The organism is Labrenzia sp. 5N (genome assembly GCF_012395805.1).
In the GTDB taxonomy this organism is placed as follows: domain Bacteria; phylum Pseudomonadota; class Alphaproteobacteria; order Rhizobiales; family Stappiaceae; genus Roseibium; species Roseibium algicola.
Window position 1 is genome coordinate 862,243 of record NZ_JAAZTM010000020.1, and the last position, 57,671, is coordinate 919,913.

Here is a 57,671-nt window from a genome sequence, read left to right on the forward strand (position 1 = left end):
TGCCCTCGCCAATCAGAAGATCGATCTCTTCCAGAAGCACGATGGCATTCTTGATCAGCATGCCGGAAAGCGACAGGAAGCCAAGCAGCGACATGAAGCCGAAGGCTGTGTCCGTGGCGAGCAAGGCAATGGCAACACCATTGATCGACATGGGCACCATCAGCCAGATGATCAGCGGCTGCCGCACGGAGCCGAACAGCAGGATCGAGATGATCAGCATGACCAGGAAACCGAGCGGCAACTGCGCACCCAGGGACTCCTGCGCATCGTTGGTGCTTTCATATTCACCGCCCCACTCCAGCGCATAGCCCGGCGGCAGCTCAATGGCCTCGATTTGCGGACGGACCCTTGCAAGAGCAGCAGTCGCGGTTTCGCCCGCAGTCGTCTCAGCCTTCACCGTAAGCGTGCGCACGCGATCACGGCGATGGATGAGCGTATCCTGAGGCTCCATCACGAATTCCCGCACAACCTGCTCGATCGGCACATAGCGGCGTTCATTGCTGCTCAGGACCAGGGAGTCCGACACGCTCTCGTTGACGGAGATGCCGTTCTGTTCGGCCTTGCGGGCGACAATCGGAATGCTCTCGTCGACATCGCGGTAGGAGCCGACACGAATGCCTTCAGTCGAAAACTGCAGGGCGACTGACAGCTCCTCGCGGGTCACGCCGGAAATTCGGGCGCGGTCTTCATCGAAGATCGGCCGCACGACAAGTTCGCGCTGGCGCCAGTTCGTGTTGACGTCTGCAAGCTTGTTGTCAGGCATCGCGAAGACCGCCTGCGCCTCGTTGCCGAGCCGCTTGAGCTCATCCGCATCCGGACCGGAGAACCGTGCCTCGATCTTGGCACCGCCACCGGGACCGAACACCAGGCGCTTGGTGATGATCTGAGCTGACGGGAAACGTTCGGCGAACTGCTCCCTCAACTCAAGCGCCAGCATGTCGATCTCTTCACGATCATGCGTCCGGATGATCATGTGGCCATAGGCCGGGTTGGCGTCTTCCGGTGCGTAGGTCAGCATGAAACGCGTTGCACCACCGCCCGCAAAGCTTGTGACAGTTGCCACCCGCTCATCCGAAAGGACGATTTTCTCCATTTCCTTCAGGTCCGCCTCGGTCGACCGGATATCGGTTCCCTGGGGTGACCAGTAGTGGACATAGAAGATCGGTGTGTTGCTGTCCGGAAAGAAGGCCTGTTTCACGTTGCCGAAGGCCATGACACAGACAACCGTGATCCCGACAAGTGCGGCAACGGTCAGCAGCCGCACATGCAGGGAACCGATCAGTATCCCGCGATAGGCCTTGTAGAGAATGCCCTTGTAAGGGTCATGATCGTCCAGATTGCCGGTGGCGGTTCTGAAGAAGTACTTGCCGAACAGCGGGGTCACCGTGATCGCGAAGACCCACGACAACAGCAGCGATATCCCGATCACGGCAAACAGCGAGAACAGAAACTCACCGGTAGCATCCGGCGACAGGCCGATGCCGGAAAATGCCATGATGCCGATGACGGTCGCCCCCAGCAGGGGCCACATGGTCTGAGCGACGACGCGGCTGGCTGCCTCAATCGCCTTCTGGCCACGCTGCATGTTGATCATCATGCCTTCCGCCACGACGATGGCGTTGTCCACCAGCATGCCCATGGCAATGATAAGCGCACCGAGCGAGATGCGCTCCATCTCGATGGCGAAGATGCGCATGAACAGAACGGTGGCCATCACGGTCAACAGAAGCACTGTGCCGACCACGATTGCCGCGCGCCACCCCATGAACAGCGCTAGAACACCGATCACGATGACGACGGAGGCCGCAAGGTTCATGATGAAGCCGTTTACGGATTCATCGACCACGATATTCTGCTCGTAGATGGGATGGATCTGCATGCCGACCGGCAATTGCGCTTCGACGGCGGCAAGCTTCTCGATCACCCGTTCGCCGACTTCGACAATATTGGTGCCATCGACCTGAGACACGCCGATCGTCACTGCCGCGTGACCATCATGGCGTATCAACCTGTCCGGCCTCTCCGGCTCGCCCAACTCCAGCGTCGCGATGTCGGACAGGCGGATCATTGCCGTCGACCCTGCCCTGCCGATGACGAGATCCTGAATGCCGCGGAAGTCGTCAAAGGCGGAAGCCGTCATGAGGCGAATGCGTTTGTCACCTGAAACACCCGACCCGTTGGTCTGAATACGGTTTTCCGCATCCAGCACACCGATCACGTCGGTGAAGGTGATGCCGAGCCCAGCCATCTTGTCCTGATTGACATTCAGGTAGATGACATCCTGCGGTTCGCCGGCAACTTCCACCTTGCCGACCCCGGGAACCGTCAGGAGTTCGCGCCGGATACGCTTGACCGTGTCGCGAATGTCCCGGTTGGTATAACCGTCGGCAGTGAAGGCGTAGAAAAGACCATAAACATCGCCGAAATCGTCATAGACCAGCGGCGTTCCCGCCCCTGTCGGCAGGTTCCGGACCTCGTCATTGACCTTGCGCCGCAATTAGTCCCAGACCTGAGGCAATTCCTCGCCGTCGTAGGTTGGTTTGATTTCGACGCTGATGCGCGACAAGCCGGGCTCCGACACGGATGTGATCAGATCCAGTTGCGGCATCTGCTGGATGGCCGTTTCAAGGTTTTCGGTAATTTCGTTTTCGACTTCAGCCGCAGTTGCGCCTGGATAGCTGGTGATCACCTGAGCCTGCTTGATGGTGAACGCAGGATCTTCCAGCCGCCCCACGGTGGACAGGCCCCAGAGCCCGCCCAGAAGCGACATGATCACGATCATCCAGGTGTTGACCGGCTTTTGAATGGAGTAGCGTGCAATATCCAAGGTTTCTGATCCTCTTGCCTGTCCGGAACCGGATCAGTTCAAACGCCGCACGACCTGGCCGTCGCTGAGATAGGCGACGCCGGCGGAAACGATGTCATCGCCTTTGTCCAGGCCGGAGCGGACCGGAATGAAGTCGCCCATGACCGTGCCGATTTCGACCGGGTTCTTGGACACGGCGCCTGTATCTGTATCGAATTTCCAGACGTAGGCGCTGCCATCACCGTCGACGGCAATTGCACTTGAAGGCACCAGGAACTGTTCTCCCAGTTCCAGACCTTCCGGTAGAAACTTCACGGTGACAGAAGCCGTCATGCCGGGTGACAGCTGCTCTGCGCCGTCGCGAGGCATGGCAAGGGTGATACGATAGGTTTGCGCCACATCATCGACCTGGCTGGAATGCTCGCGGTAGGTCAGCGGAAACAGCTTGTCGCCATAGGCCGGGAACCTTGCCTCGATCGAGGCCACTTCAGACTCGGAAACCCGTCCGAACAGCGCCTCGGCAACGTTGATGTCCACCTGCACTTCCGACACATCGTGAAGCCGCACAACCGGTGTGCCGACACTGACCGTGGTGAAATTGTCGACCAGTCGTACAGAGACGATCCCGTCGAAAGGTGCTTTCAACGTGGTGTATTCGAGGTTCTGCTTGGCTTCCTTCAACGTCTCAAGCGCAAGGTCGTGCTTGTTCTTCTGCTCGTCGTAGGCGGACTGTGAGATCACGGAGCGTTCGCGCAGGGTTTCCAACCGGTCGAGTTCCCTCTTTGCCTGCTCGGCATTGATCGTCGCCTCGCGGACGGCACGGTCGTAGTCAGTCGTGTCCAGCGTGGCGATCAGGTCGCCCTCTTTCACGCGCTGGCTCTCCAGAACCGGAAGCGCCACAAGCTTGCCCGGCACCTGAAAGGACAGGTCGACGGTCTTTACCGCCGCAACCCGGCCCGCGAACCGCCGCTCCAGCAGACCTATCTGGTCTGTCACCGTAAAGATTTTCGCAGGTCTCGGCGCGGCGTGAAGCTTTGCTTCTGCTTCGGAAACCGGATCAACTGCGTCTTCCTGGCAGGCTGCGAGCATCCCCGCAGCAAACAGGAGGGCGACCCAACGGCGGATTGGGGCTTTGTGAAGTGCCAGCATTTGGTCTTCCGTTCTAGTCTTGGAGTTGGGTCAGACGCTTGCGCAGTTCCTGAAAAACCAGCGCGCGTTCTTCATCTGTGAAAATCGTGACGCAATGCGCCTCGGAGAAATGCAGACCTTCCAGGCACGCCCAGATTGCCCAGGCTTTGCCGCGGTCGGAAAGTTCGGCTTCGATGGCCGCCTTCATACGGGATTTCACGCCCATGAAGGGTTCACTCAGGTCGGGACGGTCTGCTTTCGTGGCCAGCATGGCCTGCGCAAGATCCCGCTGCTCACTCAGCCAGCCTTCGGTGACTTCGATCATGGCGCTCAAGGTCGGGCATTCGGAAGAAAGGTTCCGCTCCCGCGCAGCGGACACTTCGGCTTCGAACTGGCCCGCAAGGAATTCCACCATGCCTGTAATCAGCGCGTCCTTGGTGGGAAAGTTGTAGAGCACCCCACCCTTCGAAAAGCCGCTTTCCTCGGCAACGGCATCCATGGTGAGGCTTTGCGCTCCCGAGCGTCTCACGACTTCGAGTGCAGCCTTCAGTATTTCCGATTTTGATTCATGCGAGTTGCGTGTCGAACGCGCGGCCATTTCTATACCGTCCAGTCAGTACAGTTTCGCGCTATTTATACCGTCCAGCCGGTACAGACAAGAGGGCACACTGGCATAAGTTCGCCAGCTTTTTCATCCAGCACTCACTCGAAGCGTGTCCAGGCAGCCGGACACCCCAAAAACTGGCATGGGCAAGAGCCTGTGCCAACAGACAGAACCTGATTTTTTTCGAGATCGATCCAGGTAAAAAACAGGAGCCAGCCGGGAGCCCGGATCAGGCTGCAGCGTTCTTGCGCATTGCAGCTTCGTTTGCCGCCTGTTCTGCGGCGGCAGCTTCCGCTGCAAGCCGCGAACGCTCATTGGCTTCTTCATCGGTACGTTCTGCAAAGGCGATGAATTCATCGGCCGGCATGGGGGCTGCGAAGAAGTACCCCTGGGCAGCGGTAACGCCAAGTTCAAGCAACCGGTCGATCTGCTCTTCCATCTCGACACCTTCGGCAATGATGCCCATGCCCAGATTGTCGGCCAGTTCGACCATGGAATCGACGATGGTCGTCGAGTTGTCGTCCGACCCGATGGTATCGATGAACATCTTGTCGATCTTGATGATGTCGACGCCCAGCTTCTGCAGGTACGCCATGCCGCCGTGGCCGGTGCCAACGTCGTCCAGCGCCACACGCACACCCAGGGCCTGCAGTTCCGCGATGATCTTGCGGGCGAGTTCCATATCTTCCAGCGGATGGCGTTCGGTCACTTCCACGACGATCTGCTGGAAGGAAATCCGGGACTTTTCGAAGATCGAACGGATGTCGGAAATGATTTCGCGATCCAGGAAGTGACCCGCGAATAGGTTGATCGACAGCTTCAAGTCCGGGTTGTCGCCATAAAGGTCGCCGATTTCCTCCGACGACACGCGCATCATGTGGCGGGTCATATCGAAGATATGGCCGTTGTTTTCCGCATAAGCCATAAACTGGCCCGGCGAAACGATCATGCCGTTTGGACGGCGCCAGCGCATCAGGATCTCGCAGCCGCGCAACCGGCCACTCTCGATATCCATGACAGGCTGATAATAGGGAATGAATTCGCCATTGCGGATCGCGGCGATGAATTCGTCGTCGGCCTCCCGCTCCGGACGCCAGGACAACCAGACGCCGATGGCAACGAACAGAAGTGCAATGCCGGCACAGGCGGCGGCCGCAACAACCTTCAGATCCTGCACGACATTGCCGGCGGCCGAAATCGGTGCGGTGATCGTCGCGACCAGCGGATAAAGCTGCGAGGAGACCTCGACAGACAGGATTTGCGAAGGATCGGTCGCCTCGGAGTTATAGCCGCCGATACTGTACCAAAGCAGATTGTTGCCGAGGCGCAGTTCGGCTCTGCGATAGGAGCGCAGATATTCCGGGCCGGGATCGATGGCAATGACGGCGGGCGTCACTTCCGCGAACAGACGGGTCTGGTCCTTGAGATCCCAGCTGATTACCGCTGCGCGAGCCCCGAGGTAGTTGCGGTCCAGCATGCCGATACCGACCAGCGGACCGTCTTCGCGCATTGGAGGAAGAACGACCTTGCCGGCCAGATCTCGATCCGGAATGATGCACATGCGTTGACCGGCCGCGTCCGCCAGCCCGATGGCGTCGATCATGCCGTGCTCGACGATCTGTTTTTCGTAGATACCCCGGTCTTCGGCGCTACAGGTTTGCACGTCGTCACGGTCCAGTCGCTGCAGCAGGGAGACGGTCGTGGAAATTGCCTCTTCGGCGCGATGGATGGCCACATTTCCCATGGCTTCCATTTCGACGACGGCGCGGCGTTCCGCATATTGGTTGAGGATGACGTTGATCGCAAAAAGCGGAGCAGTCGCCAGCGCAAGGGCGATCAGCACCGTTTTTACAAAACCAACATAGCGGAAAGACAAGTCGCAGGCCTGTTCGTGAATAAACTCTTTCTGACCATGGCTGATCTGGGTAAACAAGGACTGAAGATTCAGCAGTTTCATTCAGATCAAAGCGACCTGCCTCATTGCCGTGTTAGCTGCAGGACAGACGAGAAAAAGCCGGACTTCGGGAGGGTTACATGCAGGCATTGTTTATTGGACAAGCCTATATCGACGTTACGTTTTTGACCGACCAGCTGCCGACGGGCGACGAAAAGACAATTGCCCGGGATTACGCGATCAGTTTCGGCGGCAATGCCGTTACAGCGGCGTTCTGCTGCGCCAAACTGGGTGGCAAGCCGGAACTGTTATGTTCGCAGGCGGATGACTGGCTGGCGCGGATGTTCCTGGACATGGCCGCGGCCTACGGCATTTCCATTCACGGGCGCAAGGTGCGCGAGAGTTCGCTCTCCTTCATCATGCCGAAGGGTGGCAAGCGTGCCATCGTGCGCTGCCGCGACAACGAGTTCCTGCATCCTTTCCCTCCCCTCACGCTTACCGGCATGAAGGCATTGCATCTGGATGGCCACATGCCGGATGCAGCCCTCCACTATGCGACCACATGCAAGAACCTCGGCATTCTGACGTCTCTCGACGGAGGTGCGGTGCGCGAGAACACGGACGAGCTTTTGAACCAGATCGACATTGCGGTCGTTTCCGAACGGTTCTGCCAGCAGCTTGGCATGTCGACCGGCGAGACCCTGGCGTATTTGCGTACCAAGAACTGTCCTGTCGGCGCTGTCACGCTCGGCGACGAAGGCATGGTCTGGTACGAAGCCGGCGGTCCGGACAAGGTTATGCCGGCCTTGAATGTACCCTTGTCGAAAGTGGTCGATTCCAATGGGGCCGGCGATGTGTTTCACGGCGCCTATGTGGCATCCTACCTGCAATGGCCGGAAAGAAGCTGGGATCAACACTTCCGCTTTGCACGTGGTGCCTCGACCCATGCGATCCAGCACCTGGGCAACGAAGCCAGCCTGCCGACACTGGAAGACATCGAACGCGCCAACAGCACCTTCCTGGAAAAGGCAGCTGCCTGACACAATCAACCCCGGTAAAGCACTGGCGACAAGGCCTTCGCGTTTCAACCGGGGAAAGTGTGACGCAGGACATATTTTGTTCGAATAAGCCCGGCTATTGCTTCAACCGGCTTTCGCCTTGCCACACTGTGGAACTTACCCCAGAGTGGGACCACCTCTATTTCGTGGAGATTTTCAATGATGTTTTCCCGTTCGCCCCGGATCGCAGCCGGTCTGACAGCCGCTGTCAGTCTGCTCGCTCTACAAGCCTCTCCGGCTCTTGCCTTCGATCCGTCCGGGAACGAGATTGCCGACGCGTTCCTGTCGCTGCTGGACGCTGAAAAAGGCACCGTCGAGAGCTATGGTTCGGTTGACGAAGCAGGTGGCGCCGTCACGCTCAGCGACATCGTCATCAGCAAGGAAGACGAGGAAGGCGCGAGCGTCACCATCGCTTCCACCGTCCTGACAGGCGGTGAAATCCAGGCTGACGGCCGGCTCAAACTGGCAAGTCTCGACATGAGCAACCTTCAGCTCACGGCGGAGGACGGTGGCATGTCGCTGGCAGACCTCAAGGTTACGGAACTTCTCTTGCCCACGCCGGAAGAAGCTGCGTCCGATACGCCGCCGGTCGGGCCCGGCTACAAGACGTTTGAAGCCAACAGCATCCAGATCCGCGATGAAGACAACCAGATTGCCGACATCGTAAAAATCTCCTCTTCGATCGATGCCATGGACGGCGATCTTCCGACGGCCGGCAGTTTCGCCGTGACCGGCGCCACGATTGATGTGAAGGAACTGGAATCGAAGGAAACCAAGTCCCTCACGGATCTCGGTTATGAAACCCTGACTGTTGATGTTGCCGGTTCAGGCAAATGGGATCCGGAAGCAGCCACGCTTGTGGTGCCGGAACTCAAGATCGATGCCAAGGAAGCCGCCAGCCTGTCGCTTTCCTTCTCCATGGGCGGGGTTACCCGGGAAGTGGTCACCCAGCTCAACGAAAAGTCGGAGAAGCCGGAAGAAGCGATGGCGCTTCTGCAGAACGTGACCATCGAAAATGCCAAGATCCGGCTGGATGACGCCTCTTTGACCGGACGCGTTCTGGATCAGGAATCGAAAAAGGCCGGTGTTGACACGCCGACCTATGTAGCTGGCCTCACCGGCACGCTGCCGATGATGCTTGGCATGCTGCAGAACAAGGAACTGGAAGGCAAGGTCGCTCAGGCTGTGACCCAGTTCCTGAACACCCCAGGCTCGCTGGAACTGACGGCGGCACCCGGTGCGCCGGTTCCCCTGTCCCAGATCATGGGAACGGCGATGTTCGCGCCCCAGATGATCCCGCAGATCCTTTCGGTCGGCATCACCGCCAACCAGTAACTCTGCCTTCAAACAGCAAAAAGCCCGGACCTTGTCCGGGCTTTTCTTGTTTGTGCGTTCAAGAATGCAGGTTTACTCGGCTGCCTCGTTCCGGCTCTGGAACTGCAGTTCGCACAGGCGCCGATATATGCCGTCGTGCTCGAACAATTCGTCATGCGTGCCGCTTTCAAGGACGCGGCCCCTGTCCAGAACGAGTATCTTGTGCGCGTGGCGAACCGTGCTGAGCCGGTGGGCGATCACAAGCGTCGTGCGGCCTTCCATCAGTGTTTCGAGCGCGGATTGGATCTTGGCCTCGGATTCCGCGTCGAGAGCGGAGGTCGCCTCGTCCAGCAACAGGATCGGCGCATCAAGCAGCATGGCGCGCGCGATGGCAACCCGCTGACGCTGACCGCCGGACAACCGGCCGCCACCGTCGCCTGCCAATGTGTTGTAGCCTTCGGGCAATTCGAGGATGAAGTCATGGGCGTTTGCCGCCTTTGCCGCCGCCTCGATCTCTTCCTGCGTGGCATCGGGCCTGCCGATTGCGATGTTGTCGCGGATGCTGATGTTGAAGAGGTAGGAGTCCTGACTGACGTAGGCAATGTTACGGCGCAGGGAACTCATCGTCACCGATTTGATCGGCTGGCCGTCAACGCAGATCGTACCTTGCTGCGGATCGTAGAAACGCTCGATCAAGGCAAAGACCGTTGATTTCCCGGCGCCGGATGCACCAACCAGTGCCGTTGTCTTGCCGCCCTCAGCCGTCAAGGTCAGCCCGTTCAGGGCAGCACCTTCGCCATAGGAGAACTTGACGTCCTTCAGTTCGATCTGCCCGCTATCAACCTTGAGGTCCGGTGCATTTTCGACCTGCTCCAGGTCCGGCTGCTCGTCGATCAATTCGTACATCAGACGAACCCCGACCAGTGCCTTGCTGAGATTGACATTCAGGCGGGCCAGACGGCGCGCCGGATCATACGCAAGCAACAGGGCGGTGATGAATGCGAAAAACGCGCCGGGATCCTTGCCCAGTTCCACCACCGAATATCCACCGTAGAAGATAACCAGTGCGATCGCGAACCCGCCGAGGGATTCCATCAGCGGGGATGTCCGCGCCGTTAGCGCCGCAATCTTGTTGGACTGGCGTTCGACTTCAGAGACGGATGTCGCCATCCGCTGCTGCATCGTCTGCTCCATTCGGAAAGCCTTGACGATGCGAATACCCAGCACGGTTTCCTGCAGGGTCGAGCCGATCTCGGCGTTCGAAACCACCTGCCGCTTGGCGTAGGTCTTCACCCGCTTGACCAGAAAACTGACACCGACGACGATCGGCGGCATGATCACCAGTGCGAGCAGGCTCATCAGGGGATCCTGGACAATCATCACGCCGACGAGACCGATCAGGGTCAGAATATCCCGGCCAAGGCTGAGCACGATCATGTCGATGACCGAACGGGCACTGCCCGCACCCGTGTTCACGCGAATGCCCAGTTCCGGCAGGGACATCCGGTCGTAATAGGCCTGGTCCTGCATGGTCAGCCGCTTGAACAAGCGGTTCTGAAGGTCGGCAACAATCGCATTGCCTACCCTTGAGAGAACAACCATCTGACCGTAGGTCGAAGCGCCCTTGAGGGTGAAGATGCAGATGACCGCTCCGGCGATGACATAGATCATCGCCTTGTCGCGGTTGATGAACACCTCGTTGATGACATCCTTCATGATCCAGGCACTTGCGGCGGTCGTCGCCGCTACCATGCCCATGAAAACGAAGGCCACCATGTAGCGTGGTATGTAGGCCCGGAGATTTTCGCTCAACAGGCGCTTGATGACTTGGACCGTGCCATCCGGATCGTTCCAGATCTCCCATTTTGCAGGGTTGAGCACTGTAAGCCGCCTTTCCAAAAACTCGCTAAGCTTAGCATGACTGAGGCCGGCTAGGCCGGCCTCAAGCCTCTGTTGCAGAGGGTTATCCCTATTTAACGGTTACCCGCAAGTAGGTTGTTATCAGGCGTCCGGCAAGTTCAGACGCAAATGCAGATCGCGAAGCTGAGCCGATGTCGCTTCGCTCGGTGCGCCCATCATCAGGTCTTCCGCCTTCTGGTTCATCGGGAAGAGCATGACTTCACGGATGTTGGCTTCATCAGCCATCAGCATGACCATGCGGTCGATGCCGGCCGCGCAGCCGCCGTGCGGAGGAGCGCCATACTGGAATGCATTGACCATGCCGCCGAAGCGCTTGTCGACTTCCTCAGCCGGATAGCCGGCAATTTCGAAAGCCTTGTACATGATCTCCGGCTTGTGGTTCCGGATCGCGCCGGAAACCAGCTCGTGACCGTTGCAGGCCAGATCGTACTGATAACCGCGAACCTCCAGAGGATCGCCTTCCAAAGCTTCCATTCCGCCCTGAGGCATGGAGAACGGGTTGTGTTCGAAATCGATCTCGCCGGTTTCCTCGTCGCGCTCGTAGATCGGGAAATCCACGATCCAGGCAAATTCGAACCGGTCCTTGTCGGTATGGCCGAGCTCTTCGCCGATGATGACACGGGCCTTGCCTGCGACCGGCTCGAACTGCTTCGGCTTGCCGCCGAGGAAGAAGGCCGCATCACCGACGTCGAGACCCAGCTGGGTGCGGATCGCTTCGGTGCGTTCCGGACCAATGTTCTTGGCCAGCGGACCGGCAGCTTCCATGGAACCGTCTTCAGCCTTGCGCCAGAAGATGTAGCCCATACCCGGCAGGCCCTGCTCCTGGGCGAACTTGTTCATGCGGTCGCAGAACTTGCGGCTTCCGCCCTTCGGTGCCGGGATAGCGCGGATCTCGGTGCCCGGCTGCTCCAGTAGCTTGGCAAAGATTGCAAAACCGGATCCTGCAAAATGCTCGGAGACGATTTCCATCTTGATCGGGTTTCTGAGGTCCGGCTTGTCGGTGCCGTACCAGAGCGCTGAATCCTTGTAGGAAATCTGCGGCCAGTTGCGGTTGACCGGACGGCCGTTGCCGAAACGCTCGAAGCAGCCTGCAATCACTGGCTCGATGGTATCGAACACGTCCTGCTGGGTGACGAAGGACATTTCCATGTCGAGCTGGTAGAAGTCGGTCGGTGAACGATCGGCACGCGGGTCTTCATCGCGGAAACACGGCGCGATCTGGAAGTACTTGTCGAAGCCGGAGACCATCAGCAGCTGCTTGAACTGCTGCGGTGCCTGCGGCAGGGCGTAGAACTTGCCGGGGTGCAGACGAGAGGGAACCAGGAAGTCACGCGCGCCCTCAGGGGAGGAGGCCGTGATGATCGGCGTCTGGAATTCGTTGAAGCCGATGTTCCACATGCGGTCACGCAGATCGCGCACCACATTGGAGCGCAGGATCATGTTCTGGTGCAGCTTCTCGCGGCGCAGATCCAGGAAACGGTACTTCAGACGAACTTCTTCCGGATAGTCCAGATCACCGAAGACCGGCAGCGGCAGTTCCTTCGCCGCACCCAGGATTTCCATCTCGCGGATGAAGACTTCAATGTCACCGGTCGGAAGTTCGGCGTTGATGGTTTCGTCGGTGCGCTTCTTCACGTTGCCGTCGATGCGGATACACCATTCGGAGCGCACGGATTCGGCCAGTTTGAAGGCCGCAGAGTCGGGGTCGACCACGCATTGTGTGACACCGTAATGATCGCGCAGATCGATGAACAGCACCCCGCCATGATCGCGGACCCTGTGGACCCAGCCGGAAAGACGGATAGTCTGGCCTTCGTCGGACAGACGGAGGTCACCGCATGTGTGACTACGGTAGGGGTGCATTCTAATTCCTCGACATTTTTCTTGGCATAGAAAATCGTTACGGCCCGCTGGAGGCAGGCCGAGTCCGGCTGCACAATCCATGTTGCGGGACGAAAGTCAAGGGAAAGGCTTGCGGTAGGCTTGCCTCTCCCCTTTTGAACGCGAAACGGTTCGGGAATTTCTCTCAGGCGTCGACTGCTTGCAACAGTGGATGCCACTGGCCGCGGATCTCGTGGGAACTGGCATCGGAATAGTCGAAAACGCCAGACCCGGCTGCGGCATGGCGGGCATATATCACCCGATCAGAAATCCGGGCAAGCAGCGGATAGCCCTTCTTGGCGAGCAACTGCTCGAGATCGGCAACCTGGTTTGACCGACGATCGATCCGGTTTGCAACCACGTGAATATCGGCCTTGCCCTTGCGCACGCGCTTTATATCGGAAATGCCGTCGAGAAACTTCAAGGTGGCGTCCCAGTCGAAGGCGGACGCAAGCACCGGAACGATGATATCGGACGACTCTGCGATCAGGTTCTTGGCCAGCTCCGATCGAAGCCCGCCGGGTCCGTCGATGACAATAGCGTCCAGATGCTTGTCCTTGTCACCGATAGCGTCCTCCTTGCTCCAGTTGAGACCTTCGATCTGCGCCAGGTCCTTTGGGCGGCGCTTGACCCAGGAAAGGCTCGACTTCTGCCGGTCCGCATCGGCAAGGGCAACATCTTCGCCACGGGCGGCGAGCGCAACGGCAAGATTCGTGGCGAGGGTCGTCTTGCCGCAACCGCCCTTTGAATTCACCACCAGTATCTTGCGCATTTCCACTCCCCTGTGTGTTCTTTTGCGGACGCTCGCCTAAGCTTCAACATAGGCGCACAAAATGCGCCTTTTCAAGAGCTTCGAGCGCGAAAATTACCATTTCGTGGCGACAAAGCGGCAGAACTCGGGTATAGCTGTCCGTCACCATGCATGTGATTACAAAAACAAAAGATCTCGCCGCTGCGTGCCAGCGTCTTGCCGCTCATGATTACGTGACTGTCGACACGGAGTTTCTCCGTGAGACAACCTTTTGGCCCAAGCTCTGCGTCATCCAGATGGCAGGGCCTGACATGGCCTTCATCGTCGATGCCCTGTCCGAAGGGCTGGACCTTGAGCCCTTTTTCGAGCTTATGCGCGACGGCAATGTGACAAAAGTTTTTCACGCTGCCCGCCAGGACATTGAAATCATCTATCATCTGGGAGAACTTATCCCAGCCCCGCTGTTCGACACTCAAGTCGCGGCCATGGTTTGCGGCTTTGGTGATTCCATTTCCTACGACCAGCTTGTCTACAAGGTGACCGGTGCCCGGATCGACAAGTCGTCCCGCTTCACCGACTGGGCCCGCAGGCCGCTGACGGCAAAGCAACTGGATTATGCGCTGGCGGACGTCACGCATCTGCGCGACGCCTATCAGTTCCTGAAAGCGAATCTCGCCGAACAGGACCGCAGCCACTGGGTTCAGGACGAAATGCAGGTGCTGACATCCATCAACACCTACCGTACGGATCCCGAACAGGCCTGGAAACGGCTGAAGCTTCGAGTGCGCAAGCCGGTTGAACTGGCCGTGATGATGGAAGTTGCAGCCTGGCGCGAACGGGAAGCGCAATCACGCGACGTTCCGCGCAGCCGCGTCATCAAGGACGATGCCATCTACGAACTCGCAGCTCAGCAGCCCCAGGACGCAGAATCGCTCGCGCGCCTCAGGACCATTCCGCGCGGCTTCGAGCGTTCAAAGTCCGCAGACGAGATCCTGAAAGCCGTCAGACGGGCCGTTTCGCTTCCCAAGAACGAAATGCCGAAACTGCCGAAAGGTCGACAGGCACCGGACGGTTCAGCGGCCGCTGTCGATCTCTTGAAGGTTCTTCTGAAACTTGTCAGCGAAGCACATGGCGTTGCTGCCAAGGTCATAGCCACGGTGGATGATCTTGAAAAGATCGCTGCGGATGATGCTGCCGATGTGGCAGCCATGAAGGGCTGGCGGCGCGAGCTTTTCGGCGAAACCGCGCTCAAGCTGAAGCGCGGTGAAGTCGCCCTCGCCTTCCAGGATCGTCAGATCGTCGCGATTGATCAGCCGCGGCAGGCGAACGTTGAATCGGAAGCGGCAGAGTAAACTCTGCCGCCTGCCTTCTCAGTCTCAGTTCCGCAGCACCCCAGAAATTAGCCGGCGTTTACAGCAACATCGACATCGATGACCTTGCTGAGCTGGTTCGCACGCTTGCGCAGACGTTCACCGTCGAGATCGGCAAGGTCCTTGCCGAGATCCAGTGACAACCCTGTTTCCGATTTGGTGATGCCGACCTTCGGCAACATGCCGGCAATGGAAGCACTCAAAAGAGACGCCACCCGCATGGTCGCGCCAAGAACCTTGGCACGGATGCGCAGACGGTCGGTAAACAGCTCCCGGATGACCGGCGAAAGATCGCCCTCGCGCAGACCCTGGTGGCGATAGAAAACGGCTGCTGCAAGATAAGCGCGACTGGCATGATCCAGCCCGACGAAAGATGCGTTCGAAATGATATTGAGGCTCTGCTCGCCGCGATAGTCGGGATGGGCGCGCCAGCCGATGTCGGAGAGAAGACACGCCGCGTGGCGAAGCCGTGTCTCGTTGGCGGTTTCCTCGATGCCAAGTTCCTTGAACAGCTTGTCCGTCCAGACAATCAGCTCTTCCGCGTGCGCAGGTGAGCGCGCACGCAGCGTGCACAGTTCACGCGCGGCTTCAATTACCGGGTCATGAGCCTGCATTTCCAAAGGCAGCTTTTCATGGAGCAGGCCTTCACGAACACCGGTTGCGGAAAAGACCAGGCGCTCCGCCTTCATCGACGTCAGCACCTGTTCCAGCACGACTGCACCGATCGGCACCAGAGGACGGCGCTGTTTGGAAACGATCTCCGCCAGTTCCACCCCTTCAAGGTTCGGAATGGCGATACGCTTGCAGAAGGCAATCGCCTCTTCCGCACTGATTTCATAATTGTGCATCACGTGCAGCGGGTAATTGTTCTGCATCAGATGCAGACGGCCCAGCGAACGCCACGTGCCGCCAACGGCATAGAATGTGCGTTCACCGGGAGCCAGGTCAGGCCACTGAAAATCCTTGAGAGCCGCTTCGGTGATCTTCTGTGCCTTGGCGATCTTGCCTTCGGCCTCTTCCGAAAGCCGCAGCCCGCCAAGGGGGAACGTCGCTCCCGTGCCGGGCTTGTTGTCGGCAATTTCCACCAGCTCCAGACTGCCGCCACCCATGTCGCCGACAATGCCGCGCGGCTGCCAGAATCCCGCAATCACACCAAGAGCGGAATAATAGGCCTCTTCATTGCCATCGAGGATGCGAACCGGTGCCTCCAGAAACCGTTCGACCTCACGCACGAAATCAGGCCCGTTTTCCGCATCGCGCGCCGCAGCCGTCGCCACGATGTAGATGTCCTGGCAGCCGGTATGCTTGATCAGGGTCTTGAATCGGGTCAGTTCACCGAGAGCCAGGCTGACGGAATCGTCTGCCAGACGGCCGGTCGCCGCAATGCCCTTGCCAAGCCCTGCCAGCAGCTTTTCGTTGAACAGCATGGTCGGCGTGCGGGCCTTGCGCTCGTAAATCACGAGGCGCACGGAGTTGGAGCCGATGTCCACGACTGCGACAGGTCCGGACCCGTTGAGCCGGCCACGTGCCGGATGAAACTCAGCAGTCATGCTAACCTCGTTTTTGCCGTTCCAGGAACGGCCTCGGCCGATCGCTCTTCAATGATTTGCCTCTGCCGGAAAGCGAGGGGTTCGTCATGAAATACTGATGTGCATTGAAGGGTTCCTCATTGGCGTTCGGAACGATGCGCTCATGGCTGCCGTCCGACAGAATGCGCCAGCTTTGCTGGTTGTCCTTCAGGTTGGCCACCATGATCTGGTCCAGAACCTGTTCGTGCACGGTCGGTGTCTTGAGCGGTGCCAGGACCTCGACCCGCCGGTCGATGTTACGCGGCATCAGATCGGCTGAGCCGATATAAACGTGTGCCTCGGGAGACGGCAGCCCCTGGCCGTTGCCAAAGCAGTAGATGCGAGAATGCTCCAGGAAACGTCCGACAATGGATTTCACCCGAATGTTGTCGGACAGACCCGGAATCCCCGGACGCAGGCAGCAAATGCCGCGAATGATCAGATCGATCTGAACACCTGCCTGGCTTGCGCGGTAAAGGGCATCGATGATCGCCGGATCCACGAGGGAATTCATCTTCCACCAGATCTGCGCGGGACGGCCTGCGCGGGCGTGCTCGATCTCGTTCTCGGTCATTTCCAGCATGCGCTGACGCAGGTTGACCGGAGACACCATGAGGTTGTTCAATTCCGCCGGTTGAGCGTAACCGGTGATGAAGTTGAACACCCGGGCAGCATCCTCGGCAATGCCGGGATCATCAGTGAAGAAGGAAAGATCCTCGTATATCCGCGCCGTGATCGGGTGATAGTTTCCTGTCCCGATGTGGCAATAGGTCTTGAGCTGACCGTGCTCGCGCTTGATGACCATGGAGAGCTTGGAGTGCGTTTTCAGCTCGATGAAGCCGAAGACAACCTGCACCCCTGCCCGCTCCAGATCGCGCGCCCACTTGATATTCGCTTCCTCGTCGAACCTTGCCTTGAGCTCCACCAGTGCGGTAACGGATTTGCCGGCTTCGGCCGCCTCAGCCAAAGCCTTCACGATGGGGCTGTCGTTGGAGGTACGATAGAGCGTCTGCTTGATCGCCACCACATCCGGATCACGCGCGGCCTGCCGCAGATACTGAACCACCACGTCGAAGGATTCATACGGGTGGTGGACGATGATGTCCTTCTGGTGGATCGCCGCCAGACAGTCGCCGCCGTGTTCGCGAATGCGCTCCGGAAAACGGGCGGTATAGGGCTGGAACTTCAGGTCTGGCCGCTCGAGGTCTACGATCTGGGACAAGTTGTTGAGCGCAAGCAACCCGTTTGCAAGGAAGATCTCGCTTTGCCCGACATGCAGCGCTTCGCCCACGAACTCACGCAGCGCCGGTGGTGTGGTTTCCTGGATTTCCAGACGGATCACCGAGCCCCGGCGGCGGCGGCGCAAAGCGCTCTCGAACAGACGAACGAGGTCTTCGGCTTCTTCTTCGATTTCAAGATCGCTGTCACGAATGACACGGAACGCCCCCTTGCCCCGGATCTCGTAGCCTGGAAACAAGCGCCCGATGAAGAGGCTGACGACTTTCTCGATTGCGATGAACCGGGCAGCGCCATCTTCGCCGTTTGGCAACTGAACGAAGCGGTCAACCTGGCTCGGAATTCTGAGCAGAGCAATCATGCCGCGCCCACCGGAAGTTGGCGCCAGTTCAAAGACGATGGAAAAGCCAAGGTTCGGAATGAACGGGAACGGATGCGCCGGATCGATGGCAAGCGGCGTCAGCACCGGGAAGACATAAGCAAGGAAATAGTCTTGCAGCCAGGCCTTGTCCGCCTGGTCAAGCGTGTCGCCCTGCGGGATCTCGATACCCTTGTCGGCAATCTCGCGGCGCAGCTCCACCCAGATCTTTTGCTGAGACGCCTGGAGATCACGCACTGCTTCGCTGATCTTCTGAAGCTGCTCGGTCGGCGTCAGGCCGTCGTCAGACAGATTGGTAACGTCCGCCCGTTGCTGGCCACGCAGGCCGGCCACGCGCACCATGAAAAATTCGTCGAGATTGTTGGCGGAGATCGACAGGAACCGAACGCGCTCAAGCAGCGGATGGTTCGGGTTCATGGCTTCTTCCAGAACCCGGAGATTGAACTGGAGCCAGGACAGCTCCCGGTTCATGAACCTGGCCGGAGATGTAGCCAGCTCACCTTCCGGTGTCAGTTCCGGCACGGTTCCCTTTGCATCGGAAGCAACGGTGGAGGCAGGCAGAATGTCCGAAAGATCAGGGGCTTCGTTCATGGCATCATCCCTTGTTCCGCGCAGCTTCTGCTTCAATCCGGCAAAACCGGGCACGCCCATTCTGCCTCAACGCCGCCGTGACTAACATGAACTTCTGAGCGGGCAAATGACAGTCCTGTGGCAGCATCGGCGATTATTGGCCTTTATGCACATTTTCCAAGACCCGCCCGGCAAGTGGTTTCGTGATCTTCACCCGCCCGGCAAGAGCCTCCTGATCGATCGCCTCCACGGCGCGCATGGCGACCTCGAGCGAACGTTCCATTCGCACCACAAGATAGTCGACGACACCTTGATCGACCGCAATCTGCCGGTCGGCAAACAACTTCACCAGAACACGGCGAAGGAGATCATCGTCCGGCTCCAGAATTTCGACAGGAGTAGCCGCCCGCAGGCGGGACTGCAGATCGGGAAGGGAAATTTTCCAGCTGGCAGGCCAGGTGCGGCTGGTGATGAGCACCGTCTTGCCCGCCTGGCGCGCTGCGTTGAGAAGGTGGAACAGGGCCGTGTTGTCGATGCCCAGGTGCGCATCCTCGATCACGGCAGCGGGTGCGGCAACGAGGGTTTCCACGGACTGCGGATCGAGCTTGGAAGCAGCCAGAACAGCAGCGCCGGTCTCATCCTGAAAAGCCTGGACCAGATGGGTTTTTCCCGCGCCGACGGGGCCTGCAAGGACAACGACCGGAGAAGGCCAATCCGGCCAGCGTTCCAGCAAATCGAACGCAGCCCGGTTGGAGCCTCCAACCAGATAGTCGTCACGGCTCAAGGCCGCTTCATGCGGCAATTCCAAAGGCAACTGGCGCGGTGTTTCCACCATTTTCTACTCTGATACCTGTTCTTCTTGCCCCGATACGGGATGATCGGTTCCCCGATAGACCGGGCTTGCGAGATACTGCTTCAGGGCAAAGCGTGCAAGCACGCCGATCATCGCGGCGGCGGGAACCGCAATCAGCATCCCCACAAATCCAAAGAGATATCCAAAGGCAAACAAGGCAAACATAAGCGTAACAGGATGCAGGCCCGTGCTTTCGCCAACAAGTTTGGGCTGCAGGATATTGCCCTCCAGAAACTGACCGACGCCAAAGATCGCGGCAACTGCGATAATCCAGGGCCATTCCGGCCAGAATTGGACAAGCGCCACACCGATGGACAGGACAAGCCCCAACCCGGCCCCGACGAAGGGAATGAAACTGACGAGTCCAGCCACCATTCCGATCAGGAGACCGAAGTTCAGCCCGATCAGCGCCAGAGAAACAGCGTAAAACGATCCCAGGATAAGACAGACCGACACCTGCCCGCGCACGAAACCGGCAACAGCCTGATCCATTTCCTTTGCAAGGCCGCGGATTTCTGCCAGATGATCACGCGGCAGCCAGCTGTCGATACGCGCGACCATGCGGTCCCAGTCGAGCAAAAGATAGAATGCAACGACCGGCGTAATGACGAAGAGCGACAGGATCGACAGCAACGCCTGACCGCCGCTCCAGAGCGACTGGGCCAGCTTGCCGACGAAAGAAGCCCCCTGCCCGATGAGATTGGACATGGAGGACTGGAGGTCTTCAGCATTGATGCCCGCAACGGACGCCAGATCGGCCGGAAAGTTATCCGACAGCAATGCCTGCAGCTTGCGGATCAGCTCCGGGAACTTTTCCAGGAAAAGGGCAAGCTGATTGCCCAACAGTGGCAGAAGCAGGATGAAGAACATCACGAGGATGAGGACGAAGGCGAACAGGATTGTCAGCGTCGCCCACATCCGCCCCATGCCCAGCTTTTCCAGCCTGTCGCAAACCGGATCCAGCAGATAGGCCACCGCCATGCCGGCAACGAAAGGGAGAAGCACGCTGGAGAAGACATACAGAAACAGGCAAAGAACAACGAGGGAAATCAGCCAGAACTGGACCTGACGGCGAAGGGTCATGTATGGCGCTCCTCGGTTGTGCCGGTGCGTAGGAATGGCTTTCTTCCGGACATGGAATTAAACCCCGCCTCCGGTCAAGTCCAGAAGAAGTCGGCTTTTCGCGGCATTGGTCCATCAAGGAGCCACTTCTGCCTCATGAGGCAAAGCCTATGACCACGTTTTCAAACAGGCCAGCAAGACCGATTTCCGGCAACAGGCTGTCTGCAGCACTCTTGCGCTGAAGGTTGATCCAGATGCTCCATGACCTCTTTTTTCGCCGGCAATACACTTTGAGCCATTCAAATTGGCCTGGTTTTGAAGAAAAATGCGGAAGTTGGCCTGCCATCTGTTCTTAAGCCCTGCGCAGAACCGCTCGCCTCTTGTGTTCCTTGGCGGCAGACTGTAATCCGCACTGGCACAGCCAACCGCACGCAGTCTCGGAGTGCCCCATGAGCGAATCCTCTGGTCCCAACGGCCTGACCTATGCCGATGCTGGTGTCGATATCGACGCCGGAAACGAACTGGTGAACCGCATCAAGCCGCTGGTCAAGGCAACTTCCCGCCCCGGGGCCGACAGCGATATCGGCGGTTTCGGTGGTCTTTTTGACCTGAAGGGCGCAGGGTTTCAGGATCCGATCCTTGTTGCCGCCAATGACGGCGTCGGTACCAAGTTGAAGATTGCGATTGAAACCGGCCAGCACCGCACTGTGGGCATCGACCTTGTTGCGATGTGTGTCAACGATCTGGTGGTCCAGGGCGCTGAACCGCTGTTCTTCCTCGACTATTTCGCGACCGGCGCGCTGGATGTGACCACTGCAACGGATGTGGTTGCCGGCATTGCAGACGGCTGCAAGATGGCAGGCGCCGCGCTGATCGGCGGCGAGACAGCTGAAATGCCGGGCATGTATGTGGAAGGCGACTACGACCTGGCAGGCTTCTCCGTCGGTGCCGTGGAACGCGGCGGGATCTTGCCGCGCCCGGACGTTGCCGCTGGTGATGTGCTGCTTGCTCTGGCCTCCTCCGGCGTTCATTCCAACGGCTATTCCATGGTGCGCAAGATCATCGAACTGTCCGGCATGAACTGGTCGGACGCGGCACCGTTTGCAGCCGGCAAGACACTGGGCGAAGCCTTGATGGAACCGACCAGGATTTACGTCAAACCACTGCTGGCCGCACTGAAGGAAACCTCCGGCATCAAGGCCCTTGCCCACATCACCGGTGGTGGCCTGCCGGAAAACCTGCCGCGCGTTCTGCCGAAGAATTGCTCCGCTCGCATCGATCTTGGCCAGATCAGCGTCCCGCCGGTGTTCGGCTGGCTCGCGAAATCGGGCGGCGTTGCCGAGAAGGAAATGCTGCGCACGTTCAACTGCGGCACCGGGATGGTGATTGTCGTGTCTGCGGATCAGGCCGATGCGGTTGCCGACGTCCTGCGCAATGCCGGTGAAACGGTCAGCAAGATCGGCGTCATCGAAGCTGAAGGCGCTGCACCGGTGCTGTTTGACGGCAGCCTGGACCTTGGCGCATGAGCCGCAAGAAGACTGCCATCCTGATCTCAGGACGCGGCTCCAACATGGGCGCGCTGATTTCCGCGGCAATGTCTCCCGACTATCCCGCCGAAATCACGCTTGTCCTGTCCAACCGGCCTGACGCCAAGGGACTGGAACGGGCCGCTGAGCTGGGCATTGCAACGGCAGTTGTCGACCACAAGGACCATGCAGGTGATCGGGAAGCGTTCGAAAAATCGGTAGATGCCGTTTTGAAGGACCACAAGATCGACCTGGTCGCCCTTGCCGGTTTCATGCGTATTCTGACGCCCTATCTGGTCAATGCCTGGGCGGGCAGGATGATCAACATCCATCCGGCTCTCCTGCCCTCTTTCAAAGGCCTTGCCACACATGAGCGGGCCTTGCAGGAAGGTGTCAAGTTGCATGGTGCCACCGTGCATTATGTGTCTGCTGAAATGGACGATGGTCCGATCATCATGCAGGGAGCCGTACCGGTTCTGGACAATGACACCCCTGACACGTTGGCTGCCCGTGTGCTGGACGTTGAACACCAGATCTACCCCAAGGCTCTTTCCATGGTTGCCAGCGGCAAGGCCAAGGTGTCGGGAGCACGGGTAACCGGCAGCGGCAACAGCAACGAGACGGAAACGCTCATCTGGCCGTAGGCCGGAGGGCTTTCCCCGCTTGCAGCAAAACGATCGCAGATTTTTCAGACCGATCCTGACGCGCCTAACGGATCGGCTTCCTCTGGCTAGCCTTTCCGGACCTTCTGCTGGAACGACAGGACAATGAATTCCGCCGGCCGCAAGAGCGAAACCTTCACCACGACGTTCATGCAACCGGCCTGAACATCGGCGCCCGTCATCGTCGTCCCAAGGCCGACTTCGACACCGTAGGCATCTTCTGACGAAGCGCCCACGAGAGCCCCTTGTTTCCATAGCCCGTTCAGGAAATTTTCGATCACCGATTTCACCATAAGCCAGGTCGGAGCGGTGTTTGGCGCAAAGACAAAAGGATCCAGCGCCGCCTTGATCGATTGTTCCAGCATGATCGCGGTTCGGCGGATATTCACATAGCGCCATTCCGAGCTGTTACCGTCCAGCGTGCGTGCTCCCCACACCACATTACCTCGCTCGGGAAACGACCGGATCGCGTTCACGGCTTTTCCGTCCAACGGAGTGTTCAGGTCTTCCTGCTCCGCATCGGAAATGGATACGCAAGGCGACACGACTGAATTGAGGCTGAGATTTGCCGGCGCTTTCCAGACACCATCCTGAGCGTCTGTCGCTGCATATGCACCTGCCAACGCGCCTGACGGAGGCATGACACTTACTGCTTTTACAGCTTGCGAGAGAAGCTCGTTGTAGCGCTTTGAAAGACCCCGCATGATCTTGTGAGTAGTGCATTTCTCCTCTTCGGAGATGTCGTCGCCCTCAAGTGATTTCACAGCCTTATCGAAAGCGGCTTTCCGGGCCTCATTGGCCTGAATGGCAGTCTCCTGGCCAACATGTTCGAAGAAGGCCTTGCGCGTACCAGCCGAAACATTTTCAAAGGTCATCGACCCCGCAACGAAGTGAGACGTATTCAACCAGGGATAATAGGCGGCAGCAAAGCTCATATCTTCCGCTGCGAGCAAGGTTCGCAGGCCGCTTTTTCCCGAGATCACGTCATTCTCGTCCAAAGTTCGCGCCCTGTTCCCATCGAACACGTCGACAATGGCGAAACGGTTTTGCAAGTCTGTACAATGGGCAAGGCATCTATTGCTGACGGTCTTGTAATCTTCTTCTGACAACAACACCGCGTCGGGTATCACGATAACCGACGGCTCCTGCAGCTTGGCGAGCTCTCGCCAGACAGGTTCACCGAAATCCTCCACGGACTTGGTAAGAACGAACTCTCCCGCGCCGTAACATCCAACCGACAGGATCCAGCAAGCACTTCCTCCATTTTCGAAGAAAAGTCCCATGGCCGCATGCAAATTGAAGCGGCTTGCTTCCTCCAGGTCCAGAGCCGGCTTGCCATCCTGCAGGCTGAAGTCGAAACGAAACATGGGCCCAACGCCGAAACGGGCCTCGAATTCCGACATCGAGGAGATCCGCACCGGAATGCCGGTCACATCCTTGCCATCCACAATTGCTGTTTCCGTGTAACCGACAAAGACCGCAACGCTCGTCGGGACCTGCACGACGGTGTTTGGGAAGGAGTTCAGCTCGGTGACATAAACACCCGGGGCCTCATACTTCTTCATTGCTCTCTTCCTCGTAGCGCGTCATCCGGCAGAAGCTTGATAAGCCTGACAGGTTCAAGCTCCCACAGTCGTGCCGGCGAGCAAAGGACTTTCTGCCTCAAGTTGCAGATGCTCCATGAAGCACCCTTCGCTTCAATCTGACGCTCAAGGATCGCAAATGCGAAGCCGATAGTATCTTGACTGATTGTGGGCGCTTAACCTGTCGGATAACGTGCCTGCATGTTTTTGAGTTTCATGTCCGCGCTTGGTGGCGTCGGGTTGTTTCTGATCGGTATGCTGCTACTGACCGACGGGCTGAAAGCCCTGGCGGCACAGCGCATGCGCGACGTGTTGTCCAGGTTTACCTCAACACCCTTGTCGGGCGCCGTGACGGGTGCTCTCACCACCGCGGTCATACAGTCATCCAGCGCAACCACAGTTGCTGCTGTCGGCTTTGTCGCTTCCGGCCTCCTCACCTTTCCCCAGGCGCTCGGCGTCATCTTCGGTGCCAACGTCGGCACGACCCTGACAGGGTGGCTGGTTGCGGTTCTCGGCTTCAAGCTGGATCTTGGCCAGATCGCCCTGCCCTTCGTGTTTTTTGGCGCGATTGCGCGGCTTGCATTCCGTGGCCGGATCGCGCTCGCAGGCCAGGCGCTCGCGGGCTTTTGCCTGATCTTTATCGGCATCGAACACATGAAAGACGGTCTGGACGCCTTCAGCGGCGTGGTAACCCCGACCGACTTTCCGCCGGACACACTCTTCGGCCGGCTGCAGCTGGTGTTGATCGGCATGCTGATCACCGTCGTGACACAGTCCTCCAGCGCAGGCGTTGCAACGGCGCTGGCTGCGCTTGGCGCCGGTGCCATCAACTTTCCGCAAGCAGCGGCGCTGGTAATCGGCATGGACGTCGGAACCACATTCACGGCAGCTTTGGCGACCATCGGCGGTGGCACCATGGCCCGACGTACGGGCTATGCGCATGTGATCTACAACGTCATGACCGGTGTCATGGCGTTTTTCCTTCTAGGGCCGTTTCAGCTTGTGGCCGGGGCGTTGACGGGAAACGGCGACAGCCAGATTGCGCTTGTCGCATTTCACAGTTTCTTCAATGCGCTCGGCGTCGTCTTGGTGCTTCCACTTGCGCGGCCCTTCGCAAGGCTGATCGAACATCTCGTTCCCGAAAAAGGCTCCGATCTGACCAGCCGTCTGGATCCGCTCGTGTTGCGGGACCCGCACGCAGCCGCGTCCCTGGCGAGGCAGACCGTTGCACATCTGGAAACCTTGATCATCGAACGCCTGCGCAGTCGGTTGGGCGCAAAGTCATCTGCTTATGAAGAACTGGATCGGGAGGACCTGGCCAAGGCCATCGCAGAAACACGGACATATCTGGACAAGATCATCGTTCCGCCGAACGACATGGCCTTTCAGGAGGAACTGAAAGGCCTTTTTCACATTCTCGACCATTTGAGCCGCCTTCTCTACCGCTGCGACCAGCGGCAGAGGATCGACGAGCTGTCCTTAGATCACCGGCTCAAACGCCTGGCGGGCCTGCTTCTCGGCGTCACGGACATTTCCACCAAACAGAAGGACGCCAAGACACAGGAGAAGACGCTGGACCGGTTGCGGCTGCTGATGCGCCGACAACGCCGCCTCAATCGTGACCGGCTGATTGCAATGGCCGCTGCCGATGCAGTCCCGGCGGAAACAGTCTGGCTGAAACTGGATGCCCTGCGCTGGCTGCACAGGGTTTCCTATCACCTGTGGCGGATCCGGTTGCACCAGAATGTGCTTCTGGATGCGAACCGGGATCTCGCCTCGACCGTCGAAGAAGCCCGCATAGACGTCGACCAGGATTAATCGGCGTTGGCCATCGTCCGATCACGCGCCGTCAGGCAGCGGACCGATCGATGATGACGTGATTTTCGCCGCGCGAACAGGCCTCCACGCGTGCCTCCACACGGTAGATGTCACGCAGCATTGATGACGTGATGACATCTTCGGACGGGCCGGCGGCAACGAGACGCCCGTCGGCAATCACCATGGTGTTCCGACAGAACCGCAGGGCATGATTTAGATCGTGCAAGGCAATCAGAACCAGGGTGCCCTGGCGGCGTGCCAGATCGCGCATGAAGTTCAGAACCTCGACCTGCCGGTAGAGATCCAGCGCGGAGGTCGGTTCGTCCATCATCAAAACTTCCGGACGGCGTACCAGTGCCTGCGCGATCGAAACCAGCTGACGCTGACCGCCGGAGAGTTCGCCAAGGTTCCGGAACGCCAGGCTATCGATCTGAAGCGCCTTCAGGATCTGGTCGATTTCGACGAGTTCCGAGTCCTTTACACGCCAGCCCTCACCCTGTTTGGCAGCCAGCAGAACGGATTCATAAACCGTCAGGACGGCATTGGCGTGGGTATCCTGGGGCATGTAGCGAATGGCATCCCGGGGTGCTGCGCGGTTGCCGGCAAGCACGACATCGCCGGGGCCTTTCAATAGACCGGAGATGCGCTTGAACAAGGTCGATTTGCCTGCTGCGTTAGGACCGATCACCGCCGTCAGTTCACCGCCGGAGAAGACCGGCGTCGAGACCCCATCGACCGCGAGAGTGGAGCCATAGCGTGCGCCAACCCCTTTCAGCTGCAACGTTACCATGACTGCCTCCGGTCGGCGAAAATGAGCGCGAAGAAGAATGGAACCCCGACAAGCGCGGTGATGACGCCGATGGGCAGGATCGCCCCCGGAAGAATGATCTTGGAAACGACCGAAGTTGCCGACAACATCAAGGAACCGCACAAGATGGCCGCAGGCAGGAAGAAACGCTGGTCTTCTCCGACCAGCATCCGGGCAATGTGCGGTCCGACAAGCCCGACGAACCCGATCGTCCCGACAAAGGACACGGGGATCGCCGCCAGCAGGCTGACGCCGAGCAGCGTTTTCAGCCGAAGCGACCTGATGTTAACGCCGAAACTCGCCGCCTTGACGTCGCCGAGCCGAAGGGCTGTCAGAGCCCAGGAATGCCGCGCGAAGAACGGAACGCAGACAACAAGAATGATGAAGGTCGCCAGAACCTTGCCCCATGTCGCCTTGGTCAGCGACCCCATGGTCCAGAAGACGACCGCAGCCAGCGCCTGTTCGGAAGCAAGATATTCCAGCAGCGACAGCAGGGCGTTGAACGTGAACACCAACGCGATCCCCAGAAGAACGATGGTCTGAACAGTCACGCCCCGTACCGTGGACAGCAGATAGATGAACAGCGAAGCCGCCATGGCCATCAGGAAGGCATTGATCGGGACCATGTATTGCACTGCGGCCGGAAAGATCGCGACGCCGGCGACAAGCCCCAGGGCCGCGCCAAAGCTGGCAGCAGCGGAGATGCCTAGCGTGAAGGGGCTGGCCAGCGGATTGGCAAGGATCGTCTGCATCTGCGCACCCGCAAGGGACAGGCAGGCCCCAACGGTGATCGCCATCAACGCGATCGGCATGCGAATGTCCCATAGGACGACGCGTGTCTGCAGATCGGCGCCGGACGGATTAACCAGGGCGGAAAGCACTTCCGACAGCGGATAGCGGGCCGGTCCGAGGGCCAGATCCAAAGAAAAGCTGAACGCCAGAGCGACGATCAGCCCGCAAATAACCAGAATGCGCTTGAACGCAAGGGCGCGGTAAAGACCGCGCCCCTCCTCAGCCGGAATGATTTCCGAAACCGCCATCTTATTTACTCGAGTTCAGCGAAACGAAGTAGCCTGGCCGGTAGTCGATCGGCAGGAAGCGGTCGTGCAATTCCTGGAAAGTCGCTTCCGGGTCAAGGTCAGCAAAGAGCTCCGGATGCAGCCATTTGGCGATCTGCTGAACAGCGACGAACTGGTAAGGACTGTTGTAGAACTGGTGCCAGATGGCATGGACATTGTTGTCCCGGACCGCCTTGACGCCAGTAAAGCCCGGACGTTCCATCAGGCCCGCCAGCTTGTCTGCAGATACTTCCGGATCCGCGCCGGCGCCGACACCAACCCAATTCCCTCCGGGAACATACAGCTCCCAGTTTGCACCGGTCACGATGATCTGGTCCGGATCGGACGCGATGATCTGCTCCGGGTTGACGGTGCCGAAGGTGCCGGGAATGATCTCGGCAGCCATGTTGATGCCACCGGCCATTTCAACCATCTTGCCGAAATTCTCGTTGCCGAACGACATGCAGCAATCATCGGAATAGCCGCCTGCACGCTCCACGAACACAACGGGTTTGGCGAGGTCTGACTGTGCCGCCAGCTTGTCAGTCACCTTGGCGATCTCGGATGCCCGGAATTCGATGAATTCCTCGGCCTTGTCTTCCTTGCCGTAGAGCTTGCCGATCAGGCGCATGGACGACTCGGTGTTTTCCATCGGCTTTTCGCGGAAGTCGACATAGACAACCGGGATGCCGACCTTGCCGAGTTTCTCGATGTAGCCGCCTTCTTCGGTGGCAACCTTGGCGTCGAGGTTCAGGATGATCACGTCAGGCTGGAGTGCAACGGCCTGCTCGACATCGAAAGTGCCGTTCTTCATGCCGCCGAAAGTCGGCAGATCGGCCATTTCCGGGTACTTCTCGAGATACTGATGGTACCCGTCGTTGTCCGCCTTCTCGAAATCGTCTCGCCAGCCGACGACACGTTTGAAGGGGTCTTCACCATCCAGCGCGGCGGTGAAATAGATCTGGCGCCCCTCGCCCAGGATGACCTTTTCCACCGGCACTTCGACCTCGACCTCACGGCCGGTAATATCCGTGACCGTTACCACGTCGCCGGCAAGTGCCATTGCCGGAAGAAAAGTAGCCGTTACCAGCAAAGATGCTGCCAAGCTTCTGATTTTGCTCACATCCGCCTCGATTTTTTATTGAGGTTATAAGTTGAGTTTTAAATTCTTGTTTTTCGTATTTTTCCTGAGTATATGAGTCAAGAATTATCTTTTGGAATGGTTCCAAGCAACCGGAGCAATACGCCTGATGAGCGACGCAGACACACTCTCGAATTTCGATCTGCGTGAAGAAATCAAGGAATACTGGGGCAAGCGGGCCGAGACCTTCGACACCCAGCCGGGCCACGAGATTTTTTCCGACGAAGAGCACACCGCCTGGATAAGGCTGTTCGAAAAGCATCTGGGCCCGGGCGGCTCCAGACGCGTTCTTGACCTTGCTTCCGGAACCGGCGTTATCTCGCACCTGCTCGACGACCTAGGCTTTGAGGTGACCGGCATGGACTGGGCGGAACCCATGCTTGCCAAGGCCCGAGAAAAGGCAATGAAACGCGGGCGCACGATCCGCTTTCTGCTTGGCGATGCCGAACGCACGATGGAAGCGTCCGAAAGCTACGATGCCATAACGTGCCGGCACCTTGTCTGGACCCTGGTCGATCCTGCGGCCGCCTTTGCGGAATGGCACCGGGTGCTGAAACCGGGAGGACAGCTGCTCGTCGTCGACGGAGACTTTGTCAATCCTGGCTGGTTCGCAAAGTTGCTTGCAACGTTTTCAAAAACTCGTGCTCGCTTTGGATTGCTCGCGCAACCGGACGCAAAACCGGCAGACATGATGGAAACACATCGCAGCATCCTGTCCCGCGTTCATTTCTCGAGGGGAGCAAGGGCAGAAGCAGTCGTGGAACTATTGCGACAGGCCGGCTTCACTCAAATCGTTGTCGATACGGACTTGAAAGCCGTTCACCGGGCACAACGGCGTCACCTGCCTTTCTTCAAGGGTCTGGAAAGGGCAACGCAGCACCGCTACGCAATCTGTGCCAGGAAATGAACCACCCGACCTGGGTTGCCGATTTGAATACCAAACCAACTATTCTTGACATGATGAAAGAATTATTACCTTCAGCACAGCAGAAGAAATAAAATCAACTCAAAAAATCTAAGCCAAACTATTTAAACTTACAATTGCAAGAATAAATTGAACCTTTATTCTTCACCCTACGTTAAGCCGGTATCGATAAGAGTGCATGACAACACAACTATCGAGTATTGCCGATGCACGCCGGCCACGCTGTTTACTGCCTTCCTTTTAACAGCCTTCCGGCTTTGTGCAGGACGCTGAAAACTCGTGCCGCAGTGTTCTGCTGGCTCTGCTGCTTATTCCCCTGTCTGCAGGACTGACAAAAGCTTATGCAGCCGAATGGGTGATCACACGGATTTCCGGAACGGTTTATCTGCTCGCACCAGGCATTCAGGCGCACCGGGCCCGCAAGGGGATGGCACTTCACAAGGGCCATACCATTGCGACGCGAAAAGGCGCACGCGCCGTGCTTCAACGAGGCAACGACAGCATCACGGTCGGCCCGAATACGGAATTTGCGCTGTCGCAATATCGCAGCAACGACAGCCAGACCACGCTGCTTCAACGCAAGGGAACGATCGATGTCGATGTCGAGACCCGCGGCAGACCGTTTTTCAGGGTTGAAACGCCTTATCTTGCAGCCGTCGTCAAGGGAACCCGCTTTTCGGTAACCGTAACCGGCAACGAAAGTCAGGTTTCGGTTCAGCGCGGCGTCGTTGGTGTTCAGGATCTCGCATCCGGGCAGCAAAGCGACCTGCGTGCAGGCCAAAGCGTCCAAAACGCACCGGGGAAGTTCAACGGTCTCAAATCCGTAGGCAAGAGCCGCGCCGCCATCCAGCAGGGTACACCTGGCAAGCCCAGCTTCGGCGATACCCCGGCAAGCCTGTCACCTGCGGGCTCAAAAGCTCGGAACATCACCACCGGCGGGCGTGACAATGCCGCTAGCGGTAGCGGCAACGCAAATGCCTCCTCCGGCAACTCAGGCAATCGCGGGTCGAGTGGCAACGCCAATGAGAATTCAAGTGGGAACTCGGGCGGGAACTCAGGCGCAAATTCTGGCGGAAACTCTGGCACAAATTCCAGTGGAAACTCTGGTGGTAACGCCGGCTCAGGTTCTGGTAACTCCGGTTCCGCAGGCGCATCAAACAGCGGCGGGGCCAGCGCAGGCGCATCCGCCGGAAACGGTGGAGCAAACGCAAATGCCGCTGGCGCCGGAGCTTCTGCCGGACGCTAACCTTCTCTCACTTCTTCCGGGTTCCGCTCTTCAGCCATTGCCGAGCGCTTCTCCCAGAGAGCGGCCGAGAGCTGACTTCTCTCGCAAATCCAGACCGGAATGCAGATCGACGATGTGGCTCTTCTGGATCTTTTCGGCTGCAGCACCGTCGCGCTTTTCAAAGGCATTCATCAGGGCATGATGAGAGTGGCTTTCACAGGCAGTGTCTGAGCGCTTCCAGTAAAGAGCGATGATCAGCGAAGAGCGCGAGATCAGTGATCGGATCATGCCGGCGAACACCCGATGGTCGGCGATATCCGCAATCTCCGTATGAAAGCTTCCGGACAGGAACAGCGCCTTGCCCATGTCACCGGCATGAAGAGCTGCATGTTCCGCATCCAGATGTGCGTGCAACTGCGCGAGCTGCCTGTCGGTGATGACATCGGCTGCCAGCCTGGCCACGGCAGGCTCGATCAGGGCACGGGCCTGAAACACCTCGTGAGCCTCGCGGATCGATGGCTTTGCGACGAAGGCACCACGGTTCTTTTCCATGGCGACCAGCCCGGAATGGGCGAGTGCCTGCAACGCGGCGCGCACGACGGTACGGCTGACGCCATAAATTTCGCCCACCTCATCCTCAGACAGTTTCAGCCCCGGTGTCAGTTTGTGTTGCAGAATGGCAGTCTGAAGCTTCAGGCAGATTTCAAGGGCCCGGCCCTGAGGTAGGGCAAAGACTTCATGCAGCTTGCTGCGTTGATCAAGATCGGCTGTGGTCACAGGTTTGGTCATTTTTCTTGAAATGCCCAATGGGGGTTGAGCGGTGCCTTGATCCTACTCCCCGCCACCCGACGCGGCAATCTTGGATCGTATACAATTTTTGTTCATATCGTATTTAATTTGCTAAAATATTGTGCACTTTTACCGGTGAGAATTTGCTCATCGCTCCGCCTTCTCATCAGGATCTCCGGAATTCCGCCAGTTTTTCGCGTTGGCACGGCACTTGCTGTCTCAGGAGCCGAAAACGGTTTTCTGAAGGAGACGTCCGGCCATGGCGAAGTCCCTGGACCTTGAACTGGCAGCCACCACCAAGATCTATGGCGAGACCATTGCGGTCGACGCGATCAATCACAGATTCGCCGCCGGCACCTATTCTTGCCTGCTCGGGCCATCGGGATGCGGCAAGTCTTCAACCCTGCGAATGATCGCCGGCCATGAGAGCGTCTCCACCGGCGACATCGTTCTTGGCGGCACCAACATCACCGATCTTCCACCTGCCCGGCGCGGCACGGCGATGATGTTCCAGAACTATGCGCTGTTTCCGCATCTGTCCGTGGTCGATAACGTCGCCTTTTCCCAGAAGATGAAGGGTGTCGAAAAACCGGTCCGGCTCAAGAAGGCCCGTCAGTTGCTGGAACTGGTGGATATGGCAGCGTATGCGGAACGGCTGCCTTCGCAGCTCTCCGGCGGTCAGCAGCAACGTGTTGCCCTGGCCCGTGCCCTGATTACCGAACCTTCCGTGCTTCTGCTTGACGAACCGCTGTCGGCACTCGATCCGTTCCTGCGTATCAAGATGCGGCTCGAGTTGAAGAAGCTGCAGCGCGAACTCGGCATTTCCTTCATCCACGTCACGCACAGCCAGGACGAAGCCCTCGCGCTGGCGGACGACATCATCGTCATGAACGGCGGCAAGATCGAGCAGGCAGGCAGCCCGCGCGATGTGTTCAATACGCCAACAACCGAGTTCGTCGCCCGCTTCATCGGCGGCCACAACGTGCTGCAGCAGAAAGGCGCTTCGGTCGCGCTGCGGGCAGACAGGTTGAGGGTGAAAAAGGCGGCCGGAGAGGACGGCGCCGTTCTGACTGCCTTCGTCAAGGACGTCGAATACCTCGGCTCCACCGTCAATCTCGCGCTTGATGCGGGGGGCGCCGGCGATCTGACGGCCGCACTCACCGACGAAGCCTTTTTCCAGGACCCGATCGAAATCGGCGCAACCGTCTTCCTGACATGGAAGCCGGAAGACGCACACCAACTGGCTGCCTGAAGGCTGCCGATCGAAGGCCTTCTCCCGAGGCCGAACAAACTCCAGAGGGGAACAGGAGTAAGAACATGACAGATACAGTGGGAAAAACTGAACAGATGACCAAGAAAGGCGTCAGCCGCCGCAGCATCCTGAAAGGCGGCGCTGCAGCTGCCGGTGCGGCCCTGGGTTCGGGAGCCATTACCGGCTTCCCGACCATCTGGGCACAGAACATCAAGGACGTGACCCTGCGCCAGTTCGGCACCGGCGTTTCCAACCTCAACGAAGTAGCGCAGAAGGTGAAGGAAGATCTCGGCTTCACCCTGGAAATGACCGCTCTGGACAGTGACGCCGTCACCCAGCGTGCGGCGACCCAGCCGGACAGCTTCGACATTGCGGACATCGAATACTGGATCTGCAAGAAGGTCTGGCCGACCGGCAACCTGCAGGCAATGGACACCTCCAAGATCAAGAACTACGACAAGATCGTCGGCATCTTCAAAAGCGGCAAGCTGACGCCCGAATCCGTGATCGCACAGGGCACCGCTCCGCATACGGTCGGCTTCGTCGACGGTCCGGACGGCAAGGCGTTCGCGACCGAAGAAACCGGCTGGATGACACTCATCCCGACCATCTACAACGCCGACACACTCGGCATCCGTCCGGACCTGATCGGCCGCCCGATCGAAAGCTGGACCGAACTGCTGAACCCGGAATTCAAGGGCAAGGCATCGATCCTCGACATCTCTTCCATCGGCATCATGGATGCGGCCATGGTTTGCGAAGCCATGGGCGAAATCCAGTATGGCGACAAGGGCAACATGACCCGCGAAGAGATCGACAAGACCATGGCGATCTTCACCGAAGCCAAGAAAAACGGCCAGTTCCGCGCCTTCTGGAAGACCTTCGACGAAAGCGTCAACCTGATGGCGTCCGGCGAAGTCGTGATCCAGTCCATGTGGTCTCCGGCGATCACTGCCGTGAAGTCCCGCGGCATCGATTGCGTCTATCAGCCGCTCAAAGAAGGCTACCGGTCGTGGGGTGGTGGCATCGGTCTTTCCAAGAGCTTGACCGGCCTCGAACTGGAAGCAGCCTACGAATACATCAACTGGTATCTCGACGGCTGGGTCGGCGGCTTCCTGATGCGCCAGGGCTACTACTCGGCCGTGCCGGAAACCTCCAAGAACCACATGGACGAGAACGAGTGGGGTTACTGGTTCGAAGGCAAGGAAGCCACCGGCGACATCACCAACCCGTTCGGTGACGTTCTGGCGAAAGCCGGCGAAACCCGCGACGGCGGCTCGTTCTACGAGCGCATGGGTGCCGTTGCCTGCTGGAACGCTGTCATGGACGAGAACCAGTACATGGTTCGCAAGTGGAACGAGTTCATCGCCGCCTGAGGCTGAGCCGACACACTGGTGCCCGGGAAACTTTTCCCGGGCACTTCAAGACACCCGGGGCGAGCGTGACACCCGCCTTCTCTACTTACCGGACCCGACCTTCATGACGGATCAGACACAGTCCATTTCCAGCGTGGCCCCGGCGGCGAAAGCTCGCGCAAAGGCGCCCTTCAGCCTCAGTCGCCTGCCCGATGCCATGACCGGCTGGCTGCTGTCGCTGCCTCTGGCGCTGGTGCTGTTCTTCTTCTTGGTTCTGCCGATTGCCATGATCGTCGTGGTGAGTTTCTGGGGGGCGACGGAATTCTCGATCTACCCGGCCTTCCAGTTCGACAACTACGAATTCCTGCTGACGTCTCCAGTGACCTACCAGGTGTTCTTCAACACTGTGAAATACGCGTTGATCTCCTGGGCGATCACACTGGTGATCGGGTTTACCGTTGCCTATTTCCTCGCCTTTCACGTGCGCACGCTGACCTGGCAGATCGTTCTGTTTCTGTTGTGCACGATCCCGTTCTGGACATCCAACATCATCCGCATGATTTCCTGGATCCCGTTCCTGGGCCGCAACGGCATCGCCAATTCCACGTTGATCTCGATGGGCGTCATTGACGAGCCTCTGGATTGGCTGCTCTTTTCCGACTTTTCGGTGATCCTGGCCTTTGTCCACCTCTACACGCTGTTCATGGTGGTCCCGATCTTCAACACAATGATGCGTATCGATCGCTCGCTGATCGAGGCAGCCTACGACAATGGCGCCACCGGTCTGCAGACACTCACCAACGTCATCATTCCACTGACCAAACCCGGCATCATGATCGGTTCGATTTTTGTCGTCACGCTGGTGATGGGCGACTTCATTACCGTGCGCTTCATGTCCGGCAGCCAGAAGGCCAATGTCGGCAGGTTGATCTCCAACGACATCGCGCTTTTGCAATATCCCTCCGCCGCGGCAACAGCGGTTATCCTGCTGATCACGGTGCTTCTGGTGATCTCGATCCTGCTGCGCTTCGTCGACATCCGGAAGGAGCTCTGATCATGGAAAAACGTTCCCGCTCCTTCTATGCGCTAGCCGCGTTCTTTGGCCTTTTCCTGGTTTTCCTCTATGGCCCGACAGTCACCATCGCGATCCTGAGTTTTCAGGGACCGCAGGGCGGGCTGACCTTCCCGATGCGCGGCGTCTCGCTGCACTGGTTCCACGACCTGTTCGAACAACAGGCCGTCGGGGATATCTGGGGCAGTTTCTCGCGCTCGCTCGTGCTTGGCCTCATGGTCATGGTGACAACGGTCGTTGTCTCCGTCATGGGCGGTCTTGCCTTCCGTAAGCGGTTTCCCGGATCCGGTGCGATCTTCTATCTGATCATCACCTCGCTGGTGATCCCGTCGATCCTGGTTTCGCTCGGCGTCGGCCTGATCTTCTCCCAGTCCGGCCTTGCCGTGCATTGGTCGACCTCGGGCTTCGGCGCGCAGCTGACTTGGACCTTGCCCTTCGGCCTATTGATCATGTTCGCGGTTTTCAACCGTTTCGACAAATCCTACGAGGAAGCCGCACGCGATCAGGGCGCAAGCGCCTGGCAGACTGTCCGTCATGTCGTGCTGCCGATAATCGCGCCGATGCTGATCGGGGTCGCTCTGTTCGGTTTCACCCTGTCCTATGACGAGTTTGCCCGCACGCTTCTGACGGCCGGCAGCTACAACACGCTGCCGCTGGAAATCTACGGCATGACAACAAACGTCACGACGCCGGTGATCTTTGCGCTCGGCACTCTGACAACCGCCTTCTCCTTCGGCATCATCGGCCTGTTCCTGGCCATTGTCGTCATCCTGAACAAACGCAGGTCACGGCACGGCTCGGATGCCGGAAAGGGCATGGTCTAGGGCCTTACATGCGCGACATACACATCCTCGTCATCAATCCGAATTCCACGGCTTCAATGACGCAGAAGATCGCGGCGGCTGCTCGCGCCGCAGCCGGTCCCTTCAGCCGGATTACGGCCATCAATCCACTGGAGGGACCGGCAGCCATTCAGGGACCAGCGGATGGCGAGGCTGCCCTGCCCGGCCTGTTCGATCTCTTCGAACGCTCGCTGAAAACCGACCCAAGCATAAGCGCGGTCATCATCGCATGCTTCGACGATACCGGCCTTTGGGAACTGAAGGCGAAATCCCGCGTCCCGGTGGTTGGCATCGGCGAGGCGGCCTACCATGTTGCCTCCGTGGCGGCCGAACGGTTTTCGGTGGTTACCACCTTGTCCGTCTCCGTACCGGTGCTGGAAGAGAACCTGCAGCGCACCGGCCTTGCCGCCCGATGTGTCAGGGTGCGTGCATCGGACGTGCCGGTTCTGGAACTGGAAAACCCCGAGAGCGATGCCCGCCACAAGATCGAAGCGGAAATCCAGGCCGCTCTCAGACTGGACGGCATCGGCGCAATCGCACTCGGTTGCGCGGGCATGGCGGATCTGGCCGCCGACCTGACGGCACAATTCAAGGTACCCGTCATCGACGGTGTAGCGTCCGCTGTGCGTCTTGCAGAGGCGATCACCGCCTAGGCGTCCCCTCGCCTGCTAGTGGTCCAGAATGACGTCCGCCTCCGTGCGGAAACTTTCCACGGCCGAAAAGAAGACGTCGAACAGCATACTGCGCTCGTCGCCGAGCGAGAAAACCACTTCCTCGTATTGGCGCTGCATGTCCGAGACCGGAACCCGGTGAACGACATCGGTTCGCCCGGTTCCGAACCGCCACATGAAACCGACCCCAAGGCCATTGACCACTGCTTCATAGACCGCGTCACGTGTGTCCAGGGTCAACAGCGGCGACGGCTCGAACCCGGCGGAACGAAAGGCCCTGTCGACCACCCGTTGGGTGGAAGATCCCCTTGTCCGGAAAATCAGGGGTTCGGCCATCAGCCGTTCGCAGGTCACGGCCGCCTCCCGGGACAGCGGGCTGTCGGGATGGACGATGGCAACGACATTCTGCCTTGCAAGCAAGGCGCGCCGGAAGCGGCCATCCGCAGGCACATCCGGCAGCACACCTATGTCGACTTCGCGGGTCAGCACTGCCCGCGTGATCCGCTCATGCGAACCTGTTTCCACCGCGATTTCGATGCCCGGGTGCCGCTTGAGAAACTGCGCGATCAATGCCATGCCCGGCATCGAATTTCCCAACCCGATTTTCAAACGACCGTTCAGCAAGGTGTTGTGACGGGTCAACAGCCGTGTTGCAGCGCGTTCGGCTTCTGCCATGCGCTCGGCGACGTCACATAGCTCGTTGCACAGCGGTGTTGGCGACAAGACACCGTTTTTCCGGTCGAACAGGCGTACGCCGAATTCCGCTTCAAGGTCTTTGACATGACGCGCGACGGCCGGCTGCGAAATCTTCAGCGCCCGTGCCGCTGCAGCATATGAGCCTCCGGACGCGACCGCGTTGACGGCCCGAATGCGCGACAGGGAAAGGGTCATTCCAGGTTTTCTCCGATTAGCAAAGCCAAAGGTTTGATCACCTCAAACCATAGGTTCGCTCTGTTACGGCAGCGTCACAGAGTGACGACAATTTGATTGCGACTTCAGCGGGCCACGCCAACGGAACACGGCCCTTCCTGACCAGAACAATCCGCCTGCCGTACCGGCGGATCCTCAATGCCGATCGGTGGTACCGAAAGGCAACCGGACAGATATGGACTTCGCAATGCGGGCTCGCAAAACAACAACAATTCAATGGCTTGGCGCCGCGGAGATTGACGGTTATGCCGCAATCCTGTGCGATCTGGACGGCTGCCTGATAGCCGCCGGACGAGCATTGCCGGGCGCGGAAGATTTTGTCCGGGCTGCCGGCAAAAGACTATCGATCGTTTCAAACAACTCGGCCGACACATGCGTCACGCTATCGGCAAAACTGAACGCAATCGGCCTGTCGTTGCCGCAGGAAAGCATCTTTCTTGCAGGTGAGCTGGCTGTTCGCACGATCGCAGCGGAACGTCCGGGCGCGCGCATCCACGTAATTGCCGAACAGCCGCTTCACGCTCTTGCAGCGGAACTCGGCCTTGAGCGCGCAAACGACCGGACAGACGTCGTCCTGCTTGCCCGCGATACAAAGTTCACCCTGACCGGACTGGAAAAGGCGTTGCGACTGCTGGAGCAAGGCGCAGAGCTGGTCGTGACCAATCCGGATCTTTCCCACCCGAATGCGGACGGTCGCCCGGTGCCGGAAACCGGCTCCCTGCTTGCAGCTTTCAAGGCGTGCTGTCCGGAGATCGCACCAAGGGTTATCGGCAAACCTCAGCCGTTCCTCATCGGCGCGGCACTTGAAGCTGCGGGCGTTCCGGCGAGCGAGGCTGTCTTTGTGGGCGACAACGCCGCGACCGACGGTGCGGCGGCAACCCTTGCCGGTCTCGATTTCATTCACCTCGTCGCAACGCCCTCGCCGATCGTGAACGGTGCTCCTGTGAAAGAGACTATATCGTCCGCTCACCCGTCGTCAGTGGAGGCGAGCGCATGCTGACCTACGTTCTGCGAACCCTTTTGCGGATGGCGATAACCCTGTTCCTCATCGTGACGCTGGTCTTCTTCGCCACCAGGCTTTCCGGAAATCCGGTCGACTTCGTTCTCGGCGAAGGCATCACCAAGGAAGACCGGGCCCTCCTGATCGCTTACTACGGTCTGGATTCATCCATCGGCACCCAATACTGGCGCTATCTCAGCTCGGTGTTTTCGGGCGAGTTCGGACTGTCCTTCCTGGAAAGGCGACCGGTTTCTGAAATCGTTCTCGAACGTGCCTGGCCATCCTTGAAACTGCTGCTCAGCGCGGTGTGCTTCACGCTGATAGTTTCCATACCGCTTGGCATTCTGGCCGCCATCTACCGCACCAGCATTATCGGCAGCGTGGTGATGGTGGTAGCCTTCCTCGGATATGCCGTGCCGTCCTTCATCATCGGCATCCTGCTGGTGCTGATCTTTGCCTACACGCTCAACTGGCTGCCCGTCATTGGCGATGGAACGGCGCTGCATTTCATCATGCCGACGCTTGCCATTTCCGGCACGCTGGTTGCTGCGATCACCCGCTTCACCCGCAACGCCATGCTGGACGTGCTCAGCCAGGACTACATGCGCACAGCCCGTGCCAAGGGCCTGCCGGAGTGGGTCGTCATCCTGAAGCACGGACTGCGCAACGCGTCGATCACGCTGCTTTCCGTGGTCGGACTACAGATCGCCAGCCTCGCGGCGGCGGGAAGCGTTGTCGTGGAATCGATCTTCGCATGGCCCGGTATCGGCGATCTCCTCGTCCGGTCCGCCATCCTGCGTGACTACCCCGTCCTCCAGTTCGGTGTCCTGTCCGTCGCTGTCGCGGTCATCGTGATCAACGCAGTGGTCGACATCGCCTACGCCTTCGCGGATCCGCGCATCCGCCTTGCCAAGGGATAAGCGCATGACCGACGCAACGCACAACCTGTCTTCGCCGCGTAATACCGGCACAAGAACATACCGTCTGCCGATCTGGTCGGATGCGAACTGGATTGTCCGGATCGCGCTTCTCATCGGCCTGATCCTGATCGTGACGGCACTCGCCGCCCCCTGGGTAGCCCCCTTCGACCCGAATGCCCAAAGCCTTATTTCCCGGCTGCGTCCGCCAATCGGGTTCGAACGCTACAAGGACGGCTTCTATTTCGGCACCGACGAACTCGGCCGGGACATCTTCTCCCGCTGCATCTACGGCCTGCGGCAGACCTTCGCACTCGCCCTTGCGGGAGCCGTCATAGGTCTTCTGATCGGCGGTACATTGGGTCTGATGGCCGGCATCATCGGCGGTGTTTTCGAAGAAATCATCATGGGCCTGGTCGACGCGCAGATCGCCATTCCCTTCACCCTGATTGCCCTTCTCATTCTGGCAGTCATGGGCTCATCCCTGGACGTGATGATCCTCGTGCTCGGTGTCTACGGCTGGGAGCAATACACGCGGATCGTGCGTGGTGAAGTGAAGAAGCTGATCCAGATGCCCTTTGTCGAAGCGGCACGAGCAGCAGGTGCTACGCCGCTCCGGATTGCGGTGAGGCACATCCTGCCCAATGTCGTCTCGCCGATCGTCGTCCAGTTCACACTGAACTTTTCCAACATCGTCATCCTGGAATCGACCCTGTCTTTCCTCGGTCTCGGCGTTCAACCGCCAACCGCAACGCTCGGATCGATGGTCGGCATCGGCCGCGACTATCTGCCGACGGCCCCCTGGATCGTTCTCGCCCCCGCGATGGTGATCCTGCTCCTCACATTCGCAGTCCAGATCCTTGGCGACTGGCTGCGCGACAAGGCGGATGTCCGTCTCAGGTCCCGCTGACCGAACCCAACCACAGAAGCCGGAACGGCCAACGCTTCACCCTAGCAGCCTTGGAGGCTCGATATGACCAAACTACTGGCAACCACCGCTCTTGCTTCGCTCATGGCGACAAGTGCCTTCGCAACAGAACTCACCGTTGGTGCAGCCAACGTGTCCAGCTACCTCGATCCGGGCCGCGATCACTCGAATGTCGGCTCACAGTTCTACTACAACGCCTTCGATACGCTGATCGCCAAGAACCACGACACCACCGACACTGAATGGCAGCCGGGCCTTGCGACTGAGTGGAAACTTGTCGAACCGACGATCATGGAACTGAAACTGCGCGAAGGCGTGAAGTTCCACAATGGCGCCGACATGACCGCCGACGACGTCGTGTTCTCGCTGAACCGGATGTATCAGGCCGACTTCCCACCCTATCAGGTGCGTGCCCGGGACCGTCTTGAAAACTTCGAGAAGGCCGAGAAGGTCGACGATCTCACCGTGCGCATCCATGCAAAGCGCCCGGAGCCGCTTTGGGAAACATTGCTGAACCTGCAGCAGGTCATGATCATTCCGGAAGCTTACACCAAGAGCCTTGCAGGCGACCCGGACAAGCTTGAGCATGATGACTTTGAAGCCTTTTCCCTGAAGCCGGTCGGCACAGGCCCATACAAGGTTGCCGAATTCGTGCCGGGCGAAACAGTGGTCTGGGAACGTTTTGACGACTTCTGGGGCGAAAAGGCACCGCTCGACAAGGTCACTGTCCGGCATATGCCAGAGACTGCTTCACGCATCACGGCCCTGAAAACCGGTGAAGCCGACATCGTCACCAACATCGCACCTGACCAGCTTCAGCTGATCGAGAACGATCCGGACATGAAGGCCGCCGGCAGCGCCACTGCCCTCTTCCACGTCATGATCATGAATGTGAACCATCCGAAACTGAAGGATGCCCGCATCCGTCAGGCCCTGTCGCTCGCCATCGACCGTGACACGCTGAACGAAGCCCTGTGGGGTGGCAAGGCCGTGGTTCCGTCCACGCACACGCTTGCGGAATTCGGCGAACTGTACCAGCCGGAGCTGACCACCTTCGAATACAATCCGGAGAAAGCCAGGGAACTGCTCAAGGAAGCAGGTTACGACGGCTTCGAAATCACCTACGACACCGCGCCGGGTTACTACACCAACGGCCTTCTGGCGGCCCAGGCCATCATGGAGATGTGGGCGGAAGTCGGTATCAAGGGCAAGGTCAACGTCCAGGACAAATGGAGCGGCAACTCACCGGACATGATGACCCGCAACTGGTCCAACCCGATGTATTTCGCCGACCCGTTCGGCAGCTTCGGCGTCATGTGGGCTCCGAATGGTCCGTCTGAATCCGAAGGCCGTTTCAACACGGACGAAGACTACGCCAAGAGCTGGGAGCAGTTCCGCTTTAACGGTGATGTCGAGTTGCGTCGCGCGGCCTATGCGGAGCTGATGGAGCGCATCAAGCAGGATCCGCCGGTGCTGCCGCTGTATCGCCCCTATGAAAGCTGGGCGATGAAGACCAACGTCAACTGGGCTCCCAAGCCGGGTCACATTCCCTACGTGCTCGACTTCCGCGCCGGCTCCATTTCGTTCAACTAAGCCAAAAAAGGCGCCGCCGGTAAACCGGCGGCGCTTTCCCTACCCTATGATCAATTCAGGAAATTCAACGTGTCCGTACGCATTGCTGTTGTCGCCGACATCCACCACGGCAAACCTTCCGCGACCAAGCGCGGTGACACTGCCCTCGACCTGATGGCCGAGTTTGCCCGTTTCGTTAACGATGCCGCCCCCGATTTCGTCGTCGATCTGGGCGATCGGATTTCCGATATGGACCGCGACACGGACCTTCAGCTGGAACGCGAAGTCGCCGACGCCTTCAAGGCCGTCAATGCTCCGGTCCACCACATCAACGGCAATCACGACCGCGATCACCTGGATGTTTCGGACAACGAGGAAATCCTCGGTCAGTCCCTCGCCAACGCGACCTTTGATGCAGGTGACTGGAGAATTGCTCTGTGGCGCGCAGACAGCAAGATCCATCGGACGCCGGAGCATTCCGGGTTCATTCTGCATGAGGCCGATCTCTTGTGGCTGTCACGCGTTGCACAGAACACCGACAAGCCTCTTCTGGTGCTCAGTCACGTTCCCGTTTCCGGTCATGGCCAGATCGGTAACTACTACTTCGAACGCAATCCGTCAGCTTCGACCTACCCGATGGCAGAACGTGCCCGCGCGGCACTGGCGCAGTCCCGGCAGCCGGTGGTCTGTCTGTCCGGCCACGTTCACTGGAACACAGTCACCACGGTGGACGGCATTACCCATCTGACACAGCAGTCGCTCACCGAAAGCTTCACCACGAAGGGCCAACCTGCCGGTGCCTTCGGTTTGCTTGAGCTTGGCGAAACCGTCTCCTGGCAGGTGCAGGGCCTCGACCCGATTGCCCATTCGTTCAAGCCTCATGCCGACCGCTGGACACCCCCGCTACCGGATTTCAACCAGCATCCGGAATTTGCCGCAAGACGCCGCGGAGACCTCAAATGACCAAGCCGGTACTGGACGTTCAGGACCTCAGGATTTCTTTCGGTGCTCATGAAGCCGTGAAGGGAATTTCCTTTGCAATTCATGCGCGCGAGACACTTGCGCTGGTCGGAGAGTCCGGTTCCGGCAAATCAGCCACGGCACTTTCCATCCTGCGGCTGATCGAACGAGAAGGTGGAACGATTGGCGGGGGCAGCATCCGCCTGAACGATGGTGATCGCTCCCATGACTTGCGAAGCCTGTCGGATGCACAGCTGACAGCTCTGCGCGGCAATGCCATTTCCATGGTTTTTCAGGAGCCGATGACCTCACTCAACCCGGTTCTGAAAATCGGCGACCAGGTTGGCGAGGTCTTCATCCGCCACCGGAAGTTCGACAGGCGCAAGGCCATGCAAGCCGCGGAAGAAGCCCTCGATCAGGTACGCATTCCGGATCCGGCGCGGCGGCTGCAGCAATATCCGCACGAACTTTCCGGCGGCCTGCGTCAACGGGTGATGATTGCAATGGCGCTCGCCTGCAGGCCCAAACTGCTGATCTGCGATGAACCGACAACGGCTCTGGATGTCACCACCCAAGCGGAGATCCTGACACTGATCCGGAACCTTCAGGCCGAAATCGGCATGGGCGTTCTGTTCATCACCCACGACATGGGCGTTGTTGCCGAGATTGCCGACCGGGTCGTCGTGCTTCGCAACGGCGAAAAGATGGAAGAAGCCAGCGTTCACGATCTCTTCGAAAGGCCAAAGGCTGCCTACACAAAGGCGCTGATGGCGGCAACGCCGAAACCGGGTTCCGGAACCAGCACGCAGCAGGCAGGGACCGAGACAGTGCTGGATGTTGAGCAACTGTCCACACGATTTCCCGGCAAATCCGGCCTGTTTTCAAGGAAATCCGGCGGCGTTCTGGCCGTGAACCGCGTTTCGCTGAAGGTTGCGCGTGGTGAGACACTTGGTCTGGTAGGCGAATCCGGTTGCGGCAAGTCGACCCTGGCGCGGTCCATTCTGCACCTGATCGAACCTGAAAGCGGATCTGTCCGGCTTGACGGCAATGTTCTGAACAGCTCCTCCCGGCAGGCGCTCCGCGAAACGCGGAAGGACATGCAGATGGTGTTTCAGGACCCTTATGCGAGCCTCAATCCGCGGCTTCCGGTACATGAGCTGATCACGGAGCCGGCACGGATCCACGGCCTTGTCTCGCGCAAGGACCAGAAGGAACTCGCAGCGGATCTGGTTGAAAGGGTTGGACTGGAGCGCGATGCCATCAATCGCTTCGTGCACCAGTTCTCCGGTGGACAACGTCAGCGTCTGTGCATTGCGCGTGCCTTGTCGGTGGAACCGAAACTCATCATTGCGGACGAAGCGGTTTCCGCGCTGGATGTTTCCATTGCCCGGCAGATCACTGATCTGATGCTGGAACTGCAACACACGGAAGGTCTGTCGTTCCTTTTCATCTCACACGATATCGGCGTGGTGGAGCGGGTCAGTCACCGCATTGCGGTAATGTACAAGGGCGAGATTGTCGAAACCGGTCCAACCGAACAGATTCTGAAAAACCCGCAGCACCCGTACACGCGGCGCCTGTTGTCTGCCGTTCCAAACCCGATGCCGAAGCAACGCCGCAAGTCTGCGGAGGCCTTCACGTCATTTCCGCAGGAAAGCACGACACTGGCAGCCCTGGCCTAACCAACATCAGGCCAATTCGTTCCGGTGCAATCTGTTTCAGGAATATGGGGTCTCTTTACTGGCCCCTCACCCGGCAACACGCTATATCCTTGCCCCGGACGGACACAGACCTGGAGCTGCCATGAGCGGATTGCTTGCCCTACTGGATGACGTTGCCGCAATCGCCAAGATTGCCGCGGCCTCCGCGGATGACGTGATCGGCCAGGCGGCCAAGGCGGGTGCGAAAGCGGCCGGAGCCGTGATCGACGACGCAGCCGTCACTCCGAAATATGTCGCCGGATTTTCCCCTGCACGCGAAATTCCGATCGTCTGGCGGATCGCGAAGGGATCAATCAAGAACAAGCTGATCTTCCTGCTCCCTGCCGGCCTTCTACTCAATGAGTTTTTACCAGGTATCATTACACCGTTGCTGATGCTGGGTGGCGCCTACCTGTGTTTTGAGGGGGCGGAAAAGATCTATCACATCTTCAAGCCACATCATCATGACGCCGACGAGCCGGAAGGCTTCGTTGCCGACCCGTTGCATCTGGAAGAACAGAAGGTTTCCGGCGCCATCAAGACCGACTTCATCCTGTCGGCGGAAATCATGACGATCGCCCTCGCCGAGATTCCTGAAAGCACCATCTGGATGGAAGCCGCCACGCTTGCAGTGGTCGCAATCGGCATCACCGTTCTCGTTTATGGCTCCGTTGCCTTGCTGGTAAAGGCGGACGACTTTGGCCTGATGCTGACGCGCAGAGGCCGCCTGTCGCTGACCCGCGCCATCGGCCACGGCATTGTGAAAGCCATGCCCGGCTTCATGAAACTGCTGATGACAGTTGGTACCGCCGCCATGCTTTGGGTCGGTGGCTCCATCGTGCTGCATGGTATGGACGTTCTGGGCTTCGGGCAGATCTACGGCATCATCCACGACATTGCCCACAACGTGGCTCATTCGGTACAGGTCGCTCAAGGCTTCCTCACATGGGTGGTAACGGCAAGCCTGGACGGTCTGTTCGGCCTCGCACTCGGCATGCTGCTGATCCCGGTCACCAGCAAGGTGATCCTGCCGGTCTGGCGGCTCGTCAGAGGCAAGTCAGCCGCGAAGAGCCACTGACGTTCCAGCGGTCGGCCCGGAAAAAACAAAGGCAATCGACAGGAGCCAGTCGATTGCCTTTTTCGTGAGAGAGCAAAGCGTAGGATTTTCTGTACGCCGACGAAACCGGGACATGTCAGCCCGACAGCCTGCTCCCAGTCGCTCAAGGTCAGTTCCTAAAACGTATTGAAGCTTGAGGGGCCTTCTGGTTGAGCAAACGTGGTGTAAGGCGCAACGGTAAGTGCCGTACCGACGAAGCCAGACTTCATGATAACATTGGCATAGGCCATGAAGGTGCGGTCATAGGGCACCTACGGGTCCTTGTCGCAGTCAACGATCCGCCACGCCCTTAAACACCTGCAAGCGCGAGAAGTTCAAATTAGCGTTTAGATCCAAATAAAATTCTACCTTCGCAAATTCGAGCATTGCGATTGAACGGGCATGGTTGGCTCTGCAGATCAGGCTTCGGCGTTACCGGGCAACAGCATCCCGAGTTCTTCGCCCGACAGGAACATTGCAAAGAGATCTGCCGCCTTGCTCGCATCAAGAGGCATGGTCTCGATCCGTTTCGGCAGATCAGCGCGCTGCGTGTCGTTCAAAACATATCCGCGCAGCTTCACAATGCCCGCAAGATAGTCCGGATCTATTTCCGGATGCGGTTGGCATGTCAGGATCTGACCAGGCAGATGAAGCCCGGCAATCGGGCAACCTGAACTGCTTGCAACAACTTCAAGCCCCTTGGGCGCCATTGTGACCTGGTCCTGATGCCAGGCATTGAGCACCAGTTTTTCGTGACCGAAACCGCGATAGGTTTCCGGTCCGGCGGTAAATCCCCTGGGCGACCTCTCCACTTTACCACCAAGGGCCTGAGCAATGATCTGGTGACCGAAGCAAACACCGATCAGAGGGCGCTCGCTCTGGTGGATAGCGCGGATAAGTTCCTCAAGCTGCGGAATCCAGTCGTGGTCTTCGTAAGCTCCGTGGCGGGATCCGGTTATCAACCAGGAATCCGCTGCTTCCGGCCCATCGGGGAACTGGCCTGCCTCGACATCATAGGTCGTGAAGGAAAACCCGCGACCGGCCAGCAACTGCCGGAAGCATGCGTCGTAGTCGCCCAATTCCTGTGCCAGTTCGTCGGGGGCATGCCCGGGCTGCAAGATGCCGATATGTCTGGAGTTCATCGATAGGTCTCGTCTGGCGAATCCGGCTGGCGCCGATCGCTCATGATTGACCGCTCTTTGCAGCATCCGCAAGACACGCGCCAAGTTTGCGCTTCTGCTCTCCGGATGGCTCGAAATTCTCCGCGGCCAACCAGGCTTCATAGCCCTTTTTCAGCGCCGGCCATTCCTTGTCGATCATGGAGAACCACGCCGTATCGCGATTGAGACCCTTGACGACAAGATGCTGCCGGAAGACGCCCTCCTCGCTGAAACCGAAACGCAAGGCGGCCTGTCTGGACGGTATGTTGTCGTTGTTGCACTTCCATTCGAAGCGCCGATAACCGAGATCATCGAACACATATTTCATGAACAGATAGAGGGCTTCGGTCGCCCCGCGTCTGCGCGAGATCAGCGGCCCCCAATAGATATTTCCAATTTCGATGACGCCGTTGGCCTCGTCGATCCGCATAAGCGTCTGCCGCCCGGCAACTTTACCGGTTTCCTTGTCCACGATTGCAAAAAACAGCGGATCCTTGCTGGCTGCAGCCTTTTCCACCCACCCGCGGAATTCAGTCTCCGTCTCAGGCGGACACTCAGGAAGCCAGCGGAATTTCTGATCGCCGTCCGGCACATCGGAAGCTTCGAATAGCCCGGACGTATGATGCACCGGGTCAAGCGGCTCCAGAACAACGTAACGGCCCTCAATCGGCTTGTGCTCCGGCCGGGGACGTGCGGTCCAATGGCTAAGGTTTTCAGGCATGATCATCTCCGGAAAGGGCATGGCTTGCTTGCATGTGCCGGCAGTTTGCTACCGGCAGGCTCCCACTGTCTACCGTTTCACTGGTACCGCGAGAAGATCCAGTTCCTCGAGACCAACAGAACCAGTTAGACGTCTCTTTTCCTTTAGGCCACACCACGCCGTAAAGGAGCAACGAAGCCCATCTGCAACCAACAAAACTCGTGTTAAGCTCCACCGGTTTCTGGAGGAGGCAAACCATGACTTCGGGTGTAACGGTGCTTGTCGGAACCACCAAGGGAGCGTTTCTGCTGAACGGTGGAAGTGACCGTGGAGGCTGGAAGGTAAAGGGACCTTTCTGCGATGGCTGGCCGATCAATCACGTGATCGGCGATCCGGAAAGCGGCACGATCTGGGCCGGCGGCGGCGGCGAATGGTCCGGCGCGGGCGTCTGGCGTTCTGTCGACGGCGGCGAGACATGGGAGGTCACCCGACTGACCAAAGGGACGCTCGACGACTGGGCAGCCAATGACCCCGAGACGGCCAAGTTTCTGAATTGGACACCTCAGAACCTGCCTTTTGCGGACGACTTCTCGCAAATCTGGTCGCTCGGGTATGCACACGGCACGCTCTACGCCGGCACCAAGCCTGCAAGATTTCTCGCCAGCCGGGATGGCGGCAAGAGCTTCGCGCATCTGGAGGGGCTTGCCAATCATCCGTCCGCAGACAGCTGGAACCCGGGTGCGGCCGGCCTTGTGCTGCACACGATCGTTTCCGACCCGGACAATCCGAAAAAGCTCTGGATAGGCATTTCTGCCGCAGGCGTTTTCGCCAGCGAAGATGGCGGCATGACGTGGGAGCGACGCAACCGGCTGTCCAACGCGGCCGCCTGTGAGGGACATGATCACCCTGCCTCCCCGCGCGACGGCGAGACCGGCCATTGCGTTCACAACATGATGCGTGCACCTGGCGACAATGACCTGCTTTATCAGCAGAACCACCACGGCGTCTGGCGATCCGCAGACGGCGGGCTCAACTGGGACAACATTACCGACGGCCTGCCCTCCACCTTCGGCTTCCCGATCCGCGTTCATCCGCGAGATCCTGACACCATCTGGACGCTCCCGCTTAACGGAGACACCGAAGGCCGGTTTCCCCCCGGTGCGGCGGCAGCCGTCTGGAAGTCCGATGACGGTGGCCGAACCTGGCGGGACAAGCGCGAGGGCCTTCCGCAGGAAGCCTGCTTCTTCACGGTTCTGCGTCAGGCGATGGGCGGCGACACACGAGACCCCGCCGGGCTCTACTTCGGCACAAACTCAGGCTCGGTTTTCGCCAGCCTGGATGAAGGTGAAACCTGGCAGGAGATTGCCCGCCATTTGCCGACAGTGCTGGCCGTTGAGGTTTTGGACCGAGGATAAAACCAGCTGACATCGGGAAGGCCCTGCTGCCAGCTCGCAGCCACACGTTCGTCACGACCACATCTTCCTGGAAACAAAGACCGTTCAGCACGCGCGCTGTTCGCCAGCCGTCTATTGTTCGCAAGCTCCCCTGGGTGCCCCACCCTGAAGCGAATGATTGGTGACATTCCGGCACGACCTCTGTATACAGTCAATATCCAGTCAATTTGAAAGCAATTCTTCATGACCGAATGGTGTCCGGACCTTTCCGCCAGCAGTGCTCCGCGCTATGCCGCGATCGCGGACGCCATTGAAGAAGATATCCGCACCGGACGCCTTTCGCCTGGAGACCGGCTTCCTGCGCAGCGCCAGTTGGCAGCCCGGCTCGGGCTTGACTTCACCACCGTTGCACGCGGTTACACCGAAGCCCGCAGGCGTGGCGCTATCTCCTCCATGGTTGGCAGCGGCACATTCGTCACCGGCCCCGACAGCGTGCTGGGCGGCGGCGTTGCAACACGTGATGCCAAGCGGCTGTCACCTCCGGACTTTTCCATGAACCTGCCGCCGGAAGTCAGTGACGCTGGCCTGATTGCCCGTATGAAAGAGGGGCTCGCGGCGGTTTCGGCCGACCTCATTCCGCTGCTTCGATACCAGACAATTTCTGAAAAGGACCCGGACCGCCAGGCTGCAGCACGCTGGCTTGCCGGGGTTGGCCTCAAACCCGACCCGGAAGATATACTGTTTGCTCCCGGCGCTCAGGCAGCCCTTGCCGGCATTCTTGCAACGCTTTGTGAGCCGGGTGACCGGATCGCATGCGAAGCAGTCACCTATCCCGGGATCCGCTCCATCTGCGGACAACTCAGACTGGAGCTTTTCGGCTTGCCGAGCGACGAAGAAGGCATTGATCCGGAGGCCTTTCGCAAAGCCTGTCTCGACGGTCGCCTGAAGGTACTCTATCTCAATCCTACTCTGCACAACCCAACCACTCGCACCCTCTCCGAGCAGCGGCGCCGCGACCTTGCCGCCGTCGCGCAGCGCCACGGCGTGCCGATCCTGGAGGATGATCCCTACGGCCAGCTCAGCCGCAAGCAGGTCCCGTCGATAGCCGCTCTTGCTCCGGATATCACCTGGTACATCGGCTCTCTTTCGAAAAGCGTTGGAGCCGGTCTCCGGCTCGCCCACGTCCTTGCCCCGGACCGGAGCGCTGCATGGCAGTTCGCTCGTTCACAGCGCACGTCCAGCGTCATGATTTCCCCGCTCACGACAGCCCTGGCCACGCGCTGGATCGAAGATGGCACTGCCAGAGCCCTGCTTCGGCACATCCGAAGCGAAAGCGCGGCCCGGCAGGAGCTGGCCGCCCGCTATCTGAAAAGCCAGAAATTTGAAGCCGACCCTGACGGATTTCATATCTGGCTTGCCTTGCCGGAAGGCTGGTCTCGTCCGGCCTTTGTCAGCCAGATGAGGAACCAGGCTGTCGGCGTTGTGGAAAGCGACGCCTTCACAATCGCCGGAAAGGCGGATGAATCCGTGCGGCTCTGTCTGGGCGGGCCACATGATCGAGCGCAAATCGATAGCGCGTTCAGGGTCATTTCCGAGGCATTGGCGTCAACGCCGGACAAGACCTCCACCTACTTCTGAACAAAAAAAGACTGCACACATCCCTCTGCCAATCTGCCGCAGGCGATTGGCTTGCCATGCAAGCAATTTGCTTTATCTTTGACTGCAAACATATCCATTCATTCAAATATTGACTGGATTAACGTCTCCGGCTCGAACCGGAAGACCTCTCGCAGGAAAAGGTGTTCCATGACCACTCCACAAAGCTGGCCGCAAATTCCGCCGATCCGCACCGGCATCAAGGGCCGCTGCCCGCGTTGCGGCGAAGGTTCCATCTTCGACGGCTTCCTGAAGCTGAAGCCGAAATGCGACCACTGCGGACTTGATTACAGCTTTGCCGACCCTGCGGACGGGCCCGCGTTTTTCGTGATCTGCTTCGGCTGCATTCCCGCAGTCGCCTTTGCGATCTGGCTCGAAATCGCCTTTACAGCCCCTTACTGGGTGCATTTGGTGACGACCCTGCCGCTGATCCTGGTGACCTGCATTCCTATGCTTCGACCGCTCAAGGGCTGGCTGGTCTCAAGCCAGTATTTCTACAAGGCGGAAGAAGGCAAGCTGGCAACACCGGTTTCCCAATCCTCGGAAAGCCAGGTCTGACGTTCGGAAGCCCCAAGCCGGGCCCATGACCAGACTTTGCCGAGGCAGGCGGTGACATCGGACGGGCGATGCACCGCCTTTTCTTTTCTGAAATTGAGAGGCTATGGAGCAAGTGGCCCATCCTTCGAGACGGTGCTTCGCACCTCCTCAGAATGAGGATGAGTGTGTTGCTCTGCCTGCGTCTGAATGCACGTCCGCCTCATCCTGAGGAGCGAGTTCGCTCTCATCTCGAAGGATGGGCCGCAATTACCTAACAAACCGGCAGTCAGCGTCAGACGGCCCTCACCCACACGGCCGTGTCGTGAAACGCCGCGCCACCATAGGGCGCCACTGGGTCGGCCCCGGTAAGCGTGTTGATGCCGCGGCCGTCCTCGAAAGCATCGTTCGGCCAGATCCCTTCCGAAATCACGGTTCCGGGCGCGACGGTCGCAACATATCGCGCATGCAAAGTCACGACACCGCGCCGGTTGCCCATCTTCACCTTGGCACCGTCTTCGATGCCGAAACGCTCTGCCTCTTCCGGACGCATCCAGACCTCCGGTCGGCCTTCCTTCTTCTTCGAGCTGTCGGTCTCGTTGAACGTGGAATTCAGGAAAGAGCGAGCTGGCGATGTCACCAAGCGGAACGGATGCTGCTCGTCTGCAAGTTCGATGCTGTCCCATTGATCCGGCAACTCCGGCATCGTCTGCCAGGGACCGAAAATTGTGCCATCTTCCGGCTTGTTGGGAGCAGAGGAACGCCCCCAGTCAGCCTTGAAGTGGAACTTGCCGTCTGCGTGACCGAAACCGTTGAGATAATGCGCCGTTTCGAAATCAGGCTGCAGATCAATCCACTTTCCAGCTTCCAGGTCTGCGAGCGTTCCATAGTTGGAATTGCGCAACAGCCAGTCGATATGGTCGCGTGCGCTCATATCGAATCCGGGGTGAGGTTTTGAGTCAACGCGCCTGGCGATCTCGTTGATAACAAATATATTTTCCCTAGGACCTTCCGGCGGCTCAACAGCTTTTGGACCCAGCATCAGATACTGATGTCCGCCGCCTTTATAAAGGTCGTCATGTTCCAGAAACTGGGTTGCCGGCAGCACGATGTCTGCCATCTGCGCTGTCTCTGTCAGGAAATGCTCATGGACGACGGTGAAGAGGTCCTCACGCGCGAACCCCTGCTTTATCAGGTCCTGCTCCGGTGCCACGGAAACCGGGTTGGTATTCTGAATCAGCATCGCTTTCACCGGCGGACCACCAAGCAACGCCGCTTCGTCGCCCGTGAGAATACGGCCGACCAGGCTCTGGTCGAGGGCACGCACAGCCGGATCCTTCAGCGAGCCGGCTTCGATCATTTCCTTGTTGAGCTGATAGATTGCACCGTTGTTGTGGAAGGCGCCGCCACCCTCTTCCTTCCAGCAGCCGGTGACAGCGGCAATGGAACTGGCAGCATGCATGCCGACTGCACCATTGCGGGACCGGGTGAAGCCGTAGCCGAGCCGGAAATAGGTCTTCTTGACCGAACCGATCAGCTGCGCCAGCTCCTCGATTCTTGAGACGTCCAACCCCGTGATCGAGGCAGCCCACTCCGGTGTCTTCGTTTTCAGATGCGCTTCCAGCTCGGCTGGACTATCCGTGTAGGTTTCCAGGTAATCCCGGTCGGCATGGCCGTCGCGGAAAAGCACATGCATGACAGCGCAGGCAAGCGCGGCATCCGTGCCGGGTTTCAGGATGATGCCGATGTCCGCCTGCTTCATCGTCTCGGTCTCATAGACGTCAACAACGATAATGCGCGCGCCGCGTTTCTTGCGGGCGGCAATGGCATGGGTCATCACGTTGACCTGGGTCGCGACCGGATTTGTGCCCCAGATGACTATCTGGTCGGAAACCGCCATTTCACGCGGATCAGGCCCTGCCAACTTGCCGGTGCCGGCAACATAGCCTGTCCAGGCCATGTTGGTGCAGAAACTGTCGAACTGACGCGAGTAGCCCTTGGTATGACGCAGCCGGTGGATACTGTCCCGCTGCACCATCCCCATCGTACCGGCATAGTGATAGGGCCAGACGCTTTCGGCTCCGAATTCGGCTTCCGCAGCCAGGAACTTTTCAGCGATCAGATCCAGCGCTGCATCCCAGGAGATTTCCTCAAAACGGCCTTCACCTTTCTTGCCGGTGCGCCGCAGCGGCTTCAATAGCCGGTCCGGGTGGTAAAGCCGTTCGGGATAGCGCGCGACCTTGGCGCAGATAACGCCTGCGGTATAGGCATTGTCCTTGGCACCATTCAGCCGGCGTACGTCGCCATGCGGATAAAAATGCACCTCCAGCGCGCAGGTCGACGGACAATCGTGCGGACAGGCGGAAAAAGTGCTCTTGGGCGGCTGCTGGGTCATGATGCCTTACTGAATTCCTCGAACATGAGCCCGGCAAGGTTCCCCCAGCGCAGCCACCTGTCAAGTCGGATGGCCGCTTTTACCCATTATCCGGGTAGTTCGTTTCACCCGCGTGGACCGAAATCCGCAACTGTTACGACCCCGTCGCCGTTGCGGTCGATCATTTTGATCCAGGAGGCTGCGTTGTCGAGAAACTCGACTTCAGAAACCTTGCCGTCGCCGTCGATATCATTGACTTCAAGGCGCATGCCGTTTGCCGGGTTTCTTGCACCTTTCCCCATTCCCTTGGGCTCATTCTCTGCCTGATCCTGGGCTCTTGCCTCATCGAAGAGAACATATTCCTCTGCATCCAGAAAACCATCGTCGTTGGCGTCGAAACTGGCAAAGACATTGCCGCGCCGTTCCCGCGCTTCTTCAGCGGTCACTGCACCGTCACCATTCAGATCCCAGTTTTCGATGAAATGCGCCCCAGGCCCTTCTGCGGCAAAACATGAGCCCACGGTTGCCAGAATGAGGGCGGCTCCGAGCGTGATCGATTTCATGTGATTTCCTTTCTTTCCAAGTTTCGAATTTTTGAATGTTTCATTTCCAAAAAAAGTGCGTGGATGTCACGCACTTTTTCCGTTCATCTGCCGCTGCAGGGAGATCTCCCCCCACGCCCGGCTTCCGGCCTTGCGCCGGGTGGAGGACCTCCGTTGCGCGAGCCAAAGCCTGGCCCATGGCCAGATCCAAGGCCCGGGGGCGGTGGGCGACCTCCATGCAGAAAACGTGGCGGGTGTCCGCCCTGCGCCTGAACAAGCATGACGGCAGCCTCGCTGTTGTCCGACAACGCCGCAAAATCGACCGTGGGAAGATCGCGATCGCTCTCGTTCTGGATCTCGCCTCTCATGCCAGCTCGTTTCAAGCGCATGAAGCTGCTGTCTGGGGTGCCCATCCAACAGCGTGGAATGAAAGGAAATGCATCTGTCAGCACATAGTGATACGTGCCGTTCGGATATTCCGGCGTTACCGCAAAACGCCCGTTGCATTGGTCAAGATCGCCGGCGCTGGCAACATAGGCCCAATCCTGTGTGAACTTGCCGTTGTAGCGTCCGCCCGGCCCGCCCGGCCGATTGCCTTTCTTCACCCTGTAGCTGCTGTTCAGCTTCTTGAGCCCCGAGTTCCGCTTGGGGTCGGAATAGCCGTAAGGGCCGTAGATGGGAAAGCCATCCGCGGCAAATCCCAACAAGGCGGGCACTGACCTGCCATCCTTGGAGGTCATGACGCCGGTCGGAATGCCATGATAATGGTAGGTGCCATCCGGTTGGACATGGGCGTTGTACCGGTCAAGACCCAGCTTGCAAGCACCGCCCAGCGCCTCGTAGTTCCATCCCGAGCGACGGTCGTTTTGCCAGAACTCCGCCGTGCCAGGGTCCATGACCACACCGTTTACCGCAATGCCAAAAACCGCCCCCTGCGCCCTGGTTGCACTGGAGTTCTTGTGCGGCACCAAAGGGACCTTCAGATTGTAGTTCTTTTTCGAAATGGAATGCGGGTTCCCGCGGTTGGGAAATTGTCCGGGTGGTTTCACCGGATATCCGTCGGCATGAATATGGCGATAGTTGCTGTCGACTGAAATGTCTGCCGACGCTTCGGCCTTCGGCAGCAAGAGGTTCCAGATTTCCTCCATAACATGCGTCTTCTCGATGGCCTGTTCACCTTCCAGTGGCGCCATGCTGTCATGCGCGGCAACCGGTGCTGCAATCAGCACTCCGGCCAGCGCTATGGATATGCGCATCGCTCTCTCCCGATCTCTTCGCCCACGAATTGAGTATGAGGCCTTTGGAAGCAGAACGCTGTCAGACAATCGCATCAAAGTGTAACGCGATGTAACGGCTGAGAGGTTGCACAAACAGAAAAAGCCGGCCCCGACGGGACCGGCTTTTCAGTCAACTCATTGCCCGCAGGTTAGCCGACGAGTTCAACACCGGAGAACCAGAACGCGATTTCTTCAGCAGCGGTTTCAGCTGCATCGGAACCGTGTACGGAGTTTTCGCCGATGGACAGGGCATAGGACTTGCGGATCGTGCCTTCTGCAGCGTCAGCCGGGTTGGTTGCACCCATGACTTCACGGTTCTTGGCAATGGCATTTTCGCCTTCCAGAACCTGAACGACGGTCGGGCCAGAGGACATGAATTCAGTCAGTTCGCCGAAGAACGGACGTTCCTTGTGAACCGCATAGAAAGCTTCAGCTTCGCGCAGGGACATCCAAACGCGCTTGGAAGCAACGACGCGCAGGCCGGCTTCTTCAAGCTTGGCGGTGATGGCACCGGTCAGGTTGCGCTTGGTGGCGTCCGGCTTGATCATGGAAAACGTGCGTTCAATCGCCATGGTTTCATCTTTCTCGTTTCAGCAGCGGGCCGGCGGAGTGCCGGTTCCGGATTTTTAAAAATTTCGCGGCCTTAATAACGGGGTGCCGTCACGCCCGCAAGGGGGCCGGGTCATGACATTTTGATGTCGGTAACCGGTTTGTGGCTCAATATGGTGCTGGCCAACATACGAACGGCTGCCTAGTCTGCGCGCAAATGCAAAGGTCGAGCGGACGGTTTGCGGCGCTCCTCTTCGGGAATGACACCATGGTCGAACTCTTCGCCATCCTGCCGACGCTGCTTTATGCGGCCGTCGCATCGCTCTGGCTCAGCCTTGCCGCACCCTCGGCGGCGGCCAATACACATGGGACCGAAAGCCCGCAAACTTTCCCCACTTTGGCAGGGCAACTTGCCGCCCTTTCACCCGAACAGCTGGAAGAGCTCTTCGTTTTCGTTGCGGGCAACACGCTGTTCACGCTCTACCACGAAAGCGGACATATGCTTGTCTCGGAACTGGAACTTCCAGTTCTGGCCCAGGAAGAAGATGCCGTCGACAATCTGGCCACCGTTTCCATGCTCGGCGCGGACACCGACGACATGGATCTTTATCTCACACAGGCGATGATCGGTTGGTTCCTGATTGCCGAGGAAGACTACGACGACCTGGTTTTCTACGATGAGCACGATCTGGACCAGCAACGCGGCTACAAGATGCTGTGCCTGATGGTAGGGGCCGACGAAGACGCCTTTCTGGATCTTGCCAGAGACCTGGAGTTGTCGGAGGAGCGGATCGAAAGTTGCGCCTTCGACTATGAACAGGCCTCGGCTTCGTGGGAAATCGTGACCGATCCTTATCTGAGGGACAGCGATACGCCTGGGGGCAAGATCAAGGTCGTCCACGATCCGGCAACAAGAGACCTGGAAGCCATGGCCGTTTTCCTGAAGGAAAGCGGACTGGTGGAGATGGTCGCCAAGGAATTCGACACTTTCTACGAGCTGCCGAAGACAGTCACCTTCCGCTCGACCGCCTGTGGCGAGGAAAATGCATTCTGGGATCCGGAGACGCGGGAAGTGATCCTCTGCCATGAACTTCTCGCCGGCCTGGCCGAGATCTATCTGAGTGTTCCGGAAGAAGATGAAAAAGCTCAGAGCGAGGACTGAGCATTCTTGCGATAAGCGCCTGGCGCTTCGCCATATGCCTTCTGGAATTCCCTGTAGAAGTTCGAACGGGTCAAAAATCCGGCCCGCTCCTGTATCCGG

Annotated in this window: 48 protein-coding genes and 1 pseudogene (2 of these 49 only partly in view); 24 read left to right on the plus strand and 25 right to left on the minus strand. The window is 58.8% G+C overall.

Going from position 1 to position 57,671, the window contains the following annotated elements; translation table 11 throughout:
• The 4 genes and pseudogenes from HEP89_RS24405 to HEP89_RS24420 all read right to left on the minus strand — a co-directional run.
• Positions 1-2,827: pseudogene (locus tag HEP89_RS24405) on the minus strand (efflux RND transporter permease subunit) (it extends 278 nt beyond the left edge of the window).
• 33 nt (positions 2,828-2,860) lie between these two features.
• Positions 2,861-3,955, minus strand: coding sequence for an efflux RND transporter periplasmic adaptor subunit (locus tag HEP89_RS24410; RefSeq protein WP_168693254.1), 1,095 nt, complete (start codon positions 3,953-3,955; stop codon positions 2,861-2,863).
• A gap of 13 nt (positions 3,956-3,968) precedes the next feature.
• A complete protein-coding gene (locus HEP89_RS24415) occupies positions 3,969-4,532 on the minus strand; it encodes a TetR/AcrR family transcriptional regulator (RefSeq protein WP_023004031.1) in 564 nt (187 codons plus the stop codon).
• Positions 4,533-4,767: 235 nt separating this feature from the next.
• Entirely contained in the window at positions 4,768-6,495 is a 1,728-nt protein-coding gene (locus HEP89_RS24420) for an EAL domain-containing protein (RefSeq protein ID WP_023004030.1), read from the minus strand.
• Positions 6,496-6,572: 77 nt separating this feature from the next.
• On the opposite strand from HEP89_RS24420, the gene HEP89_RS24425 reads away from it, so the two are divergent.
• Positions 6,573-7,472, plus strand: coding sequence for a sugar kinase (locus HEP89_RS24425; protein WP_023004029.1), 900 nt, complete (start codon positions 6,573-6,575; stop codon positions 7,470-7,472).
• A 177-nt stretch (positions 7,473-7,649) separates the two neighbouring features.
• Entirely contained in the window at positions 7,650-8,825 is a 1,176-nt protein-coding gene (locus tag HEP89_RS24430) for a hypothetical protein (protein ID WP_023004028.1), read from the plus strand.
• 72 nt (positions 8,826-8,897) lie between these two features.
• Here the strand turns inward: HEP89_RS24430 and HEP89_RS24435 are convergent, their stop codons facing one another.
• The 3 genes from HEP89_RS24435 to HEP89_RS24445 form a co-directional block, all read right to left on the minus strand.
• A complete protein-coding gene (locus HEP89_RS24435) occupies positions 8,898-10,685 on the minus strand; it encodes an ABC transporter ATP-binding protein (protein ID WP_168693255.1) in 1,788 nt (595 codons plus the stop codon).
• Between the two features lie 120 nt (positions 10,686-10,805).
• Entirely contained in the window at positions 10,806-12,587 is a 1,782-nt protein-coding gene (gene aspS, locus HEP89_RS24440) for an aspartate--tRNA ligase (RefSeq protein WP_077290080.1), read from the minus strand.
• Positions 12,588-12,750: 163 nt separating this feature from the next.
• Positions 12,751-13,377, minus strand: coding sequence for a ParA family protein (locus HEP89_RS24445; protein WP_077293086.1), 627 nt, complete (start codon positions 13,375-13,377; stop codon positions 12,751-12,753).
• A 146-nt stretch (positions 13,378-13,523) separates the two neighbouring features.
• On the opposite strand from HEP89_RS24445, the gene rnd reads away from it, so the two are divergent.
• Complete coding sequence (gene rnd, locus HEP89_RS24450; protein WP_023004024.1) at positions 13,524-14,708, plus strand: ribonuclease D; 1,185 nt, start codon at positions 13,524-13,526, stop codon at positions 14,706-14,708.
• A gap of 47 nt (positions 14,709-14,755) precedes the next feature.
• Here rnd and HEP89_RS24455 read toward each other — a convergent pair whose 3' ends face one another.
• The 4 genes from HEP89_RS24455 to HEP89_RS24470 form a co-directional block, all read right to left on the minus strand.
• On the minus strand, positions 14,756-16,276 hold the full coding sequence (locus tag HEP89_RS24455; RefSeq protein ID WP_077290081.1) for a Ppx/GppA phosphatase family protein: 1,521 nt from the start codon (positions 16,274-16,276) through the stop codon (positions 14,756-14,758).
• Between the two features lies 1 nt (position 16,277).
• Positions 16,278-18,500, minus strand: a complete 2,223-nt coding sequence (locus HEP89_RS24460; RefSeq protein ID WP_031270745.1) for an RNA degradosome polyphosphate kinase — start codon at positions 18,498-18,500, stop codon at positions 16,278-16,280.
• 133 nt (positions 18,501-18,633) lie between these two features.
• A complete protein-coding gene (locus tag HEP89_RS24465; RefSeq protein WP_168693256.1) occupies positions 18,634-19,314 on the minus strand; it encodes a DnaA/Hda family protein in 681 nt (226 codons plus the stop codon).
• Between the two features lie 3 nt (positions 19,315-19,317).
• Positions 19,318-20,415 (minus strand): AI-2E family transporter, encoded by a 1,098-nt coding sequence (locus HEP89_RS24470; protein ID WP_023004020.1) that lies wholly within the window; start codon positions 20,413-20,415, stop codon positions 19,318-19,320.
• A 428-nt stretch (positions 20,416-20,843) separates the two neighbouring features.
• Here HEP89_RS24470 and purM point away from each other — a divergent pair, with 428 nt between their 5' ends.
• A complete protein-coding gene (gene purM / locus HEP89_RS24475; protein WP_055653699.1) occupies positions 20,844-21,920 on the plus strand; it encodes a phosphoribosylformylglycinamidine cyclo-ligase in 1,077 nt (358 codons plus the stop codon).
• The gene (gene purN, locus HEP89_RS24480) at positions 21,917-22,564 is read left to right on the plus strand and encodes a phosphoribosylglycinamide formyltransferase (RefSeq protein ID WP_023004018.1); all 648 of its coding nucleotides are present in this window, start codon (positions 21,917-21,919) and stop codon (positions 22,562-22,564) included. The genes purM and purN overlap by 4 nt, the downstream gene beginning before the upstream one ends.
• Before the next feature lie 86 nt (positions 22,565-22,650).
• Here purN and HEP89_RS24485 read toward each other — a convergent pair whose 3' ends face one another.
• Complete coding sequence (locus HEP89_RS24485; protein ID WP_168693257.1) at positions 22,651-24,147, minus strand: phage tail sheath C-terminal domain-containing protein; 1,497 nt, start codon at positions 24,145-24,147, stop codon at positions 22,651-22,653.
• A gap of 219 nt (positions 24,148-24,366) precedes the next feature.
• Here HEP89_RS24485 and HEP89_RS24490 point away from each other — a divergent pair, with 219 nt between their 5' ends.
• Entirely contained in the window at positions 24,367-25,983 is a 1,617-nt protein-coding gene (locus HEP89_RS24490; RefSeq protein WP_168693258.1) for a Na/Pi symporter, read from the plus strand.
• 31 nt (positions 25,984-26,014) lie between these two features.
• On the opposite strand, the gene HEP89_RS24495 is transcribed toward HEP89_RS24490, so the two are convergent.
• Genes HEP89_RS24495 through HEP89_RS24505 form a run of 3 tightly spaced genes read right to left on the minus strand, consistent with a single transcriptional unit; the run spans position 26,015 to position 28,912 of the window.
• Complete coding sequence (locus HEP89_RS24495) at positions 26,015-26,773, minus strand: ABC transporter ATP-binding protein (protein WP_168693259.1); 759 nt, start codon at positions 26,771-26,773, stop codon at positions 26,015-26,017.
• Positions 26,767-27,831: an iron ABC transporter permease gene (locus HEP89_RS24500; protein WP_168693260.1), complete on the minus strand. Its 1,065-nt coding sequence runs from the start codon at positions 27,829-27,831 to the stop codon at positions 26,767-26,769. The genes HEP89_RS24495 and HEP89_RS24500 overlap by 7 nt, the downstream gene beginning before the upstream one ends.
• Position 27,832: 1 nt before the next feature.
• Positions 27,833-28,912: an ABC transporter substrate-binding protein gene (locus tag HEP89_RS24505; protein WP_209014845.1), complete on the minus strand. Its 1,080-nt coding sequence runs from the start codon at positions 28,910-28,912 to the stop codon at positions 27,833-27,835.
• Between the two features lie 187 nt (positions 28,913-29,099).
• Here HEP89_RS24505 and HEP89_RS24510 point away from each other — a divergent pair, with 187 nt between their 5' ends.
• Positions 29,100-29,897 (plus strand): class I SAM-dependent methyltransferase, encoded by a 798-nt coding sequence (locus HEP89_RS24510; protein WP_075281578.1) that lies wholly within the window; start codon positions 29,100-29,102, stop codon positions 29,895-29,897.
• A gap of 277 nt (positions 29,898-30,174) precedes the next feature.
• Positions 30,175-31,161: a FecR family protein gene (locus tag HEP89_RS24515; RefSeq protein ID WP_168693261.1), complete on the plus strand. Its 987-nt coding sequence runs from the start codon at positions 30,175-30,177 to the stop codon at positions 31,159-31,161.
• 30 nt (positions 31,162-31,191) lie between these two features.
• Here the strand turns inward: HEP89_RS24515 and HEP89_RS24520 are convergent, their stop codons facing one another.
• The gene (locus tag HEP89_RS24520; RefSeq protein ID WP_055653688.1) at positions 31,192-31,929 is read right to left on the minus strand and encodes a GntR family transcriptional regulator; all 738 of its coding nucleotides are present in this window, start codon (positions 31,927-31,929) and stop codon (positions 31,192-31,194) included.
• 259 nt (positions 31,930-32,188) lie between these two features.
• Here HEP89_RS24520 and HEP89_RS24525 point away from each other — a divergent pair, with 259 nt between their 5' ends.
• The 5 genes from HEP89_RS24525 to HEP89_RS24545 all read left to right on the plus strand — a co-directional run bounded on the left by HEP89_RS24525 (position 32,189) and on the right by HEP89_RS24545 (position 37,103).
• The gene (locus HEP89_RS24525) at positions 32,189-33,181 is read left to right on the plus strand and encodes an ABC transporter ATP-binding protein (RefSeq protein WP_168693262.1); all 993 of its coding nucleotides are present in this window, start codon (positions 32,189-32,191) and stop codon (positions 33,179-33,181) included.
• Positions 33,182-33,246: 65 nt separating this feature from the next.
• Positions 33,247-34,557 carry an extracellular solute-binding protein gene (locus tag HEP89_RS24530; RefSeq protein ID WP_023014488.1) on the plus strand — a complete coding sequence of 437 codons (1,311 nt, stop codon included), beginning with the start codon at positions 33,247-33,249 and terminating at the stop codon, positions 34,555-34,557.
• A gap of 196 nt (positions 34,558-34,753) precedes the next feature.
• Entirely contained in the window at positions 34,754-35,590 is an 837-nt protein-coding gene (locus HEP89_RS24535) for an ABC transporter permease (protein WP_168693522.1), read from the plus strand.
• 2 nt (positions 35,591-35,592) lie between these two features.
• Positions 35,593-36,432: an ABC transporter permease gene (locus HEP89_RS24540; RefSeq protein ID WP_055653687.1), complete on the plus strand. Its 840-nt coding sequence runs from the start codon at positions 35,593-35,595 to the stop codon at positions 36,430-36,432.
• Positions 36,433-36,440: 8 nt separating this feature from the next.
• Positions 36,441-37,103 (plus strand): aspartate/glutamate racemase family protein, encoded by a 663-nt coding sequence (locus HEP89_RS24545; protein ID WP_023004005.1) that lies wholly within the window; start codon positions 36,441-36,443, stop codon positions 37,101-37,103.
• Positions 37,104-37,118: 15 nt separating this feature from the next.
• On the opposite strand, the gene HEP89_RS24550 is transcribed toward HEP89_RS24545, so the two are convergent.
• Positions 37,119-38,012, minus strand: coding sequence for a LysR family transcriptional regulator (locus HEP89_RS24550; protein WP_055653685.1), 894 nt, complete (start codon positions 38,010-38,012; stop codon positions 37,119-37,121).
• Between the two features lie 226 nt (positions 38,013-38,238).
• On the opposite strand from HEP89_RS24550, the gene HEP89_RS24555 reads away from it, so the two are divergent.
• From HEP89_RS24555 to HEP89_RS24585, 7 genes are all read left to right on the plus strand, one after another.
• Complete coding sequence (locus HEP89_RS24555) at positions 38,239-39,051, plus strand: HAD family hydrolase (RefSeq protein WP_168693263.1); 813 nt, start codon at positions 38,239-38,241, stop codon at positions 39,049-39,051.
• The gene (locus tag HEP89_RS24560) at positions 39,045-39,971 is read left to right on the plus strand and encodes an ABC transporter permease (RefSeq protein ID WP_168693264.1); all 927 of its coding nucleotides are present in this window, start codon (positions 39,045-39,047) and stop codon (positions 39,969-39,971) included. Before HEP89_RS24555 ends, HEP89_RS24560 begins: the two co-directional genes overlap by 7 nt.
• A 4-nt stretch (positions 39,972-39,975) precedes the next feature.
• Complete coding sequence (locus tag HEP89_RS24565; RefSeq protein ID WP_168693265.1) at positions 39,976-40,878, plus strand: ABC transporter permease; 903 nt, start codon at positions 39,976-39,978, stop codon at positions 40,876-40,878.
• 63 nt (positions 40,879-40,941) lie between these two features.
• Complete coding sequence (locus HEP89_RS24570; RefSeq protein ID WP_055653678.1) at positions 40,942-42,489, plus strand: ABC transporter substrate-binding protein; 1,548 nt, start codon at positions 40,942-40,944, stop codon at positions 42,487-42,489.
• Between the two features lie 69 nt (positions 42,490-42,558).
• Positions 42,559-43,431 carry a metallophosphoesterase gene (locus HEP89_RS24575; protein WP_168693266.1) on the plus strand — a complete coding sequence of 291 codons (873 nt, stop codon included), beginning with the start codon at positions 42,559-42,561 and terminating at the stop codon, positions 43,429-43,431.
• The gene (locus HEP89_RS24580) at positions 43,428-45,110 is read left to right on the plus strand and encodes an ABC transporter ATP-binding protein (RefSeq protein WP_168693267.1); all 1,683 of its coding nucleotides are present in this window, start codon (positions 43,428-43,430) and stop codon (positions 45,108-45,110) included. Before HEP89_RS24575 ends, HEP89_RS24580 begins: the two co-directional genes overlap by 4 nt.
• Before the next feature lie 121 nt (positions 45,111-45,231).
• Positions 45,232-46,206 (plus strand): DUF808 domain-containing protein, encoded by a 975-nt coding sequence (locus HEP89_RS24585; protein WP_075281569.1) that lies wholly within the window; start codon positions 45,232-45,234, stop codon positions 46,204-46,206.
• 155 nt (positions 46,207-46,361) lie between these two features.
• On the opposite strand, the gene HEP89_RS29995 is transcribed toward HEP89_RS24585, so the two are convergent.
• From HEP89_RS29995 to HEP89_RS24600, 3 genes are all read right to left on the minus strand, one after another.
• Positions 46,362-46,496 carry a histidine decarboxylase, pyruvoyl type gene (locus tag HEP89_RS29995; protein WP_197923289.1) on the minus strand — a complete coding sequence of 45 codons (135 nt, stop codon included), beginning with the start codon at positions 46,494-46,496 and terminating at the stop codon, positions 46,362-46,364.
• Positions 46,497-46,643: 147 nt separating this feature from the next.
• Positions 46,644-47,366 carry a type 1 glutamine amidotransferase gene (locus HEP89_RS24595; protein ID WP_077290096.1) on the minus strand — a complete coding sequence of 241 codons (723 nt, stop codon included), beginning with the start codon at positions 47,364-47,366 and terminating at the stop codon, positions 46,644-46,646.
• Positions 47,367-47,406: 40 nt separating this feature from the next.
• Entirely contained in the window at positions 47,407-48,105 is a 699-nt protein-coding gene (locus HEP89_RS24600) for a GNAT family protein (protein ID WP_077293089.1), read from the minus strand.
• Between the two features lie 236 nt (positions 48,106-48,341).
• Between HEP89_RS24600 and HEP89_RS24605 the strand changes: the two genes are divergently transcribed.
• The 3 genes from HEP89_RS24605 (at position 48,342) to HEP89_RS24615 (ending at position 51,692) form a co-directional block, all read left to right on the plus strand.
• Positions 48,342-49,499 carry an exo-alpha-sialidase gene (locus HEP89_RS24605; RefSeq protein WP_168693268.1) on the plus strand — a complete coding sequence of 386 codons (1,158 nt, stop codon included), beginning with the start codon at positions 48,342-48,344 and terminating at the stop codon, positions 49,497-49,499.
• Positions 49,500-49,721: 222 nt separating this feature from the next.
• A complete protein-coding gene (locus tag HEP89_RS24610; RefSeq protein WP_168693269.1) occupies positions 49,722-51,116 on the plus strand; it encodes a PLP-dependent aminotransferase family protein in 1,395 nt (464 codons plus the stop codon).
• Positions 51,117-51,284: 168 nt separating this feature from the next.
• Entirely contained in the window at positions 51,285-51,692 is a 408-nt protein-coding gene (locus tag HEP89_RS24615; RefSeq protein ID WP_023003992.1) for a DUF983 domain-containing protein, read from the plus strand.
• Between the two features lie 271 nt (positions 51,693-51,963).
• Here the strand turns inward: HEP89_RS24615 and HEP89_RS24620 are convergent, their stop codons facing one another.
• From HEP89_RS24620 to ndk, 4 genes are all read right to left on the minus strand, one after another.
• Positions 51,964-54,063, minus strand: a complete 2,100-nt coding sequence (locus HEP89_RS24620; protein WP_168693270.1) for a molybdopterin oxidoreductase family protein — start codon at positions 54,061-54,063, stop codon at positions 51,964-51,966.
• A 104-nt stretch (positions 54,064-54,167) separates the two neighbouring features.
• Entirely contained in the window at positions 54,168-54,605 is a 438-nt protein-coding gene (locus HEP89_RS24625) for an EF-hand domain-containing protein (RefSeq protein ID WP_168693271.1), read from the minus strand.
• 83 nt (positions 54,606-54,688) lie between these two features.
• Positions 54,689-55,840, minus strand: coding sequence for a YHYH protein (locus tag HEP89_RS24630; RefSeq protein WP_168693272.1), 1,152 nt, complete (start codon positions 55,838-55,840; stop codon positions 54,689-54,691).
• A 170-nt stretch (positions 55,841-56,010) separates the two neighbouring features.
• Complete coding sequence (gene ndk / locus HEP89_RS24635) at positions 56,011-56,433, minus strand: nucleoside-diphosphate kinase (protein WP_031270733.1); 423 nt, start codon at positions 56,431-56,433, stop codon at positions 56,011-56,013.
• 245 nt (positions 56,434-56,678) lie between these two features.
• Here ndk and HEP89_RS24640 point away from each other — a divergent pair, with 245 nt between their 5' ends.
• A complete protein-coding gene (locus HEP89_RS24640) occupies positions 56,679-57,572 on the plus strand; it encodes a DUF4344 domain-containing metallopeptidase (protein ID WP_168693273.1) in 894 nt (297 codons plus the stop codon).
• Here HEP89_RS24640 and HEP89_RS24645 read toward each other — a convergent pair.
• Positions 57,557-57,671, minus strand: partial view of an AraC family transcriptional regulator gene (locus tag HEP89_RS24645; protein ID WP_168693274.1) — the 3' end only. The gene runs 914 nt beyond the window's last position; only the last 115 of its 1,029 coding nucleotides appear in the window; the start codon falls outside the window, past its right edge; it ends in the stop codon at positions 57,557-57,559. The genes HEP89_RS24640 and HEP89_RS24645 overlap by 16 nt on opposite strands.

Bases quoted from the DNA above. Each gene is read 5' to 3' on its own strand.
- HEP89_RS24410 (WP_168693254.1), bottom strand. From the start codon at position 3,955: ATGCTGGCACTTCACAAAGCCCCAATCCGCCGTTGGGTCGCCCTCCTG.
- HEP89_RS24415 (WP_023004031.1), bottom strand. From the start codon at position 4,532: ATGGCCGCGCGTTCGACACGCAACTCGCATGAATCAAAATCGGAAATA.
- HEP89_RS24420 (WP_023004030.1), bottom strand. From the start codon at position 6,495: ATGAAACTGCTGAATCTTCAGTCCTTGTTTACCCAGATCAGCCATGGT.
- HEP89_RS24425 (WP_023004029.1), top strand. From the start codon at position 6,573: ATGCAGGCATTGTTTATTGGACAAGCCTATATCGACGTTACGTTTTTG.
- HEP89_RS24430 (WP_023004028.1), top strand. From the start codon at position 7,650: ATGATGTTTTCCCGTTCGCCCCGGATCGCAGCCGGTCTGACAGCCGCT.
- aspS (WP_077290080.1), bottom strand. From the start codon at position 12,587: ATGCACCCCTACCGTAGTCACACATGCGGTGACCTCCGTCTGTCCGAC.
- HEP89_RS24445 (WP_077293086.1), bottom strand. From the start codon at position 13,377: ATGCGCAAGATACTGGTGGTGAATTCAAAGGGCGGTTGCGGCAAGACG.
- rnd (WP_023004024.1), top strand. From the start codon at position 13,524: ATGCATGTGATTACAAAAACAAAAGATCTCGCCGCTGCGTGCCAGCGT.
- HEP89_RS24455 (WP_077290081.1), bottom strand. From the start codon at position 16,276: ATGACTGCTGAGTTTCATCCGGCACGTGGCCGGCTCAACGGGTCCGGA.
- HEP89_RS24460 (WP_031270745.1), bottom strand. From the start codon at position 18,500: ATGAACGAAGCCCCTGATCTTTCGGACATTCTGCCTGCCTCCACCGTT.
- HEP89_RS24465 (WP_168693256.1), bottom strand. From the start codon at position 19,314: ATGGTGGAAACACCGCGCCAGTTGCCTTTGGAATTGCCGCATGAAGCG.
- HEP89_RS24470 (WP_023004020.1), bottom strand. From the start codon at position 20,415: ATGACCCTTCGCCGTCAGGTCCAGTTCTGGCTGATTTCCCTCGTTGTT.
- purM (WP_055653699.1), top strand. From the start codon at position 20,844: ATGAGCGAATCCTCTGGTCCCAACGGCCTGACCTATGCCGATGCTGGT.
- purN (WP_023004018.1), top strand. From the start codon at position 21,917: ATGAGCCGCAAGAAGACTGCCATCCTGATCTCAGGACGCGGCTCCAAC.
- HEP89_RS24485 (WP_168693257.1), bottom strand. From the start codon at position 24,147: ATGAAGAAGTATGAGGCCCCGGGTGTTTATGTCACCGAGCTGAACTCC.
- HEP89_RS24490 (WP_168693258.1), top strand. From the start codon at position 24,367: ATGTTTTTGAGTTTCATGTCCGCGCTTGGTGGCGTCGGGTTGTTTCTG.
- HEP89_RS24495 (WP_168693259.1), bottom strand. From the start codon at position 26,773: ATGGTAACGTTGCAGCTGAAAGGGGTTGGCGCACGCTATGGCTCCACT.
- HEP89_RS24500 (WP_168693260.1), bottom strand. From the start codon at position 27,831: ATGGCGGTTTCGGAAATCATTCCGGCTGAGGAGGGGCGCGGTCTTTAC.
- HEP89_RS24505 (WP_209014845.1), bottom strand. From the start codon at position 28,912: ATGGCACTTGCCGGCGACGTGGTAACGGTCACGGATATTACCGGCCGT.
- HEP89_RS24510 (WP_075281578.1), top strand. From the start codon at position 29,100: ATGAGCGACGCAGACACACTCTCGAATTTCGATCTGCGTGAAGAAATC.
- HEP89_RS24520 (WP_055653688.1), bottom strand. From the start codon at position 31,929: ATGACCAAACCTGTGACCACAGCCGATCTTGATCAACGCAGCAAGCTG.
- HEP89_RS24525 (WP_168693262.1), top strand. From the start codon at position 32,189: ATGGCGAAGTCCCTGGACCTTGAACTGGCAGCCACCACCAAGATCTAT.
- HEP89_RS24530 (WP_023014488.1), top strand. From the start codon at position 33,247: ATGACAGATACAGTGGGAAAAACTGAACAGATGACCAAGAAAGGCGTC.
- HEP89_RS24535 (WP_168693522.1), top strand. From the start codon at position 34,754: ATGACCGGCTGGCTGCTGTCGCTGCCTCTGGCGCTGGTGCTGTTCTTC.
- HEP89_RS24540 (WP_055653687.1), top strand. From the start codon at position 35,593: ATGGAAAAACGTTCCCGCTCCTTCTATGCGCTAGCCGCGTTCTTTGGC.
- HEP89_RS24545 (WP_023004005.1), top strand. From the start codon at position 36,441: ATGCGCGACATACACATCCTCGTCATCAATCCGAATTCCACGGCTTCA.
- HEP89_RS24550 (WP_055653685.1), bottom strand. From the start codon at position 38,012: ATGACCCTTTCCCTGTCGCGCATTCGGGCCGTCAACGCGGTCGCGTCC.
- HEP89_RS24555 (WP_168693263.1), top strand. From the start codon at position 38,239: ATGCGGGCTCGCAAAACAACAACAATTCAATGGCTTGGCGCCGCGGAG.
- HEP89_RS24560 (WP_168693264.1), top strand. From the start codon at position 39,045: ATGCTGACCTACGTTCTGCGAACCCTTTTGCGGATGGCGATAACCCTG.
- HEP89_RS24565 (WP_168693265.1), top strand. From the start codon at position 39,976: ATGACCGACGCAACGCACAACCTGTCTTCGCCGCGTAATACCGGCACA.
- HEP89_RS24570 (WP_055653678.1), top strand. From the start codon at position 40,942: ATGACCAAACTACTGGCAACCACCGCTCTTGCTTCGCTCATGGCGACA.
- HEP89_RS24580 (WP_168693267.1), top strand. From the start codon at position 43,428: ATGACCAAGCCGGTACTGGACGTTCAGGACCTCAGGATTTCTTTCGGT.
- HEP89_RS24585 (WP_075281569.1), top strand. From the start codon at position 45,232: ATGAGCGGATTGCTTGCCCTACTGGATGACGTTGCCGCAATCGCCAAG.
- HEP89_RS24595 (WP_077290096.1), bottom strand. From the start codon at position 47,366: ATGAACTCCAGACATATCGGCATCTTGCAGCCCGGGCATGCCCCCGAC.
- HEP89_RS24600 (WP_077293089.1), bottom strand. From the start codon at position 48,105: ATGCCTGAAAACCTTAGCCATTGGACCGCACGTCCCCGGCCGGAGCAC.
- HEP89_RS24605 (WP_168693268.1), top strand. From the start codon at position 48,342: ATGACTTCGGGTGTAACGGTGCTTGTCGGAACCACCAAGGGAGCGTTT.
- HEP89_RS24610 (WP_168693269.1), top strand. From the start codon at position 49,722: ATGACCGAATGGTGTCCGGACCTTTCCGCCAGCAGTGCTCCGCGCTAT.
- HEP89_RS24615 (WP_023003992.1), top strand. From the start codon at position 51,285: ATGACCACTCCACAAAGCTGGCCGCAAATTCCGCCGATCCGCACCGGC.
- HEP89_RS24620 (WP_168693270.1), bottom strand. From the start codon at position 54,063: ATGACCCAGCAGCCGCCCAAGAGCACTTTTTCCGCCTGTCCGCACGAT.
- HEP89_RS24625 (WP_168693271.1), bottom strand. From the start codon at position 54,605: ATGAAATCGATCACGCTCGGAGCCGCCCTCATTCTGGCAACCGTGGGC.
- HEP89_RS24630 (WP_168693272.1), bottom strand. From the start codon at position 55,840: ATGCGCATATCCATAGCGCTGGCCGGAGTGCTGATTGCAGCACCGGTT.
- ndk (WP_031270733.1), bottom strand. From the start codon at position 56,433: ATGGCGATTGAACGCACGTTTTCCATGATCAAGCCGGACGCCACCAAG.
- HEP89_RS24640 (WP_168693273.1), top strand. From the start codon at position 56,679: ATGGTCGAACTCTTCGCCATCCTGCCGACGCTGCTTTATGCGGCCGTC.